This window comes from Kitasatospora sp. NPDC001159 (assembly GCF_053598235.1).
The window spans coordinates 1-57671 of sequence record NZ_JBSFJV010000040.1; the positions used below are offsets into that span (position 1 = coordinate 1).

General features: G+C 71.5%; 47 protein-coding genes and 1 pseudogene (1 of these 48 running past the window's edge). 30 read left to right on the plus strand and 18 right to left on the minus strand.

The features are described 5' to 3' along the window. The first annotated feature begins 109 nt into the window (after positions 1-109). On the plus strand, positions 110-481 hold the full coding sequence (locus ACWC9T_RS21285) for a GntR family transcriptional regulator (RefSeq protein WP_449822606.1): 372 nt from the start codon (positions 110-112) through the stop codon (positions 479-481). A 147-nt stretch (positions 482-628) separates the two neighbouring features. Here ACWC9T_RS21285 and ACWC9T_RS21290 read toward each other — a convergent pair whose 3' ends face one another. From ACWC9T_RS21290 to ctaC, 4 genes are all read right to left on the minus strand, one after another. Continuing rightward, complete coding sequence (locus tag ACWC9T_RS21290; protein ID WP_449822607.1) at positions 629-1882, minus strand: Ig-like domain-containing protein; 1254 nt, start codon at positions 1880-1882, stop codon at positions 629-631. A gap of 179 nt (positions 1883-2061) precedes the next feature. Further along, on the minus strand, positions 2062-2478 hold the full coding sequence (locus ACWC9T_RS21295) for a cytochrome c oxidase subunit 4 (RefSeq protein WP_355673330.1): 417 nt from the start codon (positions 2476-2478) through the stop codon (positions 2062-2064). Next, entirely contained in the window at positions 2478-4253 is a 1776-nt protein-coding gene (gene ctaD / locus ACWC9T_RS21300; RefSeq protein WP_449822608.1) for an aa3-type cytochrome oxidase subunit I, read from the minus strand. Before ctaD ends, ACWC9T_RS21295 begins: the two co-directional genes overlap by 1 nt. Next, positions 4250-5104, minus strand: a complete 855-nt coding sequence (gene ctaC, locus ACWC9T_RS21305; RefSeq protein WP_449822609.1) for an aa3-type cytochrome oxidase subunit II — start codon at positions 5102-5104, stop codon at positions 4250-4252. The genes ctaD and ctaC overlap by 4 nt, the downstream gene beginning before the upstream one ends. 352 nt (positions 5105-5456) lie before the next feature. Here ctaC and ACWC9T_RS21310 point away from each other — a divergent pair, with 352 nt between their 5' ends. Then, complete coding sequence (locus ACWC9T_RS21310) at positions 5457-6881, plus strand: aminotransferase class V-fold PLP-dependent enzyme (protein WP_449822610.1); 1425 nt, start codon at positions 5457-5459, stop codon at positions 6879-6881. A gap of 10 nt (positions 6882-6891) precedes the next feature. Here the strand turns inward: ACWC9T_RS21310 and ACWC9T_RS21315 are convergent, their stop codons facing one another. Beyond that, positions 6892-7869 (minus strand): carbohydrate kinase family protein, encoded by a 978-nt coding sequence (locus ACWC9T_RS21315; RefSeq protein WP_449822611.1) that lies wholly within the window; start codon positions 7867-7869, stop codon positions 6892-6894. A gap of 276 nt (positions 7870-8145) precedes the next feature. Here ACWC9T_RS21315 and ACWC9T_RS21320 point away from each other — a divergent pair, with 276 nt between their 5' ends. Then, positions 8146-8355 (plus strand): hypothetical protein, encoded by a 210-nt coding sequence (locus ACWC9T_RS21320; RefSeq protein WP_449822612.1) that lies wholly within the window; start codon positions 8146-8148, stop codon positions 8353-8355. Between the two features lie 103 nt (positions 8356-8458). Then, positions 8459-9151, plus strand: a complete 693-nt coding sequence (locus ACWC9T_RS21325) for a hypothetical protein (protein WP_449822613.1) — start codon at positions 8459-8461, stop codon at positions 9149-9151. Between the two features lie 133 nt (positions 9152-9284). Here the strand turns inward: ACWC9T_RS21325 and erpA are convergent, their stop codons facing one another. After that, complete coding sequence (gene erpA, locus ACWC9T_RS21330; RefSeq protein WP_355673323.1) at positions 9285-9638, minus strand: iron-sulfur cluster insertion protein ErpA; 354 nt, start codon at positions 9636-9638, stop codon at positions 9285-9287. Positions 9639-9884: 246 nt separating this feature from the next. On the opposite strand from erpA, the gene ACWC9T_RS21335 reads away from it, so the two are divergent. Further along, the gene (locus ACWC9T_RS21335; RefSeq protein WP_449822614.1) at positions 9885-10745 is read left to right on the plus strand and encodes a GNAT family N-acetyltransferase; all 861 of its coding nucleotides are present in this window, start codon (positions 9885-9887) and stop codon (positions 10743-10745) included. 73 nt (positions 10746-10818) lie between these two features. Here ACWC9T_RS21335 and ACWC9T_RS21340 read toward each other — a convergent pair whose 3' ends face one another. The 3 genes from ACWC9T_RS21340 to ACWC9T_RS21350 all read right to left on the minus strand — a co-directional run bounded on the left by ACWC9T_RS21340 (position 10819) and on the right by ACWC9T_RS21350 (position 13981). Then, positions 10819-12201 (minus strand): pyridoxal phosphate-dependent decarboxylase family protein, encoded by a 1383-nt coding sequence (locus ACWC9T_RS21340; RefSeq protein ID WP_449822615.1) that lies wholly within the window; start codon positions 12199-12201, stop codon positions 10819-10821. A gap of 241 nt (positions 12202-12442) precedes the next feature. Then, positions 12443-12907, minus strand: a complete 465-nt coding sequence (locus ACWC9T_RS21345; RefSeq protein WP_270147404.1) for an Lrp/AsnC family transcriptional regulator — start codon at positions 12905-12907, stop codon at positions 12443-12445. A gap of 150 nt (positions 12908-13057) precedes the next feature. After that, entirely contained in the window at positions 13058-13981 is a 924-nt protein-coding gene (locus ACWC9T_RS21350) for an NADP-dependent oxidoreductase (protein WP_449822616.1), read from the minus strand. Between the two features lie 221 nt (positions 13982-14202). Here ACWC9T_RS21350 and nadA point away from each other — a divergent pair, with 221 nt between their 5' ends. Further along, positions 14203-15387, plus strand: coding sequence for a quinolinate synthase NadA (gene nadA, locus ACWC9T_RS21355; protein ID WP_449822617.1), 1185 nt, complete (start codon positions 14203-14205; stop codon positions 15385-15387). A gap of 133 nt (positions 15388-15520) precedes the next feature. On the opposite strand, the gene pspAA is transcribed toward nadA, so the two are convergent. Both pspAA and ACWC9T_RS21365 read right to left on the minus strand, forming a co-directional pair. Further along, entirely contained in the window at positions 15521-15820 is a 300-nt protein-coding gene (pspAA, locus tag ACWC9T_RS21360) for a PspA-associated protein PspAA (RefSeq protein ID WP_355673317.1), read from the minus strand. A 37-nt stretch (positions 15821-15857) separates the two neighbouring features. After that, positions 15858-16667: a PspA/IM30 family protein gene (locus tag ACWC9T_RS21365; protein WP_355673316.1), complete on the minus strand. Its 810-nt coding sequence runs from the start codon at positions 16665-16667 to the stop codon at positions 15858-15860. Positions 16668-16967: 300 nt separating this feature from the next. Between ACWC9T_RS21365 and ACWC9T_RS21370 the strand changes: the two genes are divergently transcribed. Next, positions 16968-17567: a DUF3043 domain-containing protein gene (locus tag ACWC9T_RS21370; protein ID WP_449822618.1), complete on the plus strand. Its 600-nt coding sequence runs from the start codon at positions 16968-16970 to the stop codon at positions 17565-17567. Positions 17568-17725: 158 nt separating this feature from the next. Next, on the plus strand, positions 17726-18466 hold the full coding sequence (locus tag ACWC9T_RS21375; RefSeq protein ID WP_449822654.1) for a class I SAM-dependent methyltransferase: 741 nt from the start codon (positions 17726-17728) through the stop codon (positions 18464-18466). Positions 18467-18486: 20 nt separating this feature from the next. On the opposite strand, the gene ACWC9T_RS21380 is transcribed toward ACWC9T_RS21375, so the two are convergent. After that, complete coding sequence (locus ACWC9T_RS21380) at positions 18487-18687, minus strand: hypothetical protein (protein WP_449822619.1); 201 nt, start codon at positions 18685-18687, stop codon at positions 18487-18489. A 118-nt stretch (positions 18688-18805) separates the two neighbouring features. Between ACWC9T_RS21380 and cobU the strand changes: the two are divergent. The 7 genes and pseudogenes from cobU to ACWC9T_RS21415 all read left to right on the plus strand — a co-directional run. Further along, positions 18806-19354, plus strand: a pseudogene (gene cobU / locus ACWC9T_RS21385) (bifunctional adenosylcobinamide kinase/adenosylcobinamide-phosphate guanylyltransferase); the annotation flags it as partial. A 28-nt stretch (positions 19355-19382) separates the two neighbouring features. Continuing rightward, a complete protein-coding gene (locus ACWC9T_RS21390; protein ID WP_449822620.1) occupies positions 19383-20498 on the plus strand; it encodes a nicotinate-nucleotide--dimethylbenzimidazole phosphoribosyltransferase in 1116 nt (371 codons plus the stop codon). A 137-nt stretch (positions 20499-20635) separates the two neighbouring features. Then, positions 20636-21427 (plus strand): adenosylcobinamide-GDP ribazoletransferase, encoded by a 792-nt coding sequence (locus tag ACWC9T_RS21395; protein ID WP_449822621.1) that lies wholly within the window; start codon positions 20636-20638, stop codon positions 21425-21427. Positions 21428-21587: 160 nt separating this feature from the next. Further along, positions 21588-23093 (plus strand): leucyl aminopeptidase, encoded by a 1506-nt coding sequence (locus ACWC9T_RS21400; RefSeq protein WP_449822622.1) that lies wholly within the window; start codon positions 21588-21590, stop codon positions 23091-23093. 405 nt (positions 23094-23498) lie between these two features. Then, complete coding sequence (lpdA, locus tag ACWC9T_RS21405; protein WP_224284763.1) at positions 23499-24887, plus strand: dihydrolipoyl dehydrogenase; 1389 nt, start codon at positions 23499-23501, stop codon at positions 24885-24887. A 66-nt stretch (positions 24888-24953) separates the two neighbouring features. Next, positions 24954-26738, plus strand: coding sequence for a 2-oxoglutarate dehydrogenase, E2 component, dihydrolipoamide succinyltransferase (sucB, locus tag ACWC9T_RS21410; protein ID WP_449822623.1), 1785 nt, complete (start codon positions 24954-24956; stop codon positions 26736-26738). A gap of 124 nt (positions 26739-26862) precedes the next feature. After that, on the plus strand, positions 26863-27378 hold the full coding sequence (locus ACWC9T_RS21415; RefSeq protein WP_449822624.1) for a DUF4240 domain-containing protein: 516 nt from the start codon (positions 26863-26865) through the stop codon (positions 27376-27378). A 50-nt stretch (positions 27379-27428) separates the two neighbouring features. Here ACWC9T_RS21415 and ACWC9T_RS21420 read toward each other — a convergent pair whose 3' ends face one another. Further along, complete coding sequence (locus tag ACWC9T_RS21420) at positions 27429-28529, minus strand: DUF2510 domain-containing protein (protein WP_449822625.1); 1101 nt, start codon at positions 28527-28529, stop codon at positions 27429-27431. 97 nt (positions 28530-28626) lie between these two features. Continuing rightward, positions 28627-29133, minus strand: coding sequence for an N-acetyltransferase family protein (locus tag ACWC9T_RS21425; RefSeq protein WP_449822626.1), 507 nt, complete (start codon positions 29131-29133; stop codon positions 28627-28629). A gap of 63 nt (positions 29134-29196) precedes the next feature. Here ACWC9T_RS21425 and ACWC9T_RS21430 point away from each other — a divergent pair, with 63 nt between their 5' ends. The 3 genes from ACWC9T_RS21430 to ACWC9T_RS21440 all read left to right on the plus strand — a co-directional run bounded on the left by ACWC9T_RS21430 (position 29197) and on the right by ACWC9T_RS21440 (position 32375). Next, entirely contained in the window at positions 29197-30102 is a 906-nt protein-coding gene (locus ACWC9T_RS21430; RefSeq protein WP_449822627.1) for a TIGR01777 family oxidoreductase, read from the plus strand. 347 nt (positions 30103-30449) lie between these two features. After that, a complete protein-coding gene (locus tag ACWC9T_RS21435) occupies positions 30450-31781 on the plus strand; it encodes an NAD(P)/FAD-dependent oxidoreductase (RefSeq protein ID WP_449822628.1) in 1332 nt (443 codons plus the stop codon). A gap of 129 nt (positions 31782-31910) precedes the next feature. Then, positions 31911-32375 (plus strand): hypothetical protein, encoded by a 465-nt coding sequence (locus ACWC9T_RS21440; protein WP_449822629.1) that lies wholly within the window; start codon positions 31911-31913, stop codon positions 32373-32375. On the opposite strand, the gene ACWC9T_RS21445 is transcribed toward ACWC9T_RS21440, so the two are convergent. Beyond that, positions 32312-34189, minus strand: a complete 1878-nt coding sequence (locus ACWC9T_RS21445; RefSeq protein WP_449822630.1) for a regulator — start codon at positions 34187-34189, stop codon at positions 32312-32314. The two genes, ACWC9T_RS21440 and ACWC9T_RS21445, sit on opposite strands and share 64 nt — an antisense overlap. A gap of 309 nt (positions 34190-34498) precedes the next feature. Between ACWC9T_RS21445 and ACWC9T_RS21450 the strand changes: the two genes are divergently transcribed. Further along, a complete protein-coding gene (locus ACWC9T_RS21450; RefSeq protein ID WP_449822631.1) occupies positions 34499-35260 on the plus strand; it encodes a 3-hydroxybutyrate dehydrogenase in 762 nt (253 codons plus the stop codon). Positions 35261-35579: 319 nt separating this feature from the next. Here the strand turns inward: ACWC9T_RS21450 and ACWC9T_RS21455 are convergent, their stop codons facing one another. Next, a complete protein-coding gene (locus ACWC9T_RS21455) occupies positions 35580-36077 on the minus strand; it encodes a hypothetical protein (protein WP_449822632.1) in 498 nt (165 codons plus the stop codon). Between the two features lie 387 nt (positions 36078-36464). On the opposite strand from ACWC9T_RS21455, the gene ACWC9T_RS21460 reads away from it, so the two are divergent. The 9 genes from ACWC9T_RS21460 (at position 36465) to ACWC9T_RS21500 (ending at position 54341) form a co-directional block, all read left to right on the plus strand. Further along, positions 36465-46190: a LamG-like jellyroll fold domain-containing protein gene (locus tag ACWC9T_RS21460; protein WP_449822633.1), complete on the plus strand. Its 9726-nt coding sequence runs from the start codon at positions 36465-36467 to the stop codon at positions 46188-46190. Then, positions 46171-46713, plus strand: a complete 543-nt coding sequence (locus tag ACWC9T_RS21465; RefSeq protein ID WP_449822634.1) for a hypothetical protein — start codon at positions 46171-46173, stop codon at positions 46711-46713. Before ACWC9T_RS21460 ends, ACWC9T_RS21465 begins: the two co-directional genes overlap by 20 nt. 297 nt (positions 46714-47010) lie before the next feature. Beyond that, a complete protein-coding gene (locus ACWC9T_RS21470) occupies positions 47011-47616 on the plus strand; it encodes a hypothetical protein (protein WP_449822635.1) in 606 nt (201 codons plus the stop codon). 188 nt (positions 47617-47804) lie between these two features. Further along, complete coding sequence (locus ACWC9T_RS21475; RefSeq protein WP_449822636.1) at positions 47805-49157, plus strand: MFS transporter; 1353 nt, start codon at positions 47805-47807, stop codon at positions 49155-49157. 67 nt (positions 49158-49224) lie between these two features. Then, positions 49225-51135 carry a helix-turn-helix domain-containing protein gene (locus ACWC9T_RS21480; RefSeq protein WP_449822637.1) on the plus strand — a complete coding sequence of 637 codons (1911 nt, stop codon included), beginning with the start codon at positions 49225-49227 and terminating at the stop codon, positions 51133-51135. A gap of 95 nt (positions 51136-51230) precedes the next feature. Next, a complete protein-coding gene (gene lipB, locus ACWC9T_RS21485; protein ID WP_449822655.1) occupies positions 51231-52001 on the plus strand; it encodes a lipoyl(octanoyl) transferase LipB in 771 nt (256 codons plus the stop codon). A gap of 176 nt (positions 52002-52177) precedes the next feature. Then, positions 52178-53131, plus strand: coding sequence for a lipoyl synthase (lipA, locus tag ACWC9T_RS21490; RefSeq protein WP_355675034.1), 954 nt, complete (start codon positions 52178-52180; stop codon positions 53129-53131). A gap of 174 nt (positions 53132-53305) precedes the next feature. Then, the gene (locus ACWC9T_RS21495) at positions 53306-53503 is read left to right on the plus strand and encodes a hypothetical protein (protein ID WP_449822638.1); all 198 of its coding nucleotides are present in this window, start codon (positions 53306-53308) and stop codon (positions 53501-53503) included. Positions 53504-53642: 139 nt separating this feature from the next. Continuing rightward, positions 53643-54341 carry a DUF4191 domain-containing protein gene (locus tag ACWC9T_RS21500; RefSeq protein ID WP_396248229.1) on the plus strand — a complete coding sequence of 233 codons (699 nt, stop codon included), beginning with the start codon at positions 53643-53645 and terminating at the stop codon, positions 54339-54341. A gap of 98 nt (positions 54342-54439) precedes the next feature. On the opposite strand, the gene ACWC9T_RS21505 is transcribed toward ACWC9T_RS21500, so the two are convergent. Then, positions 54440-54907: an RDD family protein gene (locus ACWC9T_RS21505; RefSeq protein WP_449822639.1), complete on the minus strand. Its 468-nt coding sequence runs from the start codon at positions 54905-54907 to the stop codon at positions 54440-54442. Positions 54908-55192: 285 nt separating this feature from the next. On the opposite strand from ACWC9T_RS21505, the gene glnA reads away from it, so the two are divergent. Together glnA and ACWC9T_RS21515 are read left to right on the plus strand one after the other, a co-directional pair. Beyond that, positions 55193-56605 carry a type I glutamate--ammonia ligase gene (glnA, locus tag ACWC9T_RS21510; RefSeq protein ID WP_449822640.1) on the plus strand — a complete coding sequence of 471 codons (1413 nt, stop codon included), beginning with the start codon at positions 55193-55195 and terminating at the stop codon, positions 56603-56605. 122 nt (positions 56606-56727) lie between these two features. Further along, on the plus strand, positions 56728-57372 hold the full coding sequence (locus ACWC9T_RS21515) for a 3'-5' exonuclease (RefSeq protein ID WP_449822641.1): 645 nt from the start codon (positions 56728-56730) through the stop codon (positions 57370-57372). Here ACWC9T_RS21515 and ACWC9T_RS21520 read toward each other — a convergent pair. Continuing rightward, positions 57344-57671: the 3' portion of a hypothetical protein gene (locus ACWC9T_RS21520; RefSeq protein WP_449822642.1), read on the minus strand. It continues 140 nt past the right edge of the window; the window shows 328 of its 468 coding nt (coding positions 141-468); the start codon falls outside the window, past its right edge; its stop codon occupies positions 57344-57346. The genes ACWC9T_RS21515 and ACWC9T_RS21520 overlap by 29 nt on opposite strands.

The window sequence follows — 57671 nt, forward strand, 5'->3', positions numbered from 1 at the left end:
CACGTCACCGCCCTGTTCGACCCGGCCAAGGCCTCGGCGGAGCAACTGGCCGCCACCGCCCACTCGGGCTTTCCCGTTTCCCGTACCCGCACCGCCTCCAGGAGCCCCCGTGCAGCTGTCCGTCGACCCCGCCGCCGCCACTCCCCCGTACGAGCAGATCCGCGCCCAGATCGCCGAGCAGGCCCGCACCGGTGAGCTGCCCACCGGGCTGCGGCTGCCCACCGTGCGGGCGCTGGCCGAGGAGCTGGGAGTGGCTGCCGGGACGGTGGCCCGGGCGTACCGGGAACTGGAGGCGGACGGCGTGGTGGAGACCCACGGCCGCCGCGGCACCCTGATCGCCGCCACCGGGGACACCGCCCACCGGCTCGCCGCCGCGGCGGCCGGCGAGTACGCCGAGCGGGCGAGCCGCCTCGGCCTGTCCCACCAGGACGCCCTGGCGGCCGTGGTCACCGCGCTGGGGCTGGCCTACCCCGAGGCCTGAGCGGGGCCCGAAGCCGGAGCCGCCCCCGAGCCAAAGGGCGCGCCGCTGCCGAAAGCGAGGAGCGACAAGCGAGGCACGAGCGCCGGAGCGACGAACGTCGGCAGCGGGTCGGAGCGCCTGGAGGAGGCGAGCGGGGGAGTAACAGCCTCAGAACTCCGGCCGTGCCATCCCCGAGGCATGGGCCTGGGAGGCCGGTGCGGTGGTGCTGAGGGGCTGCCCGAGGGCGCTGTGCTTGATCCAGTCCGCCCAGGAGACGTTCCAGTCCCCGAAGCCGTTGCCGAAGGGCTCCATCCTGGCGCCGCGGCTGTTGACCACCGTCACCAGGTCCCCCACCCGGGTGTTGTCGTAGAACCAGTGGGCGTTCTCGGTGCTCATGCCGGTGCACCCGTGGCTGACGTTGTCGATGCCCTGGGAGCTGACCGACCAGGGTGCCGCGTGGACGTACTCACCGCTCCAGGTCACCCGGGTGGCCCACTCGACGTTCAGGTCGTAGGAATCCGAGCCGCCGGCAGCGATGCCGATCGTCTCGCCGTTCATCCGGACCGAGCGCTCCTGACCGAGCACCACCTTGATGCCGTTGCGGGTGTCGAAGCCGGGCTTGCCGGTGGTGACCGGGATGGTCCGGACCACCTCGCCGTCGCGCTTGAGGGTGAGCTCGTGGGCGGCGGCGTCGACCACCGACTCGACCCGCGCGCCGATCCGCAGCCGCAGCGAGCTGCGGTCGCCGCCGTAGAGGCCGTCCGCGATCCGGCTGCCGGTGCCGTCGAAGGCCAGGGTGACGGCCGTCCCGGCCGGCCAGTACTCCTCCGGACGGAAGTGCAGGTTCTTGTCGTCCACCCAGTACCAGGCGCCCGTGACGGCGGGCTGGGAGGTCACCGTCAGGGCCCGTTCGACCTCCTGGCGGGCCTGCCGGTCCTTCACCGCCTCGGAGAGCTGGACGGTGAGCGGCTGGCCCACGCCGTAGACGCCGCTGCCGGAGGAGTCCGGGCCGAGCTTTGCGGTGAGCACGCGCTGGGCGGCCACGGTTCTGAAGTCGGCGGTGGTGTCGCCGCGGCCGTTCCTGCCGTTGTCGGCGGAGATCCGGATGGTGTACGCGGTGTCGGCCTTCAGCCGGCCGGTGGTCTGCCAGCTGCGCTGGTCGTCGGCGAGCGTGCCGGCCACCACCCGGCCGTCCGGGCCGACCACGGTGACATCGGTCAGCCGGCTGCCCTCCACGGCCGTCACGGTGACCGGCTGGGACGGGTCGACCTTGCCCTTGGCCGAGAGGTGGACGAGCCGCGCCGCGTCGATCCGGTGGGGCCTGGACTCGTCCTCCCCGGACGAGCAGGCCGCCAGCGGGGCCAGTACTGCCAGGGTCAGTGAGATGCCGCCGATACCCACGATTCCACGCCTGCCGGCCATGACCGCCTCCGAGGTTTCGCACACAATTCGCACGATTGATCAGATCGTAGGAACGACCCGGATCGAACGACATCCGAGCGCCCCTCCATTCACCCGGGTGAGTGAGGCGGTCACTCCCGCGACGCAGCAGGGCCGGTCCCCCCGTGCGGGGGACCGGCCCTGTCGGCAGAATCGGAACCTTACTGGTTCTGGTTCTCACCGCGGTAGAACTCGAAGACCCATCCGAAGATGCCGATCAGGATGATCGGGGCGGCCCAGAACATCAGCCACCAGCCGAAGATCACGCCCAGGAAGGCGAGCGCGCCACCGAGCGCCAGCGAGAGCGGCTGCCAGCTGTGCGGGGCGAAGAAGCCCAGCTCGCCGGCGTCGTCCGCGACCTCGGCCTCGGGGTTGTCACCCGCGCCGCTGTCCACCCGGCGGGCGGTGAAGGCGAGGTAGTACCCGATGAAGGCGCAGAGGGCGAAGGCCAGGAACAGCGCCGTGGTACCGGCGGCCTCCAGACCCGGGCCCGAGTTGTTCGTCCACAGGCCGTAGGTGATGGCCATGGCCAGCACGAAGACCGACAGGCCGAGGAAGATCTTTCCCTGTTCCTTCATCAGGCGTCGCCCTCCTTCTTGCCCTTGCCCAGCTGCGGGGCGTCGTACTTCGCCGGGGTCACACCGGCGAGGTGCTTGGCCGGCTCACCGTGGTTCTCCAGGTAGTCCAGCGCGGCGATCTCCGGGTGGTGGAGGTCGAAGGCCGGGGATTCGGAGCGGATCCGGGGCAGGGTGAGGAAGTTGTGCCGCGGCGGCGGGCAGGAGGTCGCCCACTCCAGCGAGCGGCCGAAGCCCCACGGGTCGTCCGCGGTGACCTTCTCGCCGTACTTGGCGGTCTTCCAGACGTTGTAGAGGAACGGCAGGATCGACAGGCCGAGCACGAAGGAGCCGATGGTCGAGATGGTGTTCAGGGTGGTGAAGCCGTCCGAGTCCAGGTAGTCGGCGTAGCGGCGGGGCATGCCCTCCGCGCCGAGCCAGTGCTGCACCAGGAAGGTGGTGTGGAAGCCGAAGAACAGCGTCCAGAAGGTGATCTTGCCGAGCCGCTCGTCCAGCATCTTGCCGGTCATCTTCGGCCACCAGAAGTGGAAGCCGGCGAACATCGCGAAGACGACGGTGCCGAAGACCACGTAGTGGAAGTGGGCGACGACGAAGTACGAGTCCGAGACGTGGAAGTCGATCGGCGGCGAGGCCAGCAGGACACCGGTCAGACCACCGAAGAGGAAGGTGACCAGGAAGCCGACCGTCCACAGCATCGGCGTCTCGAAGCTCAGCGAGCCCTTCCACATCGTGCCGACCCAGTTGAAGAACTTCACACCGGTCGGGACCGCGATCAGGAAGGTCATGAACGAGAAGAACGGCAGCAGTACCTGTCCGGTGACGTACATGTGGTGCGCCCACACCGTCACGGACAGACCGGCGATCGCGATGGTGGCCGCGATCAGACCGGAGTAACCGAACATCGGCTTGCGGCTGAAGACCGGGATGATCTCCGACACGATGCCGAAGAACGGCAGCGCGATGATGTACACCTCGGGGTGGCCGAAGAACCAGAACAGGTGCTGCCACAGCATCGCCCCGCCGTTGGCCGGGTCGAAGACGTGGGCACCGAACTTGCGGTCCGCCTCCAGGGCGAACAGCGCGGCGGCCAGCACCGGGAAGGCCAGCAGGACCAGCACGGCGGTCAGCAGGGTGTTCCAGACGAAGATCGACATCCGGAACATCGTCATGCCCGGAGCGCGCATGCAGATGATCGTGGTGATGAAGTTGACCGCACCGAGGATCGTGCCGAAGCCGGAGAAGGCCAGACCCATGATCCACATGTCACCGCCGACGCCGGGCGAGTGCACCGCGTCCGACAGCGGGGAGTAGGCGAACCAACCGAAGTCGGCGGCGCCGTTCGGGGTCACGAAGCCCGCCACCGCGATGATCGAACCGAAGAGGTACAGCCAGTACGCGAACATGTTCAGACGTGGGAAGGCCACGTCCGGGGCGCCGATCTGCAGCGGCATGATCCAGTTCGCGAAACCCGCGAACAGCGGCGTCGCGAACATCAGCAGCATGATCGTGCCGTGCATCGTGAACGCCTGGTTGAACTGCTCGTTCGACAGGATCTGGGTCCCGGGACGAGCCAGCTCGGCACGCATGACCAGGGCGAGGATGCCACCGATCAGGAAGAAGGCGAACGACGTGCCCAGGTACAGGGTGCCGATCGTCTTGTGGTCAGTGGTGGTCAACCACTTGATGATGGTCGAACCCGGCTTCCGGGTCCGCTGCGCCCCGACCGTGACGGCCTCGGCGCCCCCGCCGGCCGCGGCGGGCTCGTTGAGGATGGTCACTTCTCTTCACTTCCCATGCTGATGAGGCCGGAAGGCACAGCGCCGTTCTGGCCCTTGGCGCGAAGCTCGGCCAGGTGCTTGTCGTAGTCGGCGCGGTCGACGACCTTGACGTTGAACAGCATGCGCGAGTGGTCGACGCCGCAGAGCTCGGCACACTTGCCCATGTACTCGCCCTTGACGGTCGGGGTGACCTCGAACTTGTTCACCACGCCCGGCACGACGTCCATCTTCATCATGAAGTTGACGGGCCAGAAGTCGTGGATGACGTCACGAGAGGTGAGCCGGAACTGCACCGTCTCGTTGACCGGAAGCCAGAGCGTCGGAGCGTCCTTGGGCGTACCGACCTCGTACGCGGCGTCCTTGTTGGCCGGGTCAGGGGTCTCGGTGTTCTCGTAGTTGAACGCCCAGCTCCACTGGAAGCCCACCACGTTGACGTAGTGCTGCGGCTTCGCGGAGACCGACGTCAGCTTCGCCTCGTCGCGGGCGACGAAGTAGAAGAGGACCGAGACGATGATGATGGGGACCGCGGTGTAGAGCGCCTCGATGGGCACGTTGTACCGGGTCTGCGGGGGGACCTCCACACCGGTGCGCTTGCGCCGGTGGAAGATCACGCTCCAGATGATCAGACCCCACATCAGTACGCCGACCACCAGCGCCGCGATCCAGGAGCCCTGCCACATCTGGAGGACCATGGGTCCTTCCTTCGTGACCGGGCTCGGGAGGCCAAGCCTGGGGAGGTCGTTGGCCGAGCAGCCGGTGGCGGTCGCGATGACGAGGCCCAGTGCCAGCGCCTGAGGCAGCTTCCGCCGCATCGTGCGCCGCGGCGAGCGGTCGGAGCCGTTGGGACTCACGTAGCGCCTTCCCGAAGTCTCGCCCGCCTTCGCGTCGCACCGAAGGCGGATTGTGAGCCTCCCCGGCGACCCGTCCACGGGCACGGTTTGAATGCTTATGCGGGCCAAACCCTACTCCAGCCTTATGCGCTCCTGACGGGCAGCCCCCGGTAACGCGCCGCCCGGTCGCCCGATCAGGCCCGGCAGCCGCTGCATCGCAGGTCATCGCAGGCATTCGAGGTCCTTACCCCCGATCGGGGGATGACCTCGAACAACGTGAGTGACGGCCCGTCGGTCGCGGACGAAGCGGACATTCGGGGTGATCGACTGACGGCCGGTGAGCAGTGCGAACGGCGCGGGGACACTCCCGGGTGTGTCGTTAAATGTGACCGTGTACTTCGACGTGGCTTCGACGGCCCCTCTGCACCCCGTCGCGCGGCAGGCCCTGACCGCCGCCCTGGACGAGGGCTGGGCCGATCCGGCCCGGCTGTACCGCTCCGGCCGGCAGGCCCGGATGCTGCTGGACGCCGCCCGCGAGACGGTGGCCGCCGCCCTGGGCGCGCGGGCGGACGAGATCGCCTTCACCGCGAGCGGGACGCAGGCCGTCCAACTCGGCCTGCTGGGCGCCCTGGCCGGGAACCGGCGACGCGGCGGGCACCTGGTGCACTCCGCGGTGGAGCACTCCAGCGTGCTGCACGTCGCCGAGCGCCACGAGGCGGGCGGGGGCGAGGTCTCGGTGGTCCCGGTGGACCGCGCCGGCCGGGTCGACCCGGAGGCCTTCGGTGCCCTGCTGCGCCCGGACACCGCACTGGCCGCGCTGCAGAGCGCCAACCACGAGGTGGGCACCGTCCAGCCGGTCGGCGAGGTCGCCGCGCTGTGCGCCGGGGCCGGGGTCCCGTTGCTGGTGGACGCGGCGCAGAGCGTCGGGCGGGTGGACGTCCCGGCGGGCTGGTCGCTGCTGACCGCGAGCGCGCACAAGTGGGGCGGGCCGCCCGGGGTCGGGATCCTGGCCGTGCGCAAGGGCGTCCGGTACTCCTCACCGCTGCCGGCCGACGAGCGCGAGGGCGGCCGGGTGCCCGGCTACGTCAACGTCCCGGCGATCGTGGCCGCGGCCGCCTCGCTGCGCGCCGTACGGGCCGAGGCCGAGCGGGAGAACGCCCGGCTGCACGAGCTGGTGGAGCGGATCCGGACCCGGGTACCGCAGCTGGTGCCCGAGGTCGAGGTGGTCGGCGACCCGGTGCGGCGGCTGCCGCACATCGTCACCTTCTCCTGCCTGTACGTGGACGGCGAGGTGCTGCTCACCGAGCTGGACCGGGCGGGCTTCGCGGTCTCCTCCGGCTCCTCCTGCACCTCCTCCACCCTGACGCCGAGCCATGTGCTGGCCGCGATGGGGGTGCTCACCGAGGGCAACGTCCGGGTCTCGCTGCCGTACGGGACGGCCGAGGCTGACGTGGAGCGCTTCCTCACCGTGCTGCCGGACCTGGTGGCGGGCGTCCGGGCCCCGCTCGGGCTCGACCTGCCCGCGCCGAAGCCGGTGACCGGGCCTCCGGCGAGCGGGCGAATCACAGTCGTCGACGCGCTGGGCAAGCGGTGCCCGCTGCCGGTGATCGAGCTGGCGAAGCGGATCGGCGAGGTGCCCGTGGGCGGCACGGTCGCCGTACTGGCGGACGACGAGGCGGCCCGGCTGGACATTCCGGCCTGGTGCGAGATGCGCGGGCAGGAGTACGCGGGCGAGGCCCCGGCCGCCGACTTCGGCGGCGACCGGGGCTCGGCCTACCTCGTCCTGCGTCGCTCCTGAGGGAGCGGGACTACTTGACCAGGTGTGCGTGGATCTCCGCGGCGGCCTCGGCGCCGTAGTTCTCCTCGAAGCGCTGCAGGAAGGCGGTCGGGCGCAGCTCGTACTCCTGGGTGCCGACGGTCTCGATCACCAGGGTGGCGAGCATGCAGCCGAGCTGGGCGGCGCGCTCCAGGTCCAGCTGCCAGGACAGGCCGGTCAGGAAGCCGGCCCGGAAGGCGTCGCCGACGCCGGTCGGGTCGACCTTGGTCTCCTCCTGGGCGCAGCCGACCAGAATCGGGGCCTCGCCCTTGCGGTCGATCCGGACGCCCTTGCTGCCCAGGGTGGTGACCCGGGTGCCGACGCGGGTGAGCAGCTCCTCGGCGCCCCAGCCGGTCTTGCTCTCGATCAGCGCGGCCTCGTACTCGTTGGTGAACAGGTACGCGGCGCCGTCCACCAGCTCGCGGATGTCGTCGCCGTCCAGGCGGGCCAGCTGCTGGGACGGGTCGGCGGCGAAGGCGTAGCCACGGGTGCGGCACTCCTGGGTGTGGCGAACCATGCCCTGCGGGTCGTCGGCGCCGATCAGGACGAGGTCGAGGCCACCGACGCGGTCGGCGATCGGCTTGAGCTCGATGTTGCGGGCCTCGGCCATGGCGCCGGTGTAGAACGAGGCGATCTGGTTGTGGTCCTCGTCCGTGGTGCACATGAAGCGGGCGGTGTGCCGGGTCTCGGAGATGTGGACGGACTCGCAGTCCACGTTGTTGCGCTCCAGCCAGCTGCGGTACTCGGCGAAGTCCGCACCGGCGGCGCCGACCAGGACCGGCCGCAGCCCGAGCACGCCCATGCCGAACGCGATGTTCGGCGCGACCCCGCCGCGGCGGATGTCCAGGGCGTCGACCAGGAACGACAGCGACACGGTGTGCAGCTGCTCGGCGACGAGCTGGTCGGCGAACCGACCGGGGAACGTCATCAGGTGGTCGGTGGCGATCGAGCCGGCGACGGCGATACGCACGGGGGTCTCCTCAAGATGGCAACAGGGCCAGCGGGCGGGGTCGGATGAACCCACCCACGGTACCGGGCCCGCACCGTGCGGCAGCAAGAGTGCCGCTCAAGCTGTCCCCCACCGGACATGGTGGCACCCCTCGCCCTCGAACGTGTACTACCTCCGGGTAGCACTGGTGGGTGCGCGGAGGCCGGGCCTAGGGTCGGACTCAGGAGCCCGGCCGGACCGGGCGGGCCCTGTCGTCGACCGTGGCAGTGCCGCCACGGCGGATCGGAGCGATGCCCGATGATGCCCAAGCACTCCCCGCCGTCCGCCCGCCGGGCCGATGCCGACGGCGAGACCCTCGACGCGCTGGTGAGCTCCTCCCGGCGGCTGCGCCGGTTCTGGCCGCTGCCGGCGGCGGCCCCGGAGCCGGCCGTCCCCGCCTCCGTCGGCGTCCGGGTCCCGTCCGGGGTGCAGCGCCTGGTCGCCGGAATGGCCGAGTACGGAATCTGAATCCGTTCCGACCGGGTGCGGAACCGGATCCGACCGGAGCACGTCACATCCGCGCGGAGCGGCCGAGGAGGCGGCGCCGCTGAGCCCTCGGGAGGATGTGCAGATGGATCTGGAGACGATGCCCCGGCGTGGTCGGCGCGTGGTGGCCCTGGCGGCTGTGGCGCTGGCGGCGATGGTGACGGTGGCCGGGTGCAACGGGGACGGCAAGAGCTCGGCGGACTCGGCCGGCGCGTCCGCCACCGCGAGCGCCTCGGCCTCGGCGAGCGCCACCCCGCAGGCCCCGACGCCCTCCGGCACCCCGTCCGCGACGGCGCCCAGCACACCGGGCCAGCCGAGCCAGGTTCCGCCGGCCGGCGGGGCCCCCACCCCGGCCTCGCCCGCCCCGGGGCAGCCGTCGGGCGCGGCCACTCCCCCGGGCAACGCGATCGCCCCGGGCGAGCCCAACCCGGCCGGCACCGGGGCCGGTCCGGCGGTGCGTCCGCCGATCGCCTACCGGGCGGACGGTGGCAACAAGCTGACGGTCTACTTCTTCGGCGGGGTCTGCACCCAGTACGCGCTGAAGGCGGACGAGTCGCAGGCGGGCAAGGTGGCCGTCGAGGTCGTGCCCGGCCCGCCGACCGTCCAGCCGGGCCACGTCTGCACCGCGCTGGCCAAGCGCCAGGCGGTCTCCGGCGATCTGCGCTCGCCGCTGGCCGGGCGGACGGTGGTCGACAGGACCAGCGGCCAGGAGGTGCCGCTGGAGGGCGACCCGCACGCCGGCCCGGACCCGGTGACCCCGGACGGCGCGGCCCAGTAGGGCCTGTCCCTTGGGCTCTGCCGGAGCCGGCAAGGACCCACGAGACAGGTCCTCGCCGTGGAAACACGTGAGGCGGCCCCGGGGAGATTCCCGGGGCCGCCTCACTGCTTGCGGGCTCAGCCGCGCTTCAGGCTTAGCTGAAGGAGTCGCCGCAGGCGCAGGAGCCGGTGGCGTTCGGGTTGTCGATCGTGAAGCCCTGCTTCTCGATGGTGTCGACGAAGTCGACGGTGGCGCCGCCCAGGTACGGGGCGCTCATCCGGTCGGTGACGACCTTGACGCCGTTGAAGTCCTTCACCACGTCGCCGTCGAGCGAGCGCTCGTCGAAGAACAGCTGGTAACGCAGGCCGGAGCAGCCACCGGGCTGGACGGCGACGCGCAGCGCGAGGTCGTCGCGGCCTTCCTGCTCCAGCAGGGCCTTGACCTTGGCCGCGGCGGCATCGGTAAGGAGGATGCCACTCTCGACGGTGGTCTCGTCCTGGACGGTCATCTGCTTTCTCCCGGTCTTGACGACGGTCTGCCGCCAGTGCCAACCAACGGCCGTCCGGTTTCATTTCCCGGACGGCGATGGATTTCCTCGGCCTGTTCGACGGCAGGTCTTCCGTGGGCCGGGTGTACCACCCGTGTCCCCTACGCTCCCCATGCTCGCACAACCGGGGAGCGCAGGTCACCGCCCGTGTCATGGATCCGGGTGAACCGGCCCCGCGGCCGCCCGTCGGGCGCCAGGATGGTCGGCATGATCCTTCGCCAGGTCAGGGACACCGCAGAGGACGCGGAGGTCGTCCAGGAACTGTCCTCCGCCGCTTTCGCCGAGCCGACCGCCGCTCCGGCGCCGCCCGAGCCGACACCGCTGCAGCTGGCCCGGACCCGGCACCTGGCGAGCACCGATCCCGGGGGCTGCTGGCTGGCGGAAAGCGACGGGCAGGCGGTCGGGGTGGTGCTGTCGATGCGCCGCGAGGGCCTGTGGACGCCCTCGCTGTTCGCGGTCCGCCCGTCGGCCCAGGGCAAGGGGGTCGGGCGGCTGCTGCTGGACCGGGCGACGGCGCACGCGCGGGGCTGCCTGCGCGGGATGGTCTGTGCCTCCTCCTCCCCCGCGGCGGCCCGCCGCTACCGGCTGGCCGGGTTCACCCTGCACCCGGCGATGCGGCTGACCGGACGGGTGGACCGGCAGGGGCTGATCGACCCGGGGGACATCCCGGTGCACCCTGGCAACATCACCCACCTCCACCTGCTGGACTCGGTGGACCGGCGGCTGCGCGGGTCCGCGCACGGCCCGGACCACGAACTGATGCTCGGGCACTTCGAGGAGCTGCTGATCGCCGACGCCCTGGCCGGCAGCGGCTACTGCTACCGCGACGGCGGCACGGTGCGACTGCTGGCCGCCACCAGCAAGCGGATCGCCGCCCGGCTGCTGCGTGAGGCGCTGGCCCGGATGCCGGACGGGGTCGAGGCGCGGGTGGACCACCTGACCGCCGAGCAGGAGTGGGCCCTGGACGTCGGGCTGGAGGTCGGACTGACGCCGCGGACCAGGGGATTCGTCGGGGTGCGCGGGATGCGGCCGCCCAGCCCGTACCTGCCGAACGGGGCGTTCCTGTAGCCGGGCCCCGGGGCCAGCGGACGCGTACGGCCCCACCGGGCGAGCCGGTGGGGCCGTACGGGCGGAGCGTCGGTCAGGCCATGGTGTCCAGGATCTCCCGGACCATCTCCATGGTCGTGCCCGGGTGCAGGAAGGCGAAGCGGGCGACCGTCTCACCGTCCCAGCCGGTCGGGGTGACGAAGCCGATCTGGTCCGCGAGCAGCTGCTGCGACCAGCGGTAGTAGTCGTCGTTGGTCCAGCCCTTGCGCTTGAAGCAGACGGCCGAGAGCTGGGGGTCGAACAGCAGCTCCAGGTGCTCGGTCTCGCGGATCAGCTGGGCGGTGTCCCGGGCGAGCTCGAGGCCGGTCTCGATGGCCTCGGTGTAGGCCTGGACACCGTGGACGGCCAGCGAGAACCAGAGCGGCAGACCGCGGGCGCGCCGGGTCAGGTGGTAGGCGTAGTCGGTGGGGTTCCACTCGTCGCCCTCGGTGTGCAGGACGTCCAGGTAGGAAGCGTCCTGGGTGTGCACGGCGCGGGCCAGCTGCGGGTTGCGGTAGATCAGCGCGGCGCAGTCGAAGGGGGCGAACAGCCACTTGTGCGGGTCGACCACGAAGGAGTCGGCGTGCTCGATGCCGTCGTAGCGCTCGCGCACCGAGGGGGCGAACAGGCCCGCGCCGCCGTAGGCGCCGTCCACGTGGAACCACAGGTCACGCTCGCGGGCGACCTCGGCCAGACCCTTGAGATCGTCGATGATGCCCTCGTTGGTGGTGCCGGCGGTGCCGACGACGGCGATCACCGTTTCCGGGTTCGGGTCGGCGGCCAGGGCGGCGCGCAGCGCCTCGCCGGTGAACCGCCGGTTCACGGTCGGGACCTTGAAGGCCTCGACACCGATGATGTTGAAGGTGTTCTTGACCGAGGAGTGCACCTGGTCGGCGACGGCTATCCGCAGCCGCGCCTGCGGACCACTGTGACGACCGTCATTGGCGAGGCGACGGCGGGCGGTGTCGCGGGCGACGACCAGGGCGGACAGGTTGCCCGCCGAGCCGCCGGAGACGAAGCAGCCGCCGGCCGTCTGGGGCAGGCCCGCGCGGTCGGCTATCAGGCGCAGCACCTGGTTCTCGGCGGCGATCGCGCCGGCCGCCTCCAGCCAGGAGATGCCCTGCAGCGAGGCGCAGGAGACGACCATGTCGAACAGCAGCGCGGCCTTGGTCGGGGCGCACGGGATGAAGGACAGGTAGCGCGGGCTGTCGGCGGAGATCACCGCGCGGGACAGCTCGTGGTCGTAGAGCTTAAGCACGTCGGCCGGGTTGTTGCCGTCCTGGTTGAGCAGGCCGGTCAGCTGGGTGCGCAGGTGCTCGCCGTCACCGGGGTGGTCGAGCGGGACGGGGTCGTACTGCAGCCGCTCCCGCATGTAGTCGAAAACCAGGTCGACCAGTTCGTTGTCGGGCCGGTGCATGCGGTCGGGTGCTGCGGACACGGCTGTCCCTCTCGGCTGTGGGTGTCGGGGGGATCCGGTCTGCGGGACGCCTCACCGCGCTGACCGGACGTGATCAGCGTAGGCAGCAGGGATGCTTCGCCGCGCGTCGGAACGCGGCTGGTCAGGCAGGTTTCGAGCGTCTTCGGATGGGTCCGCGCAGGATTCCTGCGTACCCGCTTCCCGGGCGCGAGGGGCCCCTCTCGGGTTTTGGCGGCCCCGGCAAGGACCCGAGCGGCAGGCCCTAGCCGATCAGCTGGGAGAGGACCACCGAGGAGCGGCTGCGCTGGACGCCGGGCTCGCGCCGGATGCGCTCGATGACGGCCTCCAGATGGCGCATGTCGGCGGCCCGGAGGTGGACCAGGGCGTCCGGGTCGCCGGTGACCGTCCAGGCGGCGACCACCTCGGGGAACTGGCGCAGGCTGGCGAGGATCTCCTCGGGGGCGGTGCGCTCGCGGCAGTAGACCTCGACGAAGGCCTCGGTCTGCCAGCCGAGCACGGCCGGGTCGAGCACCACGGTGAAGCCCCGGACCACGCCGCGCGCCCGGAGCCGGTCGATCCGGCGGCGCACGGCGGTGGCGGAGAGGTTCACCTGCAGGCCGATCTCGGCGTAGGAGGCGCGGCCGTCGCTGCCGAGCCGGGCGAGGAGCTGCCGGTCGGTCTCGTCCAGGTCCGCCCCGATCACCTCGTGCGCTCGGCTGCTGGTCATCGGTGCGGGGCTCCACGGGTCGTGCGGGGTTCGACGGGACGTCCCGGCGGCGGCTGGTGCTCGGCCACCACCGCTGCCGAAACGGTTCGCCACCCATTCTGGCGGATGACCTGAACGAGTTCATCGCTGACGGATGACCCGAGGAGGACGTCAGTCCATGAGGAGGACGATCTTTCCCCTGGTCCGGCCCTCGGCGCTGAGCGCCTGAGCCGAGGCGGCCTGGGCCAGCGGGAAGGTGGAGGCGACGGTGACGGTCAGCCGGCCGTCGTCCGCGAGTGCGGCCAGTTCGGCCAGGTCGGCGGCGTCCGGGCGGACCCAGACGTAGTGGCCGCCGAGGGCCTTCACCCCGAAGTCGGTGATCGAGGCGATCCGGCCGGGATCGGCCACCAGCCCGGCCGAGACCTGGACGGCGCCGCGGCCGACCAGGTCGAGCGCCGCGTCCACGCCGTCGGGAGCGAGCTCGCGGACCCGCTCGGCCAGGCCCTCGCCGTAGGTGACCGGTTCGGCGCCCAGGCCGCGCAGGTAGTCGTGGTTGCGCTCGCCCGCCGTACCGATCACCCGGGCGCCGCGGGCGCGGGCGATCTGGACGGCCAGGTGGCCCACCCCGCCGGCCGCCGCGTGCACCAGCAGGGTCTCCCCCTCGCGGAGCTCCAACGCACGCAGGCTCTGCAGCGCGGTGAGCCCGGCCAGCGGCAGGCCGCCGCACTGCGCCCAGTCCAGCGCGGCGGGTCGGCGGGCGAGGGTGCGGACCGGGGCGGAGACCAGTTCGGCGTAGGTGCCGTGCTCGACGGCGTCCTTGCGGACGTAGCCGTAGACCTCGTCGCCGGGGGCGAACTCCGTCACCCCGCCGCCGACGGCACGGACCACGCCGGCCGCGTCCCAGCCCATGACCAACGGGAAGTGGACGTCCAGCATGCCGTCCAGGGCGCCGTCCCGGATCTTCCAGTCCACCGGGTTCACCCCGGCCGCCCGTACCTGCACCAGGACCGAGTCGGGCCCGACCTTGGGGTCGGGCAGGTCGGTGTACTCGACCACCTCGGGGCCGCCGTAGCGGTTGATCGCGATTGCCTTCATGAACTCAGCCATACCCGGCGGCTTCGAAACATCGATTCGGCCGCACCAGACTGCCCCGAATCGGGGTATCCGGCTCCATCGGGGCTTCCTTTTGGCGAGCGGTTCTCGTCACATCGACGGGATGGCCATCGTCACTCTGACGCTAACCGGTTAGAATAGATAGTGTCAGTTAGACGAAAAGGCTTCACCGCTTGATCGGCCGCACAGAAGGGCGCCCGCCCGTGACCACCACCATCACCGAGACCTACGGCGTCGACCCCACTCCGACGCCGCTCGCTCTGCTGCTGCTCGGCCGGGAGGCCGACCCGAACAGCGAGCGCGGCGTCGAATGCCCCGGTGACCTCCCCCCGGCCTCCGACCCGGACCTCGTCGAGCGCGCCCGCGCGGCCAAGGCCGCGCTCGGCGACCGCGTCTTCATCCTCGGGCACCACTACCAGCGCGACGAGGTGATCGAGTTCGCCGACGTCACCGGCGACTCCTTCAAGCTCGCGCGCGACGCGGCGGCCCGCCCCGAGGCCGAGTACATCGTCTTCTGCGGCGTGCACTTCATGGCCGAGTCGGCGGACATCCTCACCAGCGACAGGCAGCAGGTCGTCCTCCCCGACCTCGCGGCCGGCTGCTCGATGGCCGACATGGCCACCGCCGAGCAGGTCGCCGAGTGCTGGGACGCGCTGACCGACGCCGGCATAGCCGACGTGACCGTCCCGGTCTCGTACATGAACTCCTCCGCCGACATCAAGGCCTTCACCGGCAAGCACGGCGGCCTCATCTGCACCTCCTCCAACGCCAAGCGCGCCCTGGAGTGGGCCTTCGAGCAGGGCGAGAAGGTGCTCTTCCTGCCCGACCAGCACCTCGGCCGCAACACCGCGGTGCGGGACATGGGCTTCTCGCTGGACGACTGCGTCGTCTACAACCCGCACAAGCCGAACGGCGGCCTGACCACCGAGCAGCTGCGGGACGCGAAGATGATCCTCTGGCGCGGCCACTGCTCGGTGCACGGCCGCTTCAGCCTGGACTCGGTGAACGACGTCCGCGAGCGGATCCCCGGCGTGAACGTCCTGGTGCACCCCGAGTGCAAGCACGAGGTCGTCGCGGCCGCCGACATGGTGGGCTCGACCGAGTACATCATCAAGGCCCTGGACGCTGCCGAGCCCGGCTCCAAGTGGGCCATCGGCACCGAGCTGAACCTCGTCCGCCGCCTGGCCAAGGCGCACCCGGACAAGGAGATCGTCTTCCTGGACCGCGCGGTCTGCTTCTGCTCGACCATGAACCGGATCGACCTGCCGCACCTGGTCTGGGCGCTGGAGTCGCTGGTCGACGGTCGGGTCCCGAACGTGATCACGGTCGACCCGGAGACCGAGAAGTACGCCAAGGCGGCGCTGGACCGGATGCTGGCCCTGCCGTAGTCCGGCCCCGGGACCCGCGCCGACCTTCGGCACCGGTCCGGAGCGCCCGGTGGCGAACGGGCGAGTAACAGCGAAGGGCGGGCCCCCTCCCACCGGAGGGGGCCCGCCTTTTCGTCTGGCAGCAGCCGAAGAGCTACTCGTACTCGGGGAACCCCGGGATCACGCCCTCGCCCTCGGACAGCAGCAGTGCGCGGACCTCGCTGATCGTCGCCTCGGAACTCGGCAGGATCAGGTCGGACGGCTCCAGAGCGTCGTCGGGCAGCCGGGTGCCGTACCGCATCACCGCGTCGAGCAGCTTGCCGTAGGCCTGGCGGAAGTTCTCCTCGTCGCCCGACTCCACTGCGGTGAGCAGCTCGTCGTCGAGCTGGTTGAGCAGGTTCAGGTGGTCCTCGCCCACCTCGAACTGCCCCTCACCCATGACCCTCATGATCATGCCGTGCGTCTCCCTGGTTCGTGGGGTCGAGCTCAGATCACTTGTTGTAGTTGATGCGCGGGGTGTCCTGCGGGTGCGCGTCCTGCGGCTGCTGGGCCGGCTTGCCCTGCTCGATCGCGGCCGGACCGGAGGCGGGGCCGCCGGCCAGCTCGGCCTTCATCCGGGCGAGCTCCAGCTCGACGTCGGAGCCGCCGGCCACCCGCTCCAGCTCGGCCTCGATGTCGTCCTTGCGGCCGAGACCGCTGGCGTCGTCGAGCGCGCCGGAGGCCAGCAGCTCGTCGATCGCGCCGGCTCGGGCCTGCATCTGCGCGGTCTTGTCCTCGGCCCGCTGGATGGCCAGGCCGACGTCGCCCATCTCCTCCGAGATGCCGGAGAAGGACTCGGCGATGCGGGTCTGTGCCTGGGCCGCGGTGTAGGTGGCCTTGATGGTCTCCTTCTTGGTGCGGAAGGCGTCCACCTTGGCCTGCAGCCGCTGGGAGGCCAGCGTGAGCTTCTCCTCCTCGGCCTGCAGGGCCTGGTACTGCGTCTCCAGGTCGTTGATCTGGGACTGCATGTTGGCCTTGCGGGTCAGCGCCTCGCGCGCGAGGTCCTCGCGGCCGAGGGACAGCGCCTTGCGGCCCTGGTCCTCGTACTTCGCGGACTGCTGCTGGAGCTGGGTCAGCTGGAGTTCCAGGCGCTTGCGCGAAGTCGCGACGTCCGCGACACCACGCCGTACCTTCTGCAGCAACTCGAGCTGCTTCTGGTAGGAGTAGTCGAGCGTCTCACGCGGATCCTCCGCCCGGTCCAAGGCCTTGTTCGCCTTGGAGCGGAAGATCAGCCCCATACGCTTCATGATTCCGTCGCTCATGGGCCTCGGGTGCCCCCTTCTCCGGCCTGCGGTGTTTATCTCGTTACCAGACACGACGAGTGTATGTGCAGCGAGCCCTTCGCCGCAGTGCACCTGCCTGCAACAAGACTGCTACAGCGACCAGCGGCAGTTCCTCATCCCCCGGGTGGATCCGCCTCTCATCCTGCCCATGCTCCATCCGACTGATCCCCTACGGGAAGAGCCCGGGAAACCCGGGGCGGAGCCCGGACCGGAGGATCGATATGCGTTTGGGTCCGAGGGGACCCGTGGTCGTGGCCGCGCACCCCGTACGCTGGTGGTGTGTTCCGACGCCGTTCAGATGATGCCGCCGCCTCCGCCACCGTGCTGGAGAAGCAGGACGAGACGACCCAGGCCCGCCACCCGCAGGCCAAGAAGGGCCGCCCCACCCCCAAGCGCAGTGAGGCCGAGGCCAACCGGCGCACCCGGGTGACGGTGCCCAAGGACCGCAAGGAGGCCTCCCGCCAGGCTCGCGACCGGATGCGGGTCGAGCGCGAGAAGCAGCGCCAGGCCCTGATGGACGGCGACGAGCGCCACCTGCCGGCCCGCGACAAGGGCCCGGTGCGCAGGTTCGCCCGCGACTACGTCGACTCCCGCTGGTCGCTGGCCGAGTTCTTCCTGCCGGCCGCCGTGGTCATCCTGGTGCTGAGCATCGTCAAGGTGCCGGCCCTGCAGCTGCTGTCCACGCTGCTGTTCCTGCTCTTCTTCATCCTGGTGATCCTGGACTTCGTCCGCCTCGGCCTCGGCCTGCGCAAGCAGCTGGGCGAGCGCTTCGCCAGCGAGAACACCCGCGGCGCGATCGCCTACGGGATCATGCGCACCCTGCAGATGCGCCGACTGCGCCTGCCCAAGCCGCAGGTGCGGCGCGGAGAGAAGCCCTGACCGCCGAACCGGTGGACTCCGGCTGGGCCCCGCCGTCCTGGGAGGGGCCCGGCCTGTACGCGCTACCCGGACAGGGGGACGGCGGCCACGACCGGCTCGGCCAGGAGCGCCGACTGCCCTCGCGCAGCGGCTCCTTCGCCGGCGGGACCGGCGCCTGGCTGGACCGGCTCGGCGGACTGCGCAACTTCGTCCGCCAGGAACTCGTCTCCCGCCAGCTCGCCGAGCAGCTGACCGGCCGGACCGCGCAGCGCGTCCTCGACATCGGCTGCGGCCAGGGCACACAGGCCCTGCGACTGGCCAGGGCCGGCCACTACGTCACCGGGATCGACTCCGATCCGGTCGCGCTCGGCGTCGCCCAGGGGGCGCTGGCCGAGGAGCCGCCCGAGGTGCGCGGCCGACTTCAGCTGCTCAGCGGTGACGGCCACCAGTGCGGGCGCTGGTTCGGCCCGCGCAGCTTCGACGTGGTGCTCTGCCACGGCGTCCTGATGTACCTGCCCGACCCGGACCCGATGATCGCCTCGCTGGCCCGGCTCCTGGCGCCCGGCGGTCTGCTCTCGCTGCTGGTCCGCAACCGCGACGCGCTCGCGCTGCGGCCCGCCGCCGCCGGGGACTGGCGAGCCGCCCTGCACGCCTTCGAGAGCGACCGGTACTACAACCGGCTCGGGCTGGCCGCCCGCGCCGACCGGCTCGCCGACCTGTCCGTCACCCTCTCCGAGGTGTCGGTGCCGCTCCGGCACTGGTACGGCGTGCGGGTCTTCACCGACAACGCGCCCGACGACGCGACCCCGCCGGTGGACGGGCGGCAGCTGGCCCAGCTGCTGGAAGCCGAAGACCGGGCCGGCCGCACCGACCCCTACCGGCAGGTCGCGGCACTGCTGCACGTGGTCGGGGCGAAGTAGCCCGCCCCGACCGGCCGGGGCTACTCCTCGTGCAGGCTCATCGCGTAGACCTGCTGACCGTCCTCCAGCAGCACCGCGGTGTCCACGCCGTCCTCGACGAGCTGCTTCCAGGTCTCCCCGATCCAGGTCTCGGCGTCCCCTTGGCCGGCGAACTCCTCCTGGCCGCCGCTGGGCGTCGCCGTGCTGCCGTCCGCCTTCTCGTACCGCCACGTCCAGACCATGCCCGGCTCCTCCCGCTGCCCGCTTCCTATGTGGTGCGCACCATAGCCTGCCCGGCCGGATCTTCCGTATGCCTGGTCGGGCAGGATGAGCGGCATGGCGACCCACCTCCCCCTCCCCCGCACGCTGCTGCTCGGCGGCGCGCGCTCCGGCAAGTCCACCCGCGCCGAGCAGCTGCTCGCCGACCGGCCGGACGTCCTGTACGTGGCCACCGGTGGCACCCGGGACGGCGACGCCGAGTGGGCCCAGCGGATCGAGCTGCACCGCAGGCGCCGGCCGGCGAGCTGGCGCACCGCCGAGACCTGCGACCTGGCGGCCGTGCTCAGCGACGCCGACGACCCGGCTCCGGTGCTGATCGACTGCCTGGCGCTGTGGCTGACCGCGGTGATGGACGAGTGCGACGCCTGGGACGACGAGGCTTGGGCGAACGGCGGCGAGGCCGCGGTACAGCGCCGCTGCGAGGCGCTGACCTCGGCCTGGGCGGCCACCCCGCGGACGGTCGTCGCGGTGAGCAACGAGGTCGGCATGGGTGTCGTCCCGGCCACCGCCGCTGGCCGGCGCTTCCGCGACACCCTGGGCCGGCTCAACATGGCCGTGGCCGACGCCTCGGAGCGTGTGCTGCTGGTCGTGGCGGGACAGGTTGTGACAATCAAGCCAGCCGCAGCCTGAATGCCTTTGGCGTGTAGCCTTCCGGACGATGGACACGACCGTGGATCTCGATACGTTCTCCTCGCTCGTCGAGCGCCCCGACGACAGCGCCCGGCGGGCCGCCGAGGAGCGCTGGCAGGAGGCCGGCCGGCCGCGTGGCGGGCTCGGCAAGCTGGAGGAGCTGGGCAGCTGGCTGTCGTCCGTGCAGGGGCACTCCCCGGTGCGGCCGGTGTCGGCGCCCAAGGTGCTGCTGTTCGCCGCCGACCACGGTGTGGCCGCGCTCGGGGTGTCCCGGCTGCCCGCCCAGGGCGGCACCGCGGCCCGGGTGCGGGCCGTGCTCGACGGCACCGCGCCGGTGGCTCGGCTGGCCGCGCGCTACGGCGCCGAGGTGCGGGTGGTCGACGTCGGTGTGGACACCGACGCCGCGGACTTCCCGGACGAGGTGGTCACCCACCGGATCCGGCGCGGCTCCGGCCGGATCGACGTCGAGGACGCGCTCACCCCGGAGGAGACCGTACGGGCCTTCCGGGCCGGCATGGCCGTGGCCGACGAGGAGGCCGACTCCGGCACCGACCTGGTGCTGCTCGGCGACCTCGGGGTCGGCGCCACCACGGTGGCCGCCGTGCTGGTCGGCGCGCTGTGCGGGACGGACGCCGCCGCGGTCTGCGGGCGCGGCTCCGGCATCGACGACCGGGTGTGGATGGTCAAGTGCGCCACCATCAGGGACTCGTTGCGGCGGGCCCGGCCGGTGCTCGGCGACCAGATCGCCCTGCTCGGCGCGACCGGCGGGGCCGACTTCGCGGCGGTCACCGGCTTCCTGCTGCAGGCCGCGGTCCGACGGCTGCCGGTGGTGTTGGACGGTGTGGTCTCGGCGGCCTGCGCGCTGGTCGCCCAGCGGATCGCTTTCCGGGCGCCGGAGTGGTGGCGGGCCGGGCAGTCCAGCGGCGAGCCAGCGCAGGCGAAGGCGTACGACCGGCTGACCCTGACGCCGCTGCAGGACCAGGGGATCACCATGGGCGAGGGCGTCGGCGCGGTGCTGGCGCTGCCGCTGCTCCAGGCGGCGGGCGACGCGCTCGCGGACGAGGCCCCGAGTCCGTTCGTGCCGGCGGCGCCGAAGGAGCAGCCGAAGCTGCCGTCGGCGGCGGACCTGTTGCGGCGGCTGTAGGGCCCGGCCACCAAGCGTCGGCGCTCGGGTGGTGGGCCCCGGCCTTCCGCTTCACGCGGTTCCCCGCGTCCCACTCGGGGCGCGGGGATTTTGCTTGTGCGGTGCGGCGCCGCGCGGTGCGGTGAGGAGAGGGAGCGATGGCGGACAGCGGTGACCGGGCGGGCTGGGGCGAGGGGTTGCGGTTCGCGTTCGGGACGCTGTCGGTGCTGCGGGTGCGGGTGGAGCGCTGGGACCGGGCGGCGGGGGCGCGGGCGATGACGGTGGCTCCGGTGGTCGGGGCGGTGCTGGGCGCCGTCGCGGCCGGGGCCGGGGCGCTGGTCGCCTGGCGCGCGGGCGGGCTGCTCGGGGCGGTGGCGGCGGTGGGGGCGCTCGCCACGCTGACCCGGGGGCTGCACCTGGACGGTCTGGCGGACGTCGCCGACGGGCTGGGCAGCGGCAAGCCGGCCGAGGACGCGCTGCGGATCATGAAGCAGTCCGACATCGGCCCGTTCGGCGTACTGACCCTGGTTCTCGTACTGCTGGCCCAGGTCGCCGCGCTGGCCGGACAGTTCGGACATTCCGCACCGCGCGGCGCGCTGGCGGTGCTCGCCTCGGCGGTGGCCGCCCGGTGCGCGCTCGGCTGGGGCTGTCTGCGGTCGGTGCCGGCCGCCCGGCCGGGCGGGCTCGGAGCGATGGTGGCGAGCACCGTGACGCCCGCCGGAGCCGCCGCCGGGACGGCCCTCGGGGCGCTCGCCCTCGCCGCGACCGGATTGTTCGACGGATGGTCAGCCCTCCGTCTGCCGCTGGCCGTTGCGCTCGGCGTCGGTTGTGCCCGACTGCTGCTGGGGCGCTGCGTCCGACGGTTCGGCGGAATCACCGGGGACGTGCTCGGCGCGATGGCCGAGACCGCGGCCACCGGCACGCTGTTCGCCCTGGCGTTGCTCGGCTGACACCGGGCGGCGCGTGATCCCAGCATGCGGACTACCATGCGTGAAGCACCGCAGCCCTGCACCGTGGCAGGACCTGCCCACGGCCTGCCACGGCGGGCTGCGCCGGTTCGGCAGCCACGCCGCGACCGGCTGTGGACCGCGAAAGAACAGGACGCATTACGTGACTGCATTGTCTGTGAGCACCTCCTCCGCCGCCTCGCTGCGCGCGGACGCCCTGGTGGTCGGCGCCGCGAAGGGCCCGAAGGGCATTGTGCTGGCGCCCGGCGCCGAGGCCGTGAACGAGGCGTTCGACGGCAAGCTGGCCGAGGTCCTCAGCACCCTGGGCGCGACCGGCGCCGAGGGCGAGACCGTCAAGGTGCCCTCCCCCACTGGCCTGAAGGCCCCGCTCGTGCTCGCGGTCGGCCTCGGCGAGGCCCCCGAGGACGGTTACGCGGCGGAGGCGCTGCGCCGCGCCGCCGGTGTCGCCGCCCGTGCCCTGGCCGGCACCAAGAAGGCCGCGCTGGCCCTGCCGACCGAGTCCGCGGACGACGTCGAGGCGCTCGCGCTGGGCGGTCTGCTCGGCTCGTACGCCTTCAGCACCTACAAGGGCAACGGCAACGGCAAGGAGCCGGTCGGCGAGCTGGTCGTGCTGGCCGCCCGCAAGGGCAGCAAGGACGCCAAGGCCGCCGTGGAGCGCGCCGCCGCGATCGGCGAGGAGATGAACCGGGCCCGCGACCTGGTCAACGCCGCGCCGAACGACCTGAACCCGAAGAGCTTCGCCGCGATCGCCCAGGCGGCCGGCAAGGAGCACGGCCTCAAGGTCGAGGTGCTGGACGAGAAGGCGCTGACCAAGGGCGGCTACGGCGGCCTGCTGGGCGTCGGCGGCGGCTCGGCGAACCCGCCGCGGCTGGTGAAGGTGGCCTACACCCACCCGAAGGCGAAGGCCACGCTGGCCTTCGTCGGCAAGGGCATCACCTACGACTCGGGCGGCATCTCGCTGAAGCCGGCCGGCCACAACGAGACCATGAAGTGCGACATGGCCGGCGCCGCCGCCGTGTTCGCCGCCGTGGTGGCCGCCAAGCGCCTGGGCCTGGTCGTCAACGTGACCGCCTGGCTGGCGCTGGCCGAGAACATGCCGTCCGGCTCCGCCACCCGCCCGGGCGACGTGCTGCGCATGTACGGCGGCAAGACCGTCGAGGTGCTGAACACCGACGCCGAGGGCCGTCTGGTGCTGGCCGACGCGATCGTGCGGGCCGGCGAGGAGAACCCGGACGCCATCGTCGACGTGGCGACCCTGACCGGCGCCATGGTGCTGGCCCTGGGCACCCGCACCTTCGGTGTGATGTCCAACAACGACGAGCTGCGCGAGAACCTGCACGCCGTCGCGGGCGAGGTCGGCGAGCAGTCCTGGCCGATGCCGCTGCCGGCCGAGCTGCGCAAGGGCTTCACCGAGTCGACCATCGCCGACCTGGCCAACATGGGCGAGCGGATGGGCGGCGGTCTGGTGGCCGGTCTGTTCCTGAAGGAGTTCGTGGCCGAGGGCATCGACTGGGCGCACCTGGACATCGCCGGCCCGGCGTTCCACGAGAGCGCGCCGTTCGGCTACACCCCGAAGGGCGGCACCGCGAGCGCGGTGCGCACCCTGGTCCGCTTCGCCGAGCAGACGGCGGCCAACGGCAAGGCCTGATCCTTCCGACCTGAGCCTCCACGGGGGTCCGGCGCACACGCGCCGGGCCCCCGTCGGCGTTCCCGCGCGGGTTACCTGCGAGTAGGCCGGGACATCCTGGCGCACGCCTGTTCGCCAAGGGCGAAACTTTGTTCCGCAGTGCGGAAGCAGCGACCGCGACCGGCGCGGATGCCGCCCGTCCGGCGGCCGTCAATACCGCGCTGAGCTGCGATGATGCCCTTCTGTCGGGGGTATTCCCGCCCCCGTGACCACTCCGTGGGACACCCCTGGGGTGGACCCGGACATCAGCCACCGCGAACAAGTGCGAAGATGTATTTCCGGCACGACTGGGCGCCCCACAAAGGCTTCCGACCCACCGGACCGCGACCGGCCCGGCGACCCACCCCATTGCATGGAGGACGTGACGTGGCGAACGACGCCAGCACCGTTTTCGACGTAGTCATTCTCGGAGGCGGAAGCGGCGGTTACGCCGCGGCGCTCCGCGCCGCTCAGCTGGGTCTGAGCGTTGCCCTGGTCGAGAAGGGTGAGCTGGGCGGCACTTGCCTGCACCGCGGCTGCATCCCGACCAAGGCGCTGCTGCACGCCGCCGAGATCGCGGACGAGACGAAGGAGGCCGCCGAGTTCGGCGTGCTGGCCACCTTCCAGGGCATCGACATCAACGGCGTCCACAAGTACAAGGACGACGTCATCGCCGGCCTGTACAAGGGTCTGCAGGGCCTGGTGGCGTCCCGCAAGGTGACCTTCATCCAGGGCGAGGGCAAGCTCTCCTCGCAGACCTCGGTGGACGTCAACGGCCAGCGCATCGAAGGCCGCCACATCGTCCTGGCCACCGGATCGGTGCCGCGCTCGATCCCGGGCCTGGAGATCGACGGCAACCGTGTGATCTCCTCCGACCACGCCCTCAAGCTCGACCGCATCCCGAAGTCGGCCGTCATCCTGGGCGGCGGCGTCATCGGCGTCGAGTTCGCCTCGGTCTGGAAGTCCTTCGGCGTCGAGGTCACCATCGTCGAGGCGCTGCCGCACCTCGTCCCGCTGGAGGACGAGAACTCCTCCAAGCTGCTGGAGCGCGCGTTCCGCAAGCGCGGCATCAAGTTCGAGCTGAAGGCCCGTTTCTCGGGCGTCGAGTACACCGAGACCGGTGTCCGCGTCTCCACCGAGAACGGCAAGCAGATCGACGCCGACCTGCTGCTCGTCGCCATCGGCCGCGGCCCGGTCTCGGCCGGCCTCGGCTACGAGGAGAACGGCGTCGCGATGGACCGCGGCTACGTCCTGGTCGACGAGTACATGCGCACCAACGTGCCCACCATCTCGGCCGTCGGCGACCTCGCCCCGACCCTGCAGCTCGCCCACGTCGGCTTCGCCGAGGGCATCCTGGTCGCCGAGCGCCTGGCCGGCCTCAAGCCGATGCCGATCGACTACGACGGCGTCCCGCGGGTCACCTACTCCAACCCCGAGGTGGCCTCCGTCGGCATCTCCGAGGCCAAGGCCGTCGAGCTGTACGGCAAGGAGAAGGTCGTCACCCTGAAGTACAACCTGGCCGGCAACGGCAAGAGCAAGATCCTGAAGACCGCCGGCGAGATCAAGCTCGTCCAGGTCAAGGACGGCGCCGTGGTCGGCGTCCACATGGTCGGCGCCCGCATGGGCGAGCAGGTCGGCGAAGCCCAGCTGATCTACAACTGGGAGGCTCTGCCGGCCGAGGTCGCGCAGCTGATCCACGCGCACCCGACCCAGTCCGAGGCCCTGGGCGAGGCGCACCTGGCGCTGGCCGGCAAGCCGCTGCACGCGCACGACTGATCGCGCCCACCACCCCCCGTTTCCAGTACTTCCCGTACGCAAGACTTGATAGGAGTCGCTGAAACCATGGCGGTCTCAGTAACACTGCCCGCGCTGGGCGAGAGCGTTTCCGAGGGCACCGTCACCCGTTGGCTGAAGGCCGAGGGTGAGCGTGTCGAGGTCGACGAGCCGCTGCTCGAGGTGTCGACCGACAAGGTCGACACCGAGATCCCGGCTCCCGCCGCCGGCATCCTGGCCTCGATCAAGGTCGCCGAGGACGAGACCGTCGAGGTCGGCGCCGAGCTGGCGATCATCGACGACGGTTCCGGTGCCCCGGTCGCCGCCGCCGCCCCGGTCGCCGAGGCTGCCGCTCCGGCCGCCCCGGTCGCCGCCCCGGCTCCGGTCGCCGAGGCCCCGGCCGCCGCCCCCGCCGCGCCGGCTGCTCCGGCCGCCCCGGCCGGCGACGCCACTCCGGTGCTGCTGCCCGCGCTGGGCGAGTCGGTCACCGAGGGCACCGTCACCCGCTGGCTGAAGGCCGAGGGTGAGACGGTCGAGATCGACGAGCCGCTGCTCGAGGTGTCCACCGACAAGGTCGACACCGAGATCCCGTCGCCGGTCGCCGGTGTCGTCGTCAAGATCCTGGTCGGCGAGGACGAGACCGCCGAGGTCGGCGCCCAGCTCGCGCTGATCGGTGCCCCGGGTGCCGCCGCTGCCGCCCCGGCCCCGGCTGCCGCCCCGGCCCCGGCTGCCGCTCCGGCTCCGGTCGCCGCCCCGGCTGCCGCCCCGGCCCCGGCTGCCGCTCCGGCTCCGGTCGCCGCCCCGGCTGCTCCGGCCCCGATCGCCGCCCCGGCTGCTCCGGCCCCGATCGCCGCCCCGGCTGCTCCGGCCCCGGTCGCCGCCCCGGCCCCGGTCGCCGCCCCGGCCCCGGCCGTCCCGGCTGGCGACGCCGGTGACGCCTACGTCACCCCGCTGGTGCGCAAGCTCGCCGCCGAGCACGGCGTCGCGCTGTCCTCCGTCGCCGGCACCGGCGTCGGCGGCCGCATCCGCAAGCAGGACGTCATCGCCGCCGCGGAGGCCGCCAAGGCCGTCCCGGCCCCGGTCGCCGCTGCCGCCCCGGCCGCCGCGCCGAAGACCGCCGCCGCGCCGTCCGCCCTGCGCGGCCAGACGGTCAAGATGAGCCGCATGCGCAAGGTCATCGGCGACAACATGATGAAGGCCCTGCACGAGCAGGCCCAGCTGACCAGCGTGGTCGAGGTGGACGTCACCAAGATCATGTCGCTGCGCGCCAAGGCCAAGGACGGCTTCCTCGCGCGCGAGGGCGTCAAGCTCTCCCCGATGCCGTTCTTCGTCAAGGCCGCCGCCCAGGCGCTGAAGGTCCACGCGGTCGTCAACGCTCGGATCAACGACGCCGAGGGCACCGTCACCTACTTCGACACCGAGAACATCGGTATCGCGGTGGACTCCGAGAAGGGTCTGATGACCCCGGTCATCAAGGGTGCGGGCGACCTCAACATCGCCGGCATCTCGAAGAAGACCGCCGAGCTGGCCGCCAAGGTCCGCGACGGCAAGATCACCCCGGACGAGCTGTCCGGCGCCACCTTCACCATCAGCAACACCGGCTCGCGCGGTGCGCTGTTCGACACCGTGATCGTGCCGCCGAACCAGGTCGCCATCCTGGGCATCGGCGCCACCGTCAAGCGCCCGGTGGTCATCGAGGCCGACGGCGGCACCGCCATCGGCATCCGTGACATGACCTACCTGTCGCTCTCCTACGACCACCGCCTGGTGGACGGCGCCGACGCCGCCCGCTACCTGGTCGCGGTCAAGGAGATCCTGGAGGCCGGCGAGTTCGAGGTCGAGCTCGGCCTGTAAAGCACCCCGGTCGTACGGAACCCCGCGTCGTCCCCGGACGGCGCGGGGTTCCGCCGTTCCGGGGCCGTGTTTCCGCCCGTCGTGGCATGCGCGGAGGCGGCCGAGCGGGGATGCTGGAGCGGTGATGGACGAGACCGACTTCTGGCAGATCATCGACGAGACCCGAGAGGCCGCCGACGGCGATCCCGACGAACAGGCCGACCGGCTGGTGGATCACCTCGTCCGGCTGACCCCGGACGACGTGATCGACTTCGCCCGGCTCTTCGAGGCACGGTTCCAGCGCGCCTTCCGCTACGACCTGTGGGGCGCGGCCCACCTGCTGCTGAACGGCGCCTCCGAGGACACCTTCGACTACTTCCGCTGCTGGCTCATCGGCCAGGGCCGGGACGTCTTCGAGGGCGGGCTGGCCGAGCCGGACGACCTGGCGGACCTGCTGCCCGAGTTCGACGAGGAGGAGGACGGCGAGGCCGAGGACCTCGGCTTCGCGGCCGACGAGGCGTACGAGCAGCTGACCGGCCTGCCGTTGCCCGAGGTGGGCGGTCGGCAGGCCGGGCGGCCGGCCGGGGCGACGCTGGACTTCGACGACCCGGACGTCATGGCGAAGCGCTTCCCCAAGCTCTGGGAGCGGTACGGGGATTAGGGGCCGTCCCTTGTCGGATCCGGCAAGGACCCGAGGGACAGGCCCGGGCCTCAGGTCGAGCTGCCCGAGGAGCTGTCCTGCTTGATGCCCTTGAGGATCTGGTCCAGCACCGAGGCGTCCGGTGCGGCCGGGTCGTCGTCCACGCCGCCCTCGAAGACCACGTAGCCGCCGCCCTTGGCCGGGACGGCGGCCAGCAGGACGTAGCCCTGGGTGCCGTCCGAGGTGCGGACGTGCCAGCGGACGGCGTAGCCGAGCACGCCGGCGACGCTGACGAAACCGGAGCCGGAGTCGGTGTGCGAGGTGATCCCGGTGAAGATCCCCCCGGCGTAGGCCGGCATCGCCGCGTCGGCGGCCGCCTTGGGCGAGTCGCCCTGGATGGTGTCCTTCTCGATCGAGAACTGGCCGCGGATGCAGGCGTTGCCGTCCGCGCAGGTGTAGCGGCCGCTGCCGAGGTAGACCGTGGAGTGCGCGGGGTTGGGCGACACGTCCCAGCCGTCGAACACCGGGACGGTGATCGCGTGCTGCGGGTCCGGGACGGTGCTCTTCACGACCGGGAGGGGCTTGGGCGGCGCGACGGTGGGCGTGCTCTGGGTCGGGCTGGGGGTCGGCTCGGGGCTGTCGCTCTGGCTGACCGACACGGTGGGGTTCGGGGTGGGGCCCGCCTTCGGGTCACTGCCCTGGCTGAGCACGATCCCGGCGATGAGCCCGCCCACGGCCAGCACGGCGACCGCGATGCCGATGATCACGCCGGGCTTGGTCTTCGTGGGACCCGGCGGCGGGTAGCCCGGGCCCGGGTAGCCGTAGCCCCCGCCCTGGTAGGCCTCCTGGCCGCCGTAGCCGTAGCCGGGGGTCTGCGCGCCGTACCCGGGGGTCGGCGCGCCGTAGCCCGGGGCCTGGCCCGCGTCCTGGACCGGGTAGCCGTAGCCGGCGGCGGGCGAGCCGCCCTGCGCCGGGTAGCCGTAGCCGGGCTGCGGGGATTGCGGGACAGGGGGCTGCCGGACCTGGGTCGGGGCGTCGGCGAGCTGCCCCGCGCCGCCCTGGAGCGGCCGGACCTCGCTGGTCCATGCGTTGCCGTCCCACCAGCGCTCGTGACCGGGGGTGCCGTCCGCACCGGGGACCGGGTACCACCCGGGAGGCGTCGAGTTGCTCACGGCCGTACGGTACCCGGCGGGGCGCCGCTCCAGACAGGGCGGATACGTCACGACTCTGCAGCGCCTCGCGTTCTGACGTGACGTCAGTTCGCGGACCTCAGCCGGCCAGGCGGCGGGCCATCCAGATGTCGTCCACGTACCGTCCGTCGATCAGGAACTCCTCGGCCAGCGAGCCCTCCACGACGAAGCCGCAGCTCTCGTACAGCCGCCGGGCCGGGGCGTTCCAGCCGAGCACCCGCAGGGTCATCCTGCGGGCGCCCTCGGCCAGGGCCGCCGCGCAGGCCGCCTCGACCAGGCGCCGCCCGACGCCCCGGCCTCGGGCCGTGTCGTCCACGGAGAGGCCCTGGATCTGCCGCACGTGCCGGTTGCTGGCCAGCGGGGTCGGCGGGACCTGGCGGATGTAGCCGACGATCCGGCCGTCCAGCACCGCGAGCAGGAACTGCTCGGGGGTGTGCCGCTCGTCGAAGACCGTCTCCTCGGCGGGCGGCTCCGGGGAGACGTCGGACAGGGTGGACCAGGAGGCGCGGTTGAGCGCGGCGAGTTCACGCTCGTCCTCGGGCCGGGCCGGGCGGATGATCAGATCGTCGCGGAACTCAAAGGACATGCGCGTCATGCTACTGAGCCGCACGCGAAGGTCTGCGGGGTTAAGTCCTGCGAGGATGGGCCCATGCGCATCGCTGTCACAGGCTCCACGGGATTGATCGGTTCGGCGCTCGTCCGCTCCCTGCTGGCGGACGGCCATGAGGTGGTCCGGCTTGTCCGGCGCCGGTCCAGGACCGGCCCGCAGCCCGACGGCAGCACGGCGATCGGCTGGAACCCGCTGCTCGGCCAGGTCGACCGGGACGGGCTGGCCGGGGTCGAAGCGGTGGTGCACCTGGCCGGCGCCGGGGTCGGCGACCGCCGCTGGACGGAGGCGTACAAGCGGGAGATCCGGGAGAGCCGGGTGTACGGCACGGAGACCCTCGCCGTCGCGCTGGCCGACCTCAAGGAGCCGCCGCGGGTGTTCGTCAGCGCCTCCGCGATCGGCTGGTACGGTCAGACCGGCGACCGGGTGATCGACGAGGACTCCCCCGCCGGGGACGACTTCCTGGCCGAGGTCTGCCTGGAGTGGGAGGCGGCCGCGCGGCCGGCCGAGCGGGCCGGGATCCGGGTCGTGCACCCGCGCACGGGGATGGTGCTCTCCACCGCCGGCGGGGCGGGCGCACGGCTGTTCCCCCTGTTCAAGCTGGGCCTGGGGGGACGCCTGGGCAGCGGGCGGCAGTACTGGAGCTACATCTCGCTGGCCGACGAGGTGGCCGCGCTGCGGTTCCTGATCGACCGGGAGGACCTCTCCGGCGCCTTCAACCTCACCGCGCCGGAGCCGGTGACCAACCGCGAGCTGACCACGGCGATCGGGCGGGCGCTGCGGCGGCCGACGCCGTTCCCGGTCCCGGAGGCGGTGCTCAGAACAGTGCTCGGCGAGCTGGCGGTCGAGGTGGTCGGTAGCCACCGGGTGGTGCCGCGGCGCCTGCTGGACGCGGGCTTCCGCTTCGCGCACCCGGACGTGGACTCGGCGGTGCGGGCGGCGCTCTGACTCCCACTTCGTGCGTAGGCCTCCTACGGCATTCGCGCTGGCCAGGGGCATATGCCGGGCGGGGGTCGGACGGGGCTCCGGGAGGGGGCGCACGGGAGCACACTGCGGGCGCGTCGCACTCCCCCGGTGACCGTACGCGCCCGCCGAGCCCGCAACCCGGTCGCCACGGCGCACTGTCCGTGACCGCGCCCCCGCCCGGCGCCGCGCAACCCCTCTCACCCCTCGCATCCGGTCCGCCGCGCTTGTCTGATGCTCACACTGACTGGGCATCACCTTCCTCGGACCGTGTCCCGGCACCCCGCTGCCTGCGTCGGCCGGAGCCCCGGGACCAGGGAGGGAGCACGCCAGTGCCCACGTACGACTTCACCCGCCGCGCCCGTCGACCGTCCGACCCGGACGTCGTCGTGGTCGGCGCCGGACTCGCGGGCCTGGTCGCCGCCCGCGCACTCACCGGCCACGGCCTCACCGTTCAGGTCCTGGAGACCACCGACCGGATCGGCGGCCGGATGGCCACCCGCGAGCTGGACGGATTCCGGCTCGACGACGGCAGCCACCTGCTGAACACCGCCTTCCCCGAGCTGCGCCGGACGCTCGACCTCGACCGCCTCGACCTGCGCAAGCTCACGCCCGGCGTGCTGGTGCACAGTGCCGGCCGCCGCTACCGCGCCGGAGACCCGCAGCTCACCACCGCCCGGCAGGCCGCCACCCGGGCGCCGCTCGGCAGCCCGCTGGACAAGGCCCGCCTCGGCAGCTGGCTCGGCCGGATCGCCACCACCCCGGCCGTCCGGCTGCAGGCCCGCCCGGAGACCACCGCCGCCCGCGCACTGGCCGGCCACGGCCTCGCCCCCCGCACCGTGGACGGCTTCCTACGCCCGCTGCTCAGCGCGCTGCTCAGCGATCCGACGCTCGGTACCAGCAGCCGGATCGCCGACCTGGTGCTGCGCTCCTACGCCCGCGGCCGGCTCTGTCTGCCCGCAGACGGGATCGCGGCCGTGCCGGCCCAACTGGCCGCCGCGCTACCCGTCGGCACCGTCCGGACCGGGGTGCAGGTCACCTCGATCTCCGCCGACGGCGTGGAGACCCTCACCCATGGGCGGATCGGTGCCCTGGCCGTCGTGGTCGCCACCGACGCCCGCTCCGCCGCCGAACTGCTGCCCGGGCTGCGGCTTCCGGACTTCCACCCCGTCACCACCTTCTTCCACACGGCCGACCGCGCCCCGCTGAACGAGGCCGTGCTGCTGCTCGACGGTGACCGGCCGAACGGGCACCCGCCGCTGGTCTCGCACTCGCTGGTGGTCAGCGAGCTGCACCCGTCCTTCGCCCCGGCCGGGCAGGCGCTGATCGCCACCACCGTGCTCGGGCGGCGCTCCTTCGACGCGGGCGGCCCGGCCGGGCTGGAACCGGCCGTCCGGGCCCGGCTCGCCGAGCTGTACGGCGCCTCGACGGCGGGCTGGCAGTTCCTCAGCGTGCGGCACGTCCCGGACGCGCTGCCCGCGATGCCGCCGCCGCACAACCCCCGCCGACCGGTGCGGGTGCTGGCCGGGCTGTACGCCGCCGGGGGCCACCGGGACACCAGCACCGTGCAGGGCGCGCTGGTCTCCGGGCGGCGGGCGGCACAGGCGGTGCTGCGCGACCTCGGGCTGCCGGCGGACGCGCGGGAGGCCGAGGCGGCGGCCTGAGGCGGCCGCCCCGAGTCGTGCTGTCCAGGCGTCCGCCAGCGGTCTGCCGGGGTGACGGACCGACGGCGCGCCAGGGTGCCGACACGACAGTTCTGACTCCTCATCGGATGCTTTCCACCGTTCGGCCGGATGCCCGGTGGGATCGACGCGCTCTCCCAGTTCGGCCTGGCCCTGCCGATGTTCCTGGCCGGGTACGAGATCGACTTCGCCAAGCTGCGCGGTGACCCGCTGAAACGGGCGGGCACCGCGTGGCTGGTCTCCGTCGTGGTGACCCTCGGGGTGGGCGCGCTGGTCAACCGGGTCCCGCTGGACGACGCCTTCGCCGGGCCCGCGCTCAGTGGACGACGGGCACCTGCCGTCCCCCACGGCGGCGGCGCCGGCCGGCGTCGGGATGCCGTCGGCGCTGCTGTTCCCGTTGGCGGCGCAGCGGGTGCACGAGGGCGCCCGCCCGCCGGTGGCCGCGGCTGCCGAGCAGCCGCGGGTCCGGGCCGAGAGTTGGCGAGTTCCCGGCCCGGTTTCCGTGCGGGTGGTCAGATCACCCCCGCCTGGCGGGCCGTCTCCTCGAAGGCACGGGCCACCGGGCTGCCCCGGTAGGGGGTGAGGCGGCGGTGGAAGTCCCGGACGTACTCCAGCGAGCGGGCCGAGCGCATCTCCCCGGCCGCGCGCAGCGCGTCGGTGGCCATGGTGCAGGCCTCGTCGAGGTCGCCCATGCCGAGCCGGGCGGTGGCCAGCACCAGCCGGCAGAAGATCCGGCTGCGCGCGTAGGCGGGTGAGCGCAGTCGCAGCGACTTCTCGGCGTGCTGCGCGCAGGTGCGCCACTGCTGGAGGTCGCGGTAGCAGTGGGCGAACTCGTCGGAGAGCTGGGCCTCGTCGAAGTACCGCGCCCAGGACGGTAGTTCGTCGCCCGTCCGGGAGGCCGCGAGCGAACGCTCGGCCCGTACCAGGGCGGTGGTGCAGGAGCGGACGTCGCCCAACAGGCCGTGCCCGCGCGCCTCGGCGGCGTGCATCAACGACTGGACCACCGGCGGGACGGCGGTGCCCACGCCCTGCTGGGCGACCCGGGCGAGCTGGACGGCCTCCCGGCCGTGGCCGAGGTGGACGGCCTGCTGGCTCATCGTCACCAGGACGTAGCCGCCGAGCGCGCGGTCCCCGGCGGCCTGGGAGAGGCGCAGCGCCTGGACGAAGTAGCGCTGGGCGAGGCCGTGCGCGGCGATGTCGAAGGACGTCCAGCCGGCCAGCCTGGTCAGGTCGGCGACCGCACCGAACAGGGCCCGGCCGATCTGCTCGCCGTAGCGGCCGCGCAGCATCGGCTCGGCCTCGCTCTCCAGGTAGCGGACCAGTGCCTGGCGGGCGTGGCCGCCGCCGTAGGCGTGGTCGAGCGCGCGGAAGAGGTCGCCGACGGCGCGGATGGCGGCGATGTCGCCGCGGCCGACGCGCAGGGCGGGGCGCGCCTCACGGGTCGGGTCGGTGTACGACGGTTCGACGGCGGTGGGCGGGCGGCGGCTCTGGGTGGGCACCCGGCCGATGGTGGCGGCGGTGCCGGTGGTTCCGGTGGTGCTGCGGGAGCCGGGGACGCCGACGGCCGGGCCGCGCGCGGGGCTCATGGTGGGTGCGCCGGGCGCGCTCGGGGTGCCCGGCGCCGGTGCGGTGGCGGTGGCGCTCGGTGGCCCGGTGGCGGCGTCGGGGCGGACCAGGGTGGAGCCGTCGCGGGCGACGCGCTCGTCGGTGCGGCCGATCAGCCAGTCCCGGCTGGGGACGACCAGGCCGGCCGGAGTGAAGGCGATCCGGCGCAGCTCGGACTGCGGGCCGTTGTCCTTGCGCCACATGCTCGCCACGATGTCCACCGCCTCCTGCGGGGTCTCGGCGAACTCCAGGCCCGCGTAGACCGGGGCGCAGGCGTCCAGGCCGAGGTCCTGGGCGGTGAGGCGGCGGCCGAGGCGGCGGGTGAAGACCTCGGCGATCAGCGCCGGGGTGGCGCCGCGGGGCTGCTGGCCGCGCAGCCAGCGGGTGACCGAGGTCTTGTCGTAGCGCAGGTCGAGGCCGTGTTCCAGGCCGAGCTGGTCGACCCGGCGGGCCAGGCCGGCGTGCGAGAAGCCGGCCTCCTCGATCAGCGCGGCGAGCTGGCCGTTCTGCGGGGTCGGGCCGGAGTGGCCGGTGTGGCTGCCGTGGCCGCTGGTGGTCGCGGGGGCGGGTGCGGCGGTGGCTTCGTGCCGGTTGGGTGTTGCCTGCACGGGCAGCCGCAGTTCGTCGGCGGTCGGGGCGTCGGCGGTCAGCGTGTCGCCGGTCAGGGCGTTGGGGGCCAGGGCGTCGGGGGCATCCGGAAGGGTCCGGCCGACCGGACCTCGGTGCTGGCCGAGCGGGTCGAGCGGTCCGTACGCCGGGCTGTCGGTTGCAGGCCGTTGGGGCATGTCAGTCAACACCTCTCGGACGTCGCACCGGGCTCTACCAGCACTTCGGCTGCCTGGGGCGGCGCCCCCTGTCGGGAATCGGCGTGAATGTAGCGAGCATTCGGGCGCTATGGGTGGATCTGACCGAGCAATCCTCCGAACGGGTGAAGCATCCGCGCCCATTGTGGGGAAGCGAGGTCAAGATGGGTTTGGCCGTCCAGGGTCGAACCGTCGATCGATCGTCATGTTGGTTTCCGCCACAGGGAACCCGGATGCTGTAGTGGACCGCCACATGGGAGCCGCGCCGCCGGATTCCTACCGTTCTCGGCCATGGACACCTCTACTGCCCGCCCGCTCGACGGCCGTACGGCCCTGGTGACCGGAGCCGCCTCGGGCATCGGCCGGGCCTGTGCCGAGGCCTTCGCCGGGGCCGGCGCCCGGGTCTACGTCGTCGACCTCGCGGCCGACCCGGCCCGGGAGCTCGCGGAGCGGATCGGCGGGCGCGCGATCGTCACCGACCTCGCCGACCCCGAGGCCGTGGACGCCCTGCCGGACGACGCCGACATCGTGGTCAACAACGCCGGCCTGCAACACGTCGCGCCCGTGCACGAGTTCCCGGTCGACCGCTTCACCCTCATCCAACGCGTCATGGTCGAGGCCCCGTTCCGCATCCTGCGCCGCACCCTGCCCCACATGTACGAACAGGAGTGGGGCCGGATCGTCAACATCTCCTCCGTCCACGGCCTGCGCGCCAGCGCCTTCAAGTCCGCGTATGTCACCGCCAAGCACGCCCTGGAGGGCCTGAGCAAGACCGTCGCCCTCGAAGGCGCCCCCCACGGCGTCACCAGCAACTGCCTCAACCCGGGCTACGTCCGAACTCCTTTGGTGGAGAAGCAGATCGCCGCCCAGGCGCTCGCCCACGGCGTCCCCGAGGACGAGGTCGTCGAGCGGATCATGCTCGACCGCACCGCCGTCAAGCGCCTCATCGAACCCTCCGAGGTCGCCCACCTCGCCCTCTACCTCTGCACCCCGCCCGCCGCCTACATCACCGGCACCAGCCTCCCCGTCGACGGCGGCTGGACGGCGCGCTGAGCTCCCTCCACTTCTCGGAGGCAATCGACCTCAAAACCAGAACAAATTCGGCCGGGCCTGTGCGAAGGGCACAGGCCCGGCCGTCTCTATTAGCAACGTCGCCGCTTCTGCAGAGCCGAAGCGGCGACGGGCAACCGGGTGGGGGGTGGGCAACGGCGAGGAACCGAGACAGTTATGGGGCAGTTGGCCATATCAACCCCCGGGACCATGCGGGTCGGTCACATAGTCCCGGGGCGCGGGGTTCCTACCTTGTCCGGTGCGCATCCCACCGACCGGGGGATGCGGGAGGAGATCGAATACCGAGTAGAGCCCGATGAGTTCACCCGGGCGAAGCCCAGTTCCCCGCGGCGCTTTCCGTCACGGCCTGCCGCACCCGCTCCTGCAGGTCGTCCCCCGGTTGGAGGCTACGCACATTGACCGCCGGGCCGGCTGTCCCGACGATCAGGAAGCGCTGCTCGGGATGGGCCTTGGCGGCGGCTTCGACGGCCGGCGCGAATTGCCCGTCGACGGAGGCGGAAATGATGAGTGAGCAGTTCTTCAGGATCAGGCCGCCGATGGCGCCGTCCGCCTTGGCGGGGTCGGCGGTCACATAGCTGGCCCGCGCGTGCAGCGGGCCGGTGGCGGCCTGGGTGCCGGCCCAGGCCCGGGTGGCGGGCGAACCGGGCGCGAGACCGGTGGTGTCGGTGATCAGGCAGGCGTTGAAAGCGATGAACGGCTGGGTCGCCGTCGGCTTGGGGGCCGGGTGCGCCGAGGAGCAGCCGGTCAGCAGCGCCAGGAGCAGGGTGCCCGCGACTCGTGTGACTGACTGCGATCGCATGGCTGTCGCTCCTGATGCTCGTCTTGATCGATGTCGATCATAAGGCACCCGCCAGGCATGGGATTCGTCAGAGCCTTTCATGTTTTGGGCGTATTTGAGCCGCCATCACCCTGCGGAGAGACCGTCAAGACTCGTCACGCGAGCCGCACGGAATCTCACCCGTCCACACCGAACACCCTCACACCCAGTCATGGCGCATACGCACGACCAGCCAGTTGGCGCGTACGCGCCCTGACGGAATGTCGACAGATGGACACATTGATCTCCTTGCTGATAGAACCGCGCCGCTTAATGTGATCTTCATAATTGGAGGGAATTGTGCGCCCGCGTTCAGGGTTGCTACCACCTGCCGGCGGCAGGAGGCGTCTGCTGCGGTGGACGTCGTCATTGACGACACTGGTGGTCGGCTTCGGTGTCGTGACCGACGCCGCCAGTGCGGTACCGCTACCGGCGACGGCCGTCGCCACGGTGGCGAGCAAGCGGATCGACAGCAGCAAGGTGTCCACGCCGCAGCAGGGTTCGGGTTCAGCGGCGAACCGGCCGCACCAGGCGTCGACGGCTGACACCCGCGGGACCGACACCGGGCCGGCCGCCGGGCATGGTCCTGGTGCGGCTCCCGGCCAGCTGCCGCCGTTCGATCCGAAGAACCGTCTGGCCAGCCCGTTCCAGGTGGACGGCTCGGGCCAGGTCAAGGCGTCGCCGACGGGTGCTCCCGGCAAACCGGCCCTGACCGGTTTCGACGCGGGGAAGAGCACCGAGGACACCGGCAAGCGCAACGACCACGAGAAGGTCTTCAAGAACCCGGACGGCACCCAGACGGTGCGGACCTACGCGGGCCGGGTCTCCTACCCCAACCCGGACGGCAGTTGGTCGGACATCGACCCCACCCTGGTGCCGGCCCCCGCTTCGACCGCGGCTCCCACGTCGACCGCGACCCACGCTTCGTTCCTGGCCGCCGCCCCGACCGTGGTCACCGCCCGGACGGCCTCCGCCACCGAGGCCACGCCGCAGGCCAGCCCGAAGCTGACCAAGAAGGCCGACTCCCAGGACGTGGAGTTCGCCACCGACGCGACCGACCCGCAGCTGATGTCGATCAGCGGGGACGGGAAGAACCGGGTCTCCTTCGGCCTTGACGGCGCCGCACCCGTACAAGGACACGTCTCCGGCAGCGAGGTGACCTTCCCGGGTGTCCGCCCCTCCGCCGACCTGGAGCTGAAGAGCGTCAACGAGGGTTTCAAGGAGACCATCGTCCTCCACGACGCCAACGCGCCGACGGAGTGGACGTTCCCGATCAAGTCCTCGGGCCTGACGCCGAAGATCGCCGCCAACGGCGACGCGGTGTTCACCGACGCCTCCGGGGCGGTGAAGGTGACCGTCCCGGCCGGAACGATGACGGACGCCAACATCGACCCCCGCTCGGGTGAGGGCGCGTTCTCCAACGGCGTGAAGTACTCGATCGTCGACGACCACGGCGGCAAGGCCCTGCGGGTCAGCGTGGACGCGGCCTGGGTCCACGACCCCGCCCGGGTGTTCCCCGTGAAGGTCGACCCGTCCTCGGCGAACACCAACACCGACACCTCGGCGTTCTTCGAGTACAACCTCGTCTCCGGGATGACCAACATCCCCAGCAGCTCCAGCAACGCGAACCTGAAGGTCGGCGACTACGACGGCTCGCACGCCGCGGCCGGCTACGTCCGGTTCCCGGTGCAGACCTCGATCCCGAACGCCTCGGTGATCGGCGGCGGCGTGAACCTCTACACCGTCTGGTCCGGCTACTGCGCCGCGGCCGAAGAGGTCGACGTCAAGGCCATCACCGGCGGCTGGAACCTCAACAGCTCGCAGTCGTGGCCGGGCGTCGGCTACAGCGGCAACATCATGGGCCGGGCCTCCTTCACCGGCGGCACCGGCACCGGCTGCGGCGGCTCGCAGTGGGAGCGGATCCCGCTGAACAGCGACGGCGCCAACCAGGTCACCTCCTGGACGCACGGCGGCGCCAACAACGGTTTCCTGCTGTACGGGTCGGCCAACGACGTGTACCACTGGAAGCAGTTCAGCTCCGCCGCGGCCTCCTCCAACATCCCCTTCCTGGACGTCACCTACGCCCCGGACGACGCGAGCTTCAACTTCTCGAGCACCTGGGACTACTACCCCTCGCACATCCAGCAGGGCCTGATCGCCGTCACCGTCACCAACACCTCGTCCAACACCTGGACGGCCGGGTCCGGCAACGGCTCGTACGCGCTGGGCTCGCGCACCTACCGCAGCGACGGCTCGCTGGTCGGCTGGGGCACCTCGGTCTCGCTGCCCAACAACGTCGGCCCGAACCAGTCGGTGAAGCTGGAGGCGGTCAGCCCCGCGCTGCCCCCCGGGACGTACACGCTGTGCTGGGAGATGGAGAAGCGCGGCTCCTACGCGTTCAGTGACGTCGGCGGGCACAACGCCTGCTGGTCGTACACCATCAACAACATCGCGCCGCAGGTCGACACCTCCTACCCGCCGAACAACGCCTCCGAGCCGACGCTGACGCCGACCCTGTTCGCGTCCGGCCACGACCCGGACAACTGGCCGGCCACCGGGCTGACCTACAAGTTCGGGGTCTGCTCCGGCACCCCGGCCGCGCCGGTCAACTGCTTCGACTCCGGCGCCCTCGCCGGCTCGACCAGCTGGCAGGTACCCACGGGCAAACTCGCCTGGGGCCAGTCCTACTTCTGGCAGGTCTGGATATCCGACGGCAACGCCACCGCGGGACCGTTCGTCCAGGGCTACGTCAACACGACGGTCGCCCAGCCGCAGATCACCTCGCACCTGACCGAGAACCCGGCGGCGCGCGGTTTCGACCCGCAGAGCGGCAACTACAGCATCGAGTCGACCGACTCCACCGTGGCGACCGCCGGTCCGGCGCTGGAGGTGCGCCGCACCTACAACAGCCTCGACCCCCGCACCAACGGCATGTTCGGCGCGAGCTGGATCTCCCCGCTGGACATGCGGGCGACCATCGACGACGACGGTTCGAACAACGTCCTTGTCACCAACGCCGACGGCCGTCAGATCCGGTTCGGCTGCAACCCGAACACCGCCGCCGGCGCTCCGTGCACCTCGTACGTTCCGCCGCAGGGCATGTACGCCACCCTGACCGCGCAGACCGGCGCCAACAACGCGATCACCTCGTTCGTCCTGACCGAGAAGGGCGGCACCGCCTACACCTTCAACGTCTCCTCCGCGAACCCGGCCAGCTTCCTGCTGGCGCAGGTGAAGGACTCCGACGGCCGCGTCAACTCCCTCTCCTACGACGGCTCCGGGCTGCTGCAGAGCATCACCAGCGGCACCAGTGGCCGGGCCCTGCACCTCGGCTGGAGCACGCCGGCCGGCGCGACCGCGCCGCACGTGGCCCGCGTGTTCACCGACCCGGTCGTCGGGACCGACCAGAACACCGACCTCACCTACCTCTACTACTACACCGGCGACACGCTGACCAAGGTCTGCCCGCCGACCTCGACGACCGCCTGCACGAACTACGCCTACAACACCGGCTCCCACTACAGGACCGCGGTCCTGGACGCCGGCCCGCAGTCCTACTGGCGGCTGAACGAGCCGGCCGGCGCCACCGCAGCGGCCAGCAGCGTGACGGCCAACGAGGGCAACGACAACGCCGCGTACAGCAACGTCACGCTGGGCCAGACCGGTTCGACCGCCGGCTCGCCGGCGACCACGGCGTCGTTCAACGGCACCAACTCCTCGATCCGCCTGCCGGACAACACGATCTCGTCCACGGCGAACCTCGCGATCGAGCTCTGGTTCAAGACCACCACCACGACGGGCGGCAACCTGGTCGCCTACCAGGACGTCCCGCTGGGCAACACGGCGACCAACTGGACGCCGGCGCTGTGCCTCGGCACCGACGGCAAGCTGCGCGGTGAGTTCTGGCAGGGCGCGGCGACGCCGATCACCTCGGCGAACCCGGTCAACGACGGCTACTGGCACCACGTGGTGCTCTCCGGCGCCCAGACCACGCAGACGCTGTACCTGGACGGGCAGCAGGTCGGCACCCCCCTGGCCGGCGCCATCGCCAACTCCAAGCAGCCCTACGCCTACGTCGGTTCGGGCTACTCCAGCCCGGACTGGGACGGCCAGGCGCGCGGCGACCGGTACTTCAACGGCCAGATCTCCGACGTCGCGGTCTACAACCACCCCGTCGGCGCGGCCACCGCGGCAACCCACAACCAGGTCGGCCGCAACGCCGCCCAGGCCCTGCTGACCAAGGTCACGCTGCCGTCCGGCAACGTGCAGGCCCAGGTCGGCTACGACCTCGCGGCCGACCGGGTCAACCAGGTCACGGACGCCAACGGCGGCATCTGGAAGCCGAACGCCCCCGCGGTGACCGGTTCCTCCGGCGTCTACCGCGCCGCGGTCCAGGCCTCGAACCCGCAGGGCTACTGGCGGCTGGCCGACACCGCCGGCACCGACGCGGCCAACGTGTACGGCACCGGCTACGGCAGCTACGACCGCACCACGCTCGGTGTGCCGGGCCCGTACTCCTCTGGTGACGTCACCGCCGCCTCCTTCGACGGTTCGTCCTCCTGGATGCAGCTGCCGTCCGGGCTGGTGCCGGACCACGGTCCGTCCGCGGTGGAGCTGTGGTTCAACACCACGACGCCGGGTGGGGTGCTGTTCTCCTACTCCGCCCAGGTGGTGAACGACCCCAACGGTCCGCTGGGGTACTACACCCCGGCGCTGTACGTGGGCCAGGACGGCAAGCTGCAGGGCGAGTTCTGGGACGGCAACGCCACCGCGATGGCCTCCAGCAGCTCGGTGGCCGACGGCAAGTGGCACCACGTGGTGATGTCCACCGACGCCACCGGTGCGGGACAGTCGCTGTACCTGGACGGCAACCAGATCGGTTCCAAGGCGAACACCGTCAGCCAGACCGGCTGGGGCATGACCAACGTCTACCTCGGCGCCGGTCTGATCAACGGCAACTGGCCCGACAACCCGACCGACCAGGCCGGGCACTTCAAGGGCAGCATCAGTGAGTTCGCCTTCTACAACCACCAGTTGACCGCGGCGGACGTCACCGGCCACTTCCAGGCCCACGCCAACAGCACCACGGCGCTGACCACCACGGCGACCGTCACGGACCCGACCGGCAAGACCGTCTCGTCGTCCTACGACCCCAACAACAACGGCCGCATGGTCTCCTCCACCGACGCGCTCGGTGCGACCACCAAGTACGGCTACGACACCGGTGGCTTCCTGCTCACCGTCACCGACCCGAACGGCAACACCAAGACCGATGGTCATGACGCCCGGGGCAACGTGGTCAGCGAGACCACCTGCCAGGACCAGAACCACCAGGTCTGCTCAACCACCTACCACAGCTACTACCTGAACCCGGCCAACCCGCTCGACCCGCGCAACGACGCGGTGACCGACACCCGGGACGGCCGCTCGGCCTCGGCGACCGACAACACCTACTGGACCCACAACGATCTGGACGCAGCCGGACGCCTGATCGCCACCACGACCCCGCCGTACGCCAACGGCACCGGCCGCAAGTCCACCACCACCTACACGGCCGGCACGGAAGCGGCCGCCGACTCCGGCACCGTGCCTCCGGGCCTGCTGGCCAGCAAGACGACCGCGGGCGGTGCGACGGCGACCTACAGCTACTTCCACAACGGCGACCTGGCCCAGGTCACCGACCCGGCCGGTCTGGTGACCAAGTACGCCTACGACCAGCTGGGCCGGATGACCAGCCACACCGCCTACGACTCGGTGAGCTACCCGAACGGCCTGACCACCACGGCGACCTACGACGGCGAGGGCAAGTTCCTCACCCAGACCGAGCCGGCGGTCACCGACCGCGTCACCGGCGCGGTCCACACGGAACAGACCACCTTCACCTACGACGCCGACGAGCGCGTCCTGACCGAAGTCAAGGCCGACCTCACCGGCAAGGACGCCTCGCGGACCGAGACGTTCACCTACAACAACCTCGGCCAGGTGGTCACCACCACCGACGCGGCCGGCAACAGCGAGAGCTTCGGCTACGACGCCTACGGCAACCGGAACGCCAAGACCGACGCCAACGGCACCACCATCGCCTACGCCTACTCGCCCCGCGGCGAGCTGCAGACCAGCACGCTCAAGGGCTTCACCGGCGACCCGACCGCGCCGTCCGCGGCCACCGATCTGGTGCTGGAGTCCAAGGCGTACGACCCGGCCGGCCGACTCGCCTCGCACACCGACGCGGTGGGCCGGACAAACTCCTACACCTACTACGACAACAACCTCGTCAAGACCGAGCAGCGCGCCGACACCACGGGTGCCTCGCTCCAGCTGCACGCCTTCACCTATGACGGCGCGGGAGACCGTCTCTCGGACCTCGCCGACGGCGAGACCCTGACCAACTACACGGTCGACGCCGCCCACCGGGTCACCTCCGAGGCCGTCAAGGTCGGCCTGGACACGACCAGCCAGCCGATCTGGCGCACCACCGCGATGACGTACGACGCGGACGACCACGAGACGTCGGTCAGCCGGACCGACTCGACCGGCGCGCTGACCGAGCAGACCGACTACACCTTCGACCCGATGGGACGTGAGCTCACCAGCGTCGTGCACAACGGCGCCGCCAACCTGACCACCACGTGGAAGCGGGACAAGCGCGGCCTGGTGACGACGGAGATCGACCCCAACGGGGACGAGACCGACTTCGCCAACGACGAGGCCGGCCGCCACTCCTACACCTCCGAGCCGACCCGGTCGGTCGAGGCGGTGGGCGGCACGGCCGTGACCGCCGCGCCGTACCTCACCTTCGGCTACAACACCTTCGGTGAGCAGACCTCGCACTCCGACCAGCGGGGCAACGTCTGGTACACCACCTACGACGCGGTGGGCAAGGTCACCGGCACCATCGAGCCGTCCTACACGGCACCCGGCGCCACGACCGCGATCACCCCGACCACCAGCAACACCTACGACAAGCTCGACCAGCTGGTCTCGCACACCGACCCGCTCGGCAACACCACGAGCTACGTCTACGACCAGCTGGGCCGCGAGGTCACCAAGACCGACCCGGCCGTGGGCGGCGCGACCACCGGCGGCGTGTGGCACTACAGCTACGACGCCGTGGGCGAGCAGCTCGCGCAGACCGACCCCACCGGTGCGGCGCAGCAGGCCACGTACGACTTCATGGGCCGCAAGCTGACCGAGACCATGGTCGAGCGCTCCCCGTCGGCCGCGGCGTACACCACCACGCTGGCGTACAGCAGCACCGACGACCTGGCCTCGGAGACCTCTCCGACCGGGGTGGTGACCACCTTCGGCTACAACCTGGCCCACGAGAAGACGAGCCAGACCGACGCCTTCGGCAACACCACCACCTACGCGTACGACGCCGTCGGCCACGAGGTGCGGATCACCGACCCGTCGGGCACCGGCCAGAACACGGTCTGGGACCCGGCCGGCCGGATCACGTCGGTGAGCGACTTCGACGCCACCGGCAAGACCCTGCGTGCGCGCAGCCTCGCCTACGACGCCGCGGGCAACATCACCTCGGCGACCTCGGCGCTCGGCTACACGGTCGCCTACACGTACGACACCGACCACCACCAGCTGACCGAGACGGAGACGACCGCGCCCGGCGCGACCATCACCACTTCCGTCGGCTACGACGCGGCCGGCAACCGCACCCGCTACACCGACGGGCGCGGCAACAACTTCCTGACCACCTACAACAGCTGGAACCTGCCCGAGTCCCAGATCGAACCGACCACCACGGCCTACCCCAACGCGGGCGACCGCAGCTACACCACCGGCTACGACGCGGACGGACAGCCCGTCACCCTGGCGGAGCCGGGCAACGTCACCCGCAACCGCACCTACGACCCGCTCGGACGGCTGACCAAGGAGACCGGCACCGGCGCCGAGAGCGCCACCCGGGACCACACCTTCGGCTACGACCTGATGGGCCGGGTCACCTCTGCGGCCACTCCCACGACGAACGACACGTTCGCCTACAACGACCGCGGGCAGCTGCTGTCCGCCGCAGGCCCCTCCGGGACCTCCTCCTTCGCCTATGACGGCGCGGGGAAGGCGACCACCAGGACGGACGCCTCCGGCACCTCCACCTACACCTACGACAAGGCCGGCCGACTGGCCACCCTGGCCGACCCGGTCACCGCGACCACGGCCACCTACGGCTACGACAAGGACTCCCAGCCCGCCACCGTCAACTACGGGGCCGGCAACAACACCAGGAACCTCTCCTTCGACCCGCTGCACCGACTCACCGGCGACAGCGTCACCACCGCCGGTGGTGCCACCGTCTCGTCCATCGCGTACGCCTACAACCTCGACGACCAGATGACGTCGAAGACCACCACGGGCTTCGCCGGCGCAGCCACCAACACCTACACCTACGACCAGACCGGGCGCCTGACCTCGTGGAACAACGGGACCGCGAACACGGCGTACGCCTACGACGCGTCTGGTAACCGCACCCAGATCGGCTCGCGGGCACAGACCTACGACGCCCGTAACCGGCTGATCTCGGACGGCACCGCGAGCTACACCTACACGGCCCGCGGCACCATGTCCGGCAAGACCCCGACCGGGTCGACGGCCACCGAGGCCATGCAGTTCGACGCGTTCGACCGGCTCAAGGCCGACGGGACGCAGAGCTACGACTACGACGCCCTCGACCGGATGGTGACCACCGGGTCGACCACGCTGGCCTACTCGGGCACCGGCAACGAGGTCGCCTCGGACGGCACCGCCACCTACTCTCGCGACCCCCATGGCGCGATCACCGGCATCTCCCAGGGAGGCACCAACACCATCGCCCTGACCGACCAGCACGAAGACCTGGTCGGCGACTTCACCGCGGCGGGCACGGCGCTGGCCGACTCAGCGGCGTACGACCCGCTGGGCAACACCATCGCCACCGGCGGTGCCAAGCACCTGCTCGGGTTCCAGTCCGGCTACACGGACCCGACCACGGGCAAGGTCAACATGCTGTCCCGCTGGTACGACCCGTCGACCAGCAACTTCGTCTCGCGCGACACCTACAACCCCGACCACGTCGTCTCGGACCTCCCCGACCGCTACGCGGCCGAGGGCATGGACCCGTGGTGGTCGGACCCCAACCCGAGCATCGGCCAGGACCGTTACGCCTACGCCGATGGTGACCCGCTGGCCTTCACCGACCCCGACGGGCACTGCCCCAAGTGGTTGAAGTCGGCCTGCCACGTCGTCGGCAAGGCCGTCGACAAGGTCGAATCGGCCGGGTCGGAGATCATCCACCACCCGATGGACGCCGTGGGCACGGGGCTCAACTTCGTCTACCAGGTGTCCGGCGCGGCCGACGTGGTCAACTGCGCGGAACACCCCGGGTGGGGCAACTGCGGTCAGGCCCTACTCGCCGTCGCCTCCTACGTCCCGGTGGTCGGCGAGGCCGCGATCCCGCTGCGCGCAGCATCCATGGCCTCGAAGGCCGCTCGCGTCGCCAGCACCGTGGGCAAGGGCGCACGCGCCATCAACACCGTCATCTACGGAGCCCACGTCGCCAGCGACGTCTACCACGGCAACTACAAGCAGGCCTTCAAGGACGTCGCCAGCTACATGGTCGTCGGCAAGCTCGCCAAGCACGCGGGCCCTGGCGCCAAGCGCGGCGCGACCTGGCTCGGTGAGACGCGCCACGGCCGCCCGGTCAAGATCGCGGTCAACAACCAGATCAGGCAGGCGAAGAACAAGTTCAAGAACAAGCACTGGCCGCAGATCAGCCGGCAGGAGCAGGCTGCCCACTACGCGGGTACAAAGGAGCACAACCGGCGGATCAATCCTCCCGCCAATTCCAAAAAGGGGCCCCAGTCGACATCGATCTGGACCGTCAGCAACAAGCGCGCGGAATTCCTGACGCATGTAGCGTGGAAGATCGGCAGGAAGACCGGTAAAGACGGAGGTGAGCGGGTGCTCCGGCTCCCCCGCCGCTTCACCGTGGGAACCATCGAGAACATCGACCGAAGCTCCTCGCACTTCGGTCAGGTCCGACCGCAGCACAGGGTCCGAGTGACGATCGGGAAGGGGAAGATCCATGGCACGCCCTGGGGATAGCAGCCAGGAGGCCCGCATCGAGGGCTATCTCGACCGTGCCCGCCTCACCTACGGCACTCTGGAAGACCCTGATTTCAGCTTCACGGCCAGGGCCTTCAACGAGCAGCCCTACCGCGATCTGGTCGCGGAACTCGCCGAGATCGTCAAGGTCGAGGACATGACCGACCTGAACGACAACACTTGCTTCGACTACGACCTGATCCAGCGCCGCGCCGAGTGGAAGCTGAAGCTGTCCATGGTCGGCCCGTACGCCATGCTCACGCGCGTGACCAGGGGCTGGCCGCGGAGATTCCGCATCCTCAGCGTCGAGGTGGTCGAGGAACCGGCCGCCGGCACCGAGCAGGCCATCGTCGAGCTGGTCCGGGAGGCAGGGTTCACGATGATCTCCGCGGCGGACGCCGAGTACTCGGTCCGCTTCGCTGCCGACCCGGGCGCCGAGCCGGTGGACGGCCCGCTCTATCGGGTTCTGTTCAGCACCATCCCCGAGGAGGTGGAGGACCTCTCCTGGCGATATCGGTACTAGTGGCCGGTAACTAGCGATACCGCGGCCAGGGATCGGGCGGCTTTCCGCCCGATCCCTGGCCGCAGTCTTCCGGCATGAACGCAAGAGGACCAGGCAATCCGAGATCTTCAGACGAGGATCTCAACGCATATAGCGCGGAAGTCCGGCAGGCGGACCAAGATTCCCGGGGGTGAGCGGGTGCTCCAGCTCCCCCGCTGCCATGGATGACAGTTGAGCAGTACCTGACCGGGGCGGGGCGCCGAGCGCCCCGCCCCGGTCTGCTTGAGCACGGACATTCTTTTGGAGACCGAGGAAGACATGACGTCCGACAAGCCCACCTACGAACCGGCGCGCGACGCACGCGACCTGGAGGAGGCCGCCGCCACCGAGAGCGGCGAGCAGCGCCTGTACTACCTCGGGCAGGCCGCCCTGTGCTGGTCCGACGACGACAACCACGCCCGGGCCCTGGAACTCCTCTCCGAAGTCACGGCGGCCCGCCACGAGTACCCGGACCAGAACTGGGTGCTCCCGCTCCACGCCTACGAGCTGTTCACCGTCGGCCGGGCCGACGAGGCCTGGGCGGTGGTCGAGGCCGCCGAGAAGCACATCCGCTCGGCCGGCGGCTCCTACGACCACGAGCAGCTCGCCGGCTACCTGGCCGACGCCGGCCACCTCGACCGGGCCCTCGACCACTACACCGCGGCCCTGGAACTCCTGCTGGGCGGCGACGACCGCCCCGACCGCAACCCCGCGCGGAGGCGCTCCGCCCAGGAGGCCTCCCCGGTGCCACGGATCCGCACGGCCCGGCGGCAGATCCGCGAGCAACTCGGCCTGCCCGAGGACGCCCTGGACCGCACGCCCGATCCCGTCGCCCCCCAGCGCCCGTCCTTCGCCGCCCGCTGGCGCCTCAGGCGCCGCAGGTAACACGGAGAAGCACCGCGCGAGAGTCCTCCAGGGCAGCCTGGAGGACTCTCACGCTTGTGAGGCACGTGGTCCCAGTGCCCATGCTCGCCGTCTCAGGTATGTGGGTTGCCGACATGGGCCGCAGGCCCGGGAATTCCTACGTTGTGGCGACATCGTCCGCTCCCCCCTGGACCTGGAAGTGGTGACCCATGAAGGACCCTGCACGTGGTTCGGCGGCGACCGGTTCACTCCCGCGAGTGGTGGCCGCGAGTCTGATCGGCACGACGATCGAGTGGTACGACTACTTCCTCTACGGGACGGCGGCGGCCCTGGTGTTCGGGAAGGTGTTCTTCCCGAACAGCGATCCACTGACCGGGACGCTGCTGTCGTTCCTGACCTATGCGATCGGGTTCGCGGCACGGCCGCTCGGGGCGTTGGTGTTCGGGCACTTCGGGGACCGGGTCGGGCGCAAGAAGCTGCTGGTGGTGAGCCTGCTGCTGATGGGCGGGTCGACCACGGCGATCGGGTTGCTGCCGACGTACGGGTCGGTCGGGGTGGCGGCGCCGGTGCTGTTGACGACGCTCCGGCTGGTGCAGGGCTTCGCGCTCGGCGGGGAGTGGGGCGGGGCGGTCCTGCTGGTGTCGGAGCACGGGGACCGGCGGCGGCGGGGGTTCTGGGCGTCGTGGCCGCAGGGCGGGGCGCCGGCCGGGAACCTGCTGGCGGCGGGGGTGCTGTCGTTGATGACGGCGGTGCAGTCGGACAGCGCGTTCCTGGCGTGGGGGTGGCGGGTGCCGTTCCTGCTGTCGGCGGTGCTGGTCGGGGTCGGGCTGTGGATCCGGCTGGCGGTGGAGGAGTCGCCGCTGTTCCGGCAGGCGACGGCGAACAAGCCGGAGTCCGAACCGGCGCCGCTGGTGGGGGTGTTGAAGCACCACTGGCGGGAGGTGCTGGTGGCCATGGGCGCGCGGATGGCGGAGAACATCTCGTACTACGTGATGACGACCTTTGTGCTCACGTACGCCGTCAGTCACGCCCACTTCGACAAGCAGAGCGCGCTGAACGCCGTACTGATCGCCTCGGCGATCCAGTTCGCGCTGATCCCGCTGTTCGGCGCGCTGTCGGACCGGGTCGGGCGCAAGCCGGTGTACCTGGTGGGCGCGGCCGGGGTCGGGATCTGGGCGTTCGTGTTCTTCGGGATGGTGGACACCAGATCGTTCGGGGCGCTGGTGCTCGCGGTGACCGTCGGCCTGGTGTTCCACAGCGCCATGTACGCGCCGCAGGCGGCCTTCTTCTCCGAGCTGTTCGCGACCAGGCTGCGGTACTCGGGGGCCTCGATCGGCGCCCAGTTCGCGTCGGTGGCGGCCGGGGCGCCCGCCCCGCTGATCGCGACCGCGCTGCTCAAGGACTACGGCAACGCCACCCCCATCTCGGTGTACGTGGCCCTCGCGGCGGTGATCACGGTGCTGGCGGTGCTGTGCGCACGGGAGACCAGGGGGCAGGACCTCACCGAGGCCGAGGAGCAGCCGTCGGACGGCACGGCGGTCAAAAAGCCCGCTGTGGCCTGACGGTTGAGCCGATAGCATCGCGATTCCTCGCAACCGTCGGAACCGACGCCGATTGGCGGCCCGCACCATGAACCACCCCGACGAGAGCTCCGCGCCCGCACTGCGGCGGCTGCTCGACCTGCTCGCCTCCGGCGCCGCCACCGAGGACTTCGCCGAGGTGCTGGCCGACGCCCGTCGGCGCGGGGCGCCGTCGGCCGTGCTCGCCGAGATCGACGGCGCCACCTGGCAGGCCCTGCGGGTTCATCGCACGCTGCGTCAACACCGACGCCGCGAGACCGAGTTGACCGCCCTGTTCGACACCGCCGGGGACCTCGCCGCCTCCCGGGAGCTGGACACCGTGCTGCAGGCGATCGTCCGCCGGGCCCGGATGCTGCTCGGCACCGACACCGCGTACCTGACCCTGCCGGACGAGGCCGCGGGCGACACCTACATGAGGGTCACCGACGGCTCCGTCTCCGTACTGTTCCAGACCCTTCGGCTCAGCCTCGGCGACGGCCTGGGCGGGCTGGTCGCGCAGACCGCCCGCCCGTACGCCACTCCCGACTACCGCACCGACGAACGCTTCCACCACACCGGCACGATCGACGCGGGCGTGCTGGACGAGGGACTGGTGGCGATCATCGGGGTGCCGCTGCTGCTCGGCGGGCAGGTCATCGGCGTGCTGTTCGCCGCCGACCGCTCACCGCGCGCCTTCTCCCCCGACGAGGTCGCGCTGCTCTGCTCCCTGGCCGCGCACGCCGCGATCGCCCTGGACACCGCCAAGTCGCTGGCCGACACCCGGGCCGCGCTCGCCGAGCTGAACGCCGCCAACGAGCTGGTCCGGGCCCACTCCGCCGCCGTCCAGCGCGCCGAGCAGGCGCACGACCGGCTCACCGACCTCGTCCTGCGCGGCGCCGAGGTGCCGGACGTCGCCGCCGCCGTCGCACACCTGCTGGACGGGGAGATAGCGGTCCTGGACGCCGAGGGCGAGCCGCTGGCCGGACGGCCGACGCCCGTCGCCGAGCTGGCCGGGGCGGTGGCCGCGTCCCGGACCGAGGGCCGGTCCGTCCGGCACGGCGAGCTGTGGGTGTGCGCGGTGCTGGCCGGGCACGACGCGCTCGGCACCATGGTGCTGCGCGGACGGCCCGACCTCGACGACGCCGACCGGCGGCTGTTCGAGCGGGCCAGCGTGGTGACCGCGCTGCTCCTGCTGCTGCGCCGCTCGGTGGCGGAGACCGAGAACCGGGTCCGCGGCGAGCTGCTCACCGACCTGCTCACCGCCCCCGGGCGCGACCCGGCCGGGCTCACCGCGCGCGGCCGCCGGCTCGGGGTCGACCTCGCACGGCCGCACCTGGTGCTGGTCGCGGAACCGGCGGACGGGCACGGCGACGAACGGGGACGGCTGGCGGGCGCCGCCCGGCGGTACCTGTTCGGCTCCCGGGGCGTCAGCGCCGAACACGGCGAGGCGGTGGTGCTGCTGGTGCCGCTCGAACCGGGCCCGGCCGAGGGCCCCGAGGAGACCGCCCGGCAGGCCGCCGAGCGGCTGGCCCGGCTGGCCGGCTTCCCGGTCACCGTCGGCGCCGGCCGCCCCGCCGCCGGCCCCCCGGCACTGGTCGCCTCGTACGCCGAGGGCCTGCGCTGCGTGCGCGCCCTGCGGGCGCTCGGCCGCGCCGGGGAGGGCGCCTCGGCCGGCGCGCTGGGCTTCCTCGGGGTGCTGCTCGGCGACGGCCACGACGTGGACGGCTTCGTCGGCGCGACGCTCGGCCCGCTGCTCGCCTACGACGCCCGGCGCGGCACCGAGCTGGTCCGCACCCTGCGCGCCTACTTCGACTGCGGCGGCAGCCTGACCCGGGCCAAGGACGAGCTGCACGTCCACGTGAACACCGTGGTGCAGCGGCTGGACCGGGTCGAGGCGCTGCTCGGACGGGACTGGAACCAGCCGGAGCGCTCCCTGGAACTGCAGTTGGCGCTGCGGCTGCAGCTGCTCTCGGGCGGCTGAACGGCTTGTACGGGCGTGGGCGTACAGTGGCGAGGTTGGTCTCGAACGCCTGGCAAGGAGCGGCAGCGGTGAGCGAGAACGTGCGTTTCGTACGGATGGGCATAGGCGAGCACGTCGTCCCCTACGAGGAGGCGTGGGCGGAGCAGCAGCGCCTGCACGCGCTGCGGGTCGCGGACGAGATCCCCGACACCGTGCTGCTGCTGGAGCACCCGCCCGTCTACACCATGGGCAAGCGGACCAACCCCGCCGACCTGCCGCTGGACGGCACCCCGGTGGTCGAGGTCAACCGGGGCGGGGAGATCACCTGGCACGGCCCCGGCCAGCTGGTCGGCTACCCGATCATCAAGCTGCCCGACCCGATCGACGTGATCGCGTACGTCCGTCGGCTGGAGGAGGCGCTGATCCGCGCCGCCGCCGACTTCGGCGTCGGGACCACCCGGGTCGAGGGCCGCAGCGGGGTCTGGGTGCTGGGCGAGAACCTCCCGGACGCCGTGGTGGACCCGGCCGAGGTGGTGGACATCGGCAAGCTGACCCTGCGGATGGGTCTGCCGCTGGGCATCGACCCGCGGCTGGCCGGGCCGGAGTACGCGCCGTCCAACGCCGGCCAGCGCGGCGGCGACCGCAAGCTCGCCGCGATCGGCGTCCGGGTCGCCCGCGGGGTGACCATGCACGGCTTCGCGCTCAACTGCGACCCCGACATGACGTACTTCGACAAGATCGTGCCCTGCGGCATCCGGGACGCGGGCGTCGCCTCGCTGGCCGGCGAGCTGGGGCGCGACTTCGGCGTGGGCGAGGCGCTGCCGACCGTCGAGCGGCACCTGAAGGACGTCTTCGCCGAGCTGCCGGAGCCGGCGCTCAGCCGCTGAAGCCGTCGGCATTCAGTCGCCGACGCCCCACGCCCGGCCACTGAAACCCTCCAGCCACTGGGAATCTACTGGCCGGTAGCCGCGTTGCCCTGCGATTGCAGGGCGACAGGCCCGGCACAGGCCGTACAACCACAGGCGTACCCTGGGGGTACCCCGTCTAGTTCTAGGAGTCGCACGTGTCCGCTGTCGCGCCCGACGGCAGGAAGCTGCTCCGCCTGGAGGTCCGCAACAGCGAGACCCCCATCGAGCGGAAGCCCGAGTGGATCAAGACCCGCGCGAAGATGGGCCCGGAGTACAACGCCCTCCAGTCGCTGGTGAAGAAGGAAGGGCTGCACACGGTCTGCCAGGAGGCCGGCTGCCCCAACATCTTCGAGTGCTGGGAGGACCGCGAGGCGACCTTCCTCATCGGCGGCGACCAGTGCACCCGCCGCTGCGACTTCTGCCAGATCGACACCGGCAAGCCCGCCGAGTTCGACCGCGACGAGCCGCGCCGGGTCGCCGAGTCCATCCTCACCATGGACCTCAACTACGCCACCATCACCGGCGTCGCCCGCGACGACCTGGAGGACGGTGGCGCCTGGCTGTACGCCGAGACCGTCCGCCAGGTGCACGCGATGACCGCCGACCGCGCGGGCGGCCGCACCGGCGTCGAGCTGCTGGTCCCCGACTTCAACGCGGTGCCCGAGCAGCTGGCCGAGGTCTTCTCCTCGCGCCCCGAGGTGCTCGCGCACAACGTCGAGACGGTGCCGCGCATCTTCAAGCGGATCCGCCCCGCGTTCCGGTACGAGCGCTCGCTGGACGTCATCACCCAGGCCCGCGCGGCCGGACTGGTGACCAAGTCCAACCTGATCCTGGGCATGGGCGAGACCCGCGAGGAGGTCAGCCAGGCGCTGGCCGACCTGGTCGGGGCCGGCTGCGAGCTGATCACCATCACCCAGTACCTGCGCCCCTCACTGCGCCACCACCCGGTGGAGCGCTGGGTGAAGCCGCAGGAGTTCGTCGAGCTCCAGCAGGAGGCCGAGGAGCTGGGCTTCGCGGGTGTCATGTCGGGGCCGCTGGTGCGTTCGTCGTACCGGGCCGGGCGCCTGTACCGGCAGGCGCTGGAGCGGCGCGAGCAGGCCGCGGTCTGACGCGTCGGGGAACGGTTTCGGCCACTGGGCCATTGGAAGGGCGGAGCTGCGGCTCCGCCCTTCCGGGTTTCACCACGCTTTGACTGCCCGGTCACGGACTGGTAACACAGAGTGGGGATGATGGACGCCTGGCAAGCGTTCGATTCTTCTCAGCCACGAGAGGAGCTGTTCGGGATGCGGATGCGGATCCGGTCGGTGGGGGCGGCGCTGCGGTTCGCCGAGAGCGTCCTGCTGGCACCCGGCCAACGGCACGCGCGGCTCAACGCCTGGGCCGCCGTGTGCGAGAACCGCCGGTACGCGGCGGACCGCCGGCACGACGCGCCGACGGCAGGGGCGACGGGTACGGCGGGGGCACGCTCCGCACGGCGGTGAGGCGGCCCGGCCGCAGGCGAAACGATTCGTCGGCGAGTGGGGCCGGGCGTCGCTTTGCGCGACAGCGCGTGGGCACACGGGTCACGGTTCGGGCGAACCGGTACCCGGGCTTGGATATCCCGTACCCGTGCCACGTACCATGAGCGTTATGGCGAGGGAAACATCCGAGAACCCCGGGCGACTGAAGCAGATCCGCCTGGCGTACACCATGACCAAGAAGGTCGACACCAAGATCGGCCTGATCATCGCCGGCGTCGGCCTGCTGACCTTCGGCGTGTTCCTCGCCATCGGCTTCGCGATCGACCACCCCATCTACCTGGGCATCCTGGGCTTCATCGTGGCCGTGCTGGCCATGGCGATCGTCTTCGGACGCCGGGCCGAGCGCGCCGCGTTCGGGCAGATGGAGGGGCAGCCGGGCGCCGTGGCCGCGGTGTTGAACAACATCCGGCGCGGCTGGAGCTCCAGCTCGACCCCGGTCGCGGTCACCCGCAACCAGGACGCGGTCTACCGCGCCGTGGGCCGGGCGGGCATCGCGCTGATCGGCGAGGGCAACCCGAACCGGGTGCGCCAGCTGCTGGCCTCCGAGAAGAAGAAGATGGCCCGGGTGGTCGGCGACGTGCCGGTCCACGACATCGTGGTGGGCAACGGCGAGGGGGAGATCCCGCTGAAGAAGCTGCAGATCCACCTGATGCGCCTGCCCCGCGCCATCACCCCCGCCCAGGTCACCGAGACCAACGACCGCCTGCGCGCGCTGGGCGACCTGCTCTCCAAGGCGCCGATCCCCAAGGGCCCGATGCCCAAGGGCGCCCGGATGCCCAAGGGCGGCCAGGCTCGCTGACCCCTCCCCTGACGACATGAGAACGGCCCCGCTGATCCCTCAGCGGGGCCGTTCGGCGTTCAGCCGTCGTGCGGCACTCGTCAGGTCCGGACCTCGCCTCAGATCCGGACCTCGACCGTGCCGACCGCCTTGTCGTGCAGGCCCCGGGTGTCGCGGTCCCAGACCAGCGCCGGCACCACCAGGCAGAGCAGGACGGTGCGCAGCAGGATCTGCGGGATGGTCGCCCGGCTGCCGTCCAGGCGGACCACCCGGAGGCCGAACAGCCGCTTGCCGACGGTCGTGCCGGTGGTAGCGAGCAGGACGGCCGCGACCAGGAAGTAGAGCGGGAGGGTCCACAGGTTGGCCTCGGCCTGGTCGCCCTTGGCGAGCAGGCCGTAGGACACCAGGGCGACCAGCCAGCCGTCCACGAACAGGGAGCCGATCCGTCGACCGGGGCCCGCGATCGATCCGGGGCCCTCCTGGGGCAGACCGAGGCGCTCGCCGCGGTAGCCGAAGTCGGCGCCCATCTTCTCGGCGGCCGCCTTAGGGCCGTCGATCCACGATCCCAACGCTTCTCTGGTGTCCACGAATCCACACTAACCGGGCTCACTCCGAGCGCCCGCACCGGCTCCCCTCCGGGCGGGGCGTCATGCCAGACTCGTCCACGACCGGGTGAATCCCGATCGCCGGGCTTACCAAGTGGTCCAGACCACCACCCCAAGGGCCCCCAGGTCGGCGGGGTGATTTGCCCCGTACCGTACGCCTTTGCCACCCGTTCGGTGGTCGCGGTTAACATCTAGGAAACGAGCGGGTCACCGACTGGAAACGACCCATTCCTAGGGTGAGCCCAATTCGCACGCCGAGGAGGATGGATGTTCAACAACGCCGCCGAAGTGAAGCAGTTCATCCAGGACAACGACGTGAAGTTCGTCGACGTCCGCTTCTGCGACCTGCCGGGCGTACTGCAGCACTTCTCCGTACCTGCGGCGACCTTCGACCCGTCCGAGACCCTGATGTTCGACGGTTCGTCGATCCGCGGCTTCCAGGCCATCCACGAGTCCGACATGGCCCTGGTGCCGGACCTCGCCACGGCCCGCCTCGACCCGTTCCGGGCCGAGAAGCACCTCAACATCAACTTCTTCATCCAGGACCCCGTCACCGGCGAGGCCTACAGCCGCGACCCCCGCAACGTCGCCAAAAAGGCCGAGGCCTACCTCGCCTCCTCCGGCATCGCCGACACCGCCTTCTTCGGGCCCGAGGCCGAGTTCTACGTGTTCGACTCGGTGCGGTTCGAGACCAGCGCCAACGAGTCCTTCTACCACATCGACTCGGAGGCGGGTGCCTGGAACACCGGCGCCGCCGAGGGCGACGTCCGCGGCTACAAGGTCAAGTACAAGGGCGGCTACTTCCCCGTCCCGCCGGTGGACCACTTCGCCGACCTGCGCGCCGAGATGTCGCTGGAGCTGGCCAAGGCCGGACTGGAGGTCGAGCGCCAGCACCACGAGGTCGGCACGGCCGGCCAGGCGGAGATCAACTACAAGTTCAACACCCTGCTGCACGCGGCCGACGACCTGATGCTGTTCAAGTACATCATCAAGAACGTCGCCTGGCGGAACGGCAAGACCGCCACCTTCATGCCGAAGCCGATCTTCGGTGACAACGGCTCGGGCATGCACGTCCACCAGTCGCTGTGGAGCGAGGGCTCACCGCTCTTCTACGACGAGCAGGGCTACGCCGGCCTGTCCGACACCGCCCGCTACTACATCGGAGGCCTGCTCCGGCACGCCCCCTCGCTGCTGGCCTTCACCAACCCGTCGGTGAACTCCTACCACCGCCTGGTGCCGGGCTTCGAGGCGCCGGTCAACCTGGTCTACTCGCAGCGCAACCGCTCGGCCGCGATCCGCATCCCGATCACCGGCTCCAACGCCAAGGCCAAGCGCATCGAGTTCCGTGCGCCGGACCCGTCCTCCAACCCGTACCTGGCCTTCTCCGCCATGCTGATGGCCGGCCTCGACGGCATCCGCAACAAGATCGAGCCGCTGGAGCCCGTCGACAAGGACCTCTACGAGCTCGCCCCCGAGGAGCACGCCAACGTCCCGCAGGTCCCCTCCTCCCTCCCGGCCGTCCTGGAGGCCCTGGAGGCCGACCACGAGTACCTCCTCGCGGGCAACGTCTTCACCCCGGACCTGATCGAGACCTGGATCGACTTCAAGCGCACCAACGAGATCGCCCCGATCGCCCTCCGGCCCCACCCGCACGAGTTCGAGCTGTACTACGACCTGTAAGAAGCACCCACCCGGCGGGGGCGCGGACACCACGTCCGCGCCCCCGCCGGCGTTCCCGCCGGCGGTGCGCGGCTCCACTGCGGGCCGTTAAATTCGCTTGCCAGGGCAGGTTGGATGGGGGCGTGGGGAGCAGAAGCGGCAAGGTGACGCCGACGGTGTACGTGTCGGTGGACGTGGAGGCGGACGGGCCGATCCCGGGACCGTACTCGATGGTGAGCTTCGGGGCGGTGGTGGCCGGGTGGCATGACGGGGAGGGGTTCCGGCGGGCGGATCCGGAGGCGGCGGCGTTCTACCGGGAGCTGCGGCCGATCAGTGCGGAGTACGACCCGGAGGCGCTGGCCGTGTCGGGGCTGGATCGGGCGGCTCTGGAGACGGGCGGGACGGAGCCCGGGGTGGCGCTGCGGGAGTTCGGGCAGTGGGTGGAGAAGTCGCGGACCGGACCTCGGGGTCGGCGGTACCGGCCGGTGATGGTGGCCTATCCGGCCGTGTACGACTGGCAGTTCCTGTACTGGTACCTGATGCGGTTCACCGGCGCCAGCCCGTTCGGGCACTCCGGGTGCCTGGACCTGAAGACGCTGTACGCGGCGCGGGCGGGGGTGCCGTTCGCCGGGATCGGGAAGCGGTCGATGCCGCCGGAGCTGCTCCCGGAGCTGCCGCACACCCACCACGCGCTGGACGACGCCCGGGAGCAGGCGGTGCTGTTCGCGAACCTGTGGGAGTGGGCGGGCCCCGGGAGCGCTACCCCGCCGGGCCCGGTTCCGGGGTGACAGCGAGGACGGCGAGGTCGTCGGCGAGCAGCACCCGGACGCCGAAGCGGGTGTCGCACACCTCGTACAGGTCGCCGCCGACCAGCACCTCGGGCTGGGCCGGGCGGTAGAGCCCGGCCACCCGCAGGCCGCCGACCCGCTCGGGGACCGGCCGCAGCACGGTGCGCTGGAGGGTCTCGGCGACCGTACGGGCCTGGAGCAGGTTGCGGTTCTGCCGGGTGCGCTGCCAGGACAGGGCGGTGCCCATCACCCCGGAAAGCAGGGTGGCGCTGTAGACCCAGACGTGGTGCTGCTCGTTG

Coding starts and splice junctions, on each gene's coding strand:
- ACWC9T_RS21290 (WP_449822607.1), bottom strand. CDS start 1,882: ATGGCCGGCAGGCGTGGAATCGTGGGTATCGGCGGCATCTCACTGACC.
- ACWC9T_RS21295 (WP_355673330.1), bottom strand. CDS start 2,478: ATGAAGGAACAGGGAAAGATCTTCCTCGGCCTGTCGGTCTTCGTGCTG.
- ACWC9T_RS21320 (WP_449822612.1), top strand. CDS start 8,146: ATGATGCCCAAGCACTCCCCGCCGTCCGCCCGCCGGGCCGATGCCGAC.
- ACWC9T_RS21325 (WP_449822613.1), top strand. CDS start 8,459: ATGGATCTGGAGACGATGCCCCGGCGTGGTCGGCGCGTGGTGGCCCTG.
- erpA (WP_355673323.1), bottom strand. CDS start 9,638: ATGACCGTCCAGGACGAGACCACCGTCGAGAGTGGCATCCTCCTTACC.
- ACWC9T_RS21335 (WP_449822614.1), top strand. CDS start 9,885: ATGATCCTTCGCCAGGTCAGGGACACCGCAGAGGACGCGGAGGTCGTC.
- ACWC9T_RS21345 (WP_270147404.1), bottom strand. CDS start 12,907: ATGACCAGCAGCCGAGCGCACGAGGTGATCGGGGCGGACCTGGACGAG.
- ACWC9T_RS21350 (WP_449822616.1), bottom strand. CDS start 13,981: ATGAAGGCAATCGCGATCAACCGCTACGGCGGCCCCGAGGTGGTCGAG.
- pspAA (WP_355673317.1), bottom strand. CDS start 15,820: ATGATCATGAGGGTCATGGGTGAGGGGCAGTTCGAGGTGGGCGAGGAC.
- ACWC9T_RS21365 (WP_355673316.1), bottom strand. CDS start 16,667: ATGAGCGACGGAATCATGAAGCGTATGGGGCTGATCTTCCGCTCCAAG.
- ACWC9T_RS21380 (WP_449822619.1), bottom strand. CDS start 18,687: ATGGTCTGGACGTGGCGGTACGAGAAGGCGGACGGCAGCACGGCGACG.
- ACWC9T_RS21390 (WP_449822620.1), top strand. CDS start 19,383: ATGGACACGACCGTGGATCTCGATACGTTCTCCTCGCTCGTCGAGCGC.
- ACWC9T_RS21395 (WP_449822621.1), top strand. CDS start 20,636: ATGGCGGACAGCGGTGACCGGGCGGGCTGGGGCGAGGGGTTGCGGTTC.
- sucB (WP_449822623.1), top strand. CDS start 24,954: ATGGCGGTCTCAGTAACACTGCCCGCGCTGGGCGAGAGCGTTTCCGAG.
- ACWC9T_RS21415 (WP_449822624.1), top strand. CDS start 26,863: ATGGACGAGACCGACTTCTGGCAGATCATCGACGAGACCCGAGAGGCC.
- ACWC9T_RS21425 (WP_449822626.1), bottom strand. CDS start 29,133: ATGTCCTTTGAGTTCCGCGACGATCTGATCATCCGCCCGGCCCGGCCC.
- ACWC9T_RS21430 (WP_449822627.1), top strand. CDS start 29,197: ATGCGCATCGCTGTCACAGGCTCCACGGGATTGATCGGTTCGGCGCTC.
- ACWC9T_RS21440 (WP_449822629.1), top strand. CDS start 31,911: ATGCCCGGTGGGATCGACGCGCTCTCCCAGTTCGGCCTGGCCCTGCCG.
- ACWC9T_RS21445 (WP_449822630.1), bottom strand. CDS start 34,189: ATGCCCCAACGGCCTGCAACCGACAGCCCGGCGTACGGACCGCTCGAC.
- ACWC9T_RS21450 (WP_449822631.1), top strand. CDS start 34,499: ATGGACACCTCTACTGCCCGCCCGCTCGACGGCCGTACGGCCCTGGTG.
- ACWC9T_RS21455 (WP_449822632.1), bottom strand. CDS start 36,077: ATGCGATCGCAGTCAGTCACACGAGTCGCGGGCACCCTGCTCCTGGCG.
- ACWC9T_RS21465 (WP_449822634.1), top strand. CDS start 46,171: ATGGCACGCCCTGGGGATAGCAGCCAGGAGGCCCGCATCGAGGGCTAT.
- ACWC9T_RS21470 (WP_449822635.1), top strand. CDS start 47,011: ATGACGTCCGACAAGCCCACCTACGAACCGGCGCGCGACGCACGCGAC.
- ACWC9T_RS21475 (WP_449822636.1), top strand. CDS start 47,805: ATGAAGGACCCTGCACGTGGTTCGGCGGCGACCGGTTCACTCCCGCGA.
- ACWC9T_RS21480 (WP_449822637.1), top strand. CDS start 49,225: ATGAACCACCCCGACGAGAGCTCCGCGCCCGCACTGCGGCGGCTGCTC.
- lipB (WP_449822655.1), top strand. CDS start 51,231: ATGGGCATAGGCGAGCACGTCGTCCCCTACGAGGAGGCGTGGGCGGAG.
- ACWC9T_RS21495 (WP_449822638.1), top strand. CDS start 53,306: ATGCGGATGCGGATCCGGTCGGTGGGGGCGGCGCTGCGGTTCGCCGAG.
- ACWC9T_RS21500 (WP_396248229.1), top strand. CDS start 53,643: ATGAGCGTTATGGCGAGGGAAACATCCGAGAACCCCGGGCGACTGAAG.
- glnA (WP_449822640.1), top strand. CDS start 55,193: ATGTTCAACAACGCCGCCGAAGTGAAGCAGTTCATCCAGGACAACGAC.